The organism is Escherichia sp. XD33 (assembly GCF_019375075.1).
Lineage (GTDB): Bacteria > Pseudomonadota > Gammaproteobacteria > Enterobacterales > Enterobacteriaceae > Enterobacter > Enterobacter flexneri_A.
Genome location: NZ_JAENDM010000008.1, coordinates 56,993 through 114,212, shown reverse-complemented (window position 1 = coordinate 114,212; position 57,220 = coordinate 56,993). Strand labels below are relative to the sequence as shown.

Here is a 57,220-nt window from a genome sequence, read left to right as displayed (position 1 = left end):
ACGACCGGTCAGACCGCTCTGTGCCTGATAAATAAACTGCGGTGAAGTTTCCAACAGCTGGAACGGCTGGGTAGAGTTCAGCTCTTTCGGGTAAGCAGGCAGCAGAGCTTGCTCAACATCACCACCACGGGTGTTGATGGTCAGATCAAGCACGTCGGTCTTAACCGAGATCAGTTTCCCCTGGCCACTGGCCGGTACGCCCTGGTCGGCGGCGCTACCCGCTGCGGTGGTCGTTGTCTGCGTGGTCTGTTGGGCCTGAGGTTGCGGGTTTTTATCCTGCTCCCAGGCTTGCCAGATCATGAAAGACACGAACAGCAAAGCGATGACTAAAAGATTGCGTTGCGAATCCATCGTTAGTGTTCTCTGGTATCAAATGGTCCGGGCGGGACGGGATCGTCACCACCAGGGTGTAAAGGGTGGCATTTTAATACGCGTTTCACCGTCAACCAACTGCCTTTTATCACTCCAAACCTGCGCAATGCCTCAATTCCGTAGCTTGAACAGGTTGGAGTGAAACGACAATGCGGCCCGAGTAGCGGACTAATCAGGCGTTGATAGACCCGAATGAGGGCTATCAGGACCCGCGAGCCAGGCGACAGTGGCGGCGCCATAATTTTTCCAACGCTTCCGAGAGAGCACGGTTATCGAGGTCGGCAACCCCTTTTTTCGCCACCACCACGAAATCCATAGCCGGGAGTTCATGTTGGCGCAGACGGAAGCTTTCACGCGTCAGACGTTTAATCCGATTGCGTTCATGGGCGCGTCGAACGTTTTTCTTGGCGACTGTAAGACCGATACGGGGATGCCCCAGCGAATTCAGGCGGCCGAGAATGGTAATTTGCGGCGTGCCAGCCCGTTGTGGCTGCTGGAAGACGAATGTGAATTGACTGGGAGTTAACAAGCGTAACTCCCTGGGAAATGCGAGCTTAACCACTCAGGGGTTAGCTTTATTACTTAGAAACGGTCAGACGAGCGCGGCCTTTAGCACGACGACGTGCCAGAACCTGACGACCATTTTTAGTAGCCATACGAGCACGGAAGCCGTGAGAACGGTTGCGCTTCAGTACAGACGGTTGAAAAGTGCGTTTCATGGCGATTTCTACCTAAACTTGAATAAATTCAATGGCTTTATTGGATATCCGCCGAAAAATGAAACGATGGACACCGAAGCCATGGGTGATTAAAGAGGCCGGATTGTAATAATTGTACACTCCGGAGTCAATTCTCTTTCCTTATTTACCGCGCTTTTCCGCACCTTTTCGCAGGGAAAATGTACGACCTCACACCAGTGGAAACCAGCATGGCGCGCCGGGTGGAGGATTATACGGGCTGATGGGTAAAGCGCAAGGATCGTCCTGGATCTTTATTAGATCGATTAAGCCAATTTTTGTCTATGGTCATTAAATTTTCCAATATGCGGCGTAAATCGTGCCCGCCTCGCGGCAGGATCGTTTACACTTAGCGAGTTCTGGAAAGTCCTGTGGATAAATCGGGAAAATCTGTGAGAAACAGAAGATCTCTTGCGCAGTTTAGGCTATGATCCGCGGTCCCGATCGTTTTGCAGGATCTTGATCGGGCATATAACCGCAGACAGCGGTTCGTGCGTCACCCTCAAGCAGGGTCTTTTCGACGTACGTCAACAATCATGAATGTTTCAGCCTTAGTCATTATCGACTTTTGTTCGAGTGGAGTCCGCCGTGTCACTTTCGCTTTGGCAGCAGTGTCTTGCCCGATTGCAGGATGAGTTACCAGCCACAGAATTCAGTATGTGGATACGCCCATTGCAGGCGGAACTGAGCGATAACACGCTGGCCCTGTACGCGCCAAACCGTTTTGTCCTCGATTGGGTACGGGACAAGTACCTTAATAATATCAATGGACTGCTAACCAGTTTCTGCGGAGCGGATGCCCCACAGCTGCGTTTTGAAGTCGGCACCAAACCGGTGACGCAAACGCCACAAGCGGCAGTGACGAGCAACGTCGCGGCCCCTGCACAGGTGGCGCAAACGCAGCCGCAACGTGCTGCGCCTTCTACGCGCTCAGGTTGGGATAACGTCCCGGCCCCGGCAGAACCGACCTATCGTTCTAACGTAAACGTCAAACACACGTTTGATAACTTCGTTGAAGGTAAATCTAACCAACTGGCGCGCGCGGCGGCTCGCCAGGTGGCGGATAACCCTGGCGGTGCCTATAACCCGTTGTTCCTTTATGGCGGCACGGGTCTGGGTAAAACTCACCTGCTGCATGCGGTGGGTAACGGCATTATGGCGCGCAAGCCGAATGCCAAAGTGGTTTATATGCACTCCGAGCGCTTTGTTCAGGACATGGTTAAAGCCCTGCAAAACAACGCGATCGAAGAGTTTAAACGCTACTACCGTTCCGTAGATGCACTGCTGATCGACGATATTCAGTTTTTTGCTAATAAAGAACGATCTCAGGAAGAGTTTTTCCACACCTTCAACGCCCTGCTGGAAGGTAATCAACAGATCATTCTCACCTCGGATCGCTATCCGAAAGAGATCAACGGCGTTGAGGATCGTTTGAAATCCCGCTTCGGTTGGGGACTGACTGTGGCGATCGAACCGCCAGAGCTGGAAACCCGTGTGGCGATCCTGATGAAAAAGGCCGACGAAAACGACATTCGTTTGCCGGGCGAAGTGGCGTTCTTTATCGCCAAGCGTCTACGATCTAACGTACGTGAGCTGGAAGGGGCGCTGAACCGCGTCATTGCCAATGCCAACTTTACCGGACGGGCGATCACCATCGACTTCGTGCGTGAGGCGCTGCGCGACTTGCTGGCATTGCAGGAAAAACTGGTCACCATCGACAATATTCAGAAGACGGTGGCGGAGTACTACAAGATCAAAGTCGCGGATCTCCTTTCCAAGCGTCGATCCCGCTCGGTGGCGCGTCCGCGCCAGATGGCGATGGCGCTGGCGAAAGAGCTGACTAACCACAGTCTGCCGGAGATTGGCGATGCGTTTGGTGGCCGTGACCACACGACGGTGCTTCATGCCTGCCGTAAGATCGAGCAGTTGCGTGAAGAGAGCCACGATATCAAAGAAGATTTTTCAAATTTAATCAGAACATTGTCATCGTAAACCTATGAAATTTACCGTAGAACGTGAGCATTTATTAAAACCGCTACAACAGGTGAGCGGTCCGTTAGGTGGTCGTCCTACGCTACCGATTCTCGGTAATCTGCTGTTACAGGTTGCTGACGGTACGTTGTCGCTGACCGGTACTGATCTCGAGATGGAAATGGTGGCACGTGTTGCGCTGGTTCAGCCACACGAGCCAGGAGCGACGACCGTTCCGGCGCGCAAATTCTTTGATATCTGCCGTGGTCTGCCTGAAGGCGCGGAAATTGCCGTGCAGCTGGAAGGTGAACGGATGCTGGTACGCTCCGGGCGTAGCCGTTTTTCGCTGTCTACCCTGCCAGCGGCGGATTTCCCGAACCTCGATGACTGGCAGAGTGAAGTCGAATTTACCCTGCCGCAGGCAACGATGAAGCGTCTGATTGAAGCGACCCAGTTTTCTATGGCGCATCAGGACGTTCGCTATTACTTAAATGGTATGCTGTTTGAAACCGAAGGTGAAGAACTGCGCACCGTGGCAACCGACGGCCACCGTCTGGCGGTCTGTTCAATGCCAATTGGTCAATCTTTGCCAAGCCATTCGGTGATCGTACCGCGTAAAGGCGTGATTGAACTGATGCGTATGCTCGACGGCGGCGACAATCCGCTGCGCGTACAGATTGGCAGCAACAACATTCGCGCCCACGTTGGCGACTTTATCTTCACCTCCAAACTGGTGGATGGTCGCTTCCCGGATTATCGCCGCGTTCTGCCGAAGAACCCGGACAAACATCTGGAAGCTGGCTGCGATCTGCTCAAGCAGGCGTTTGCTCGCGCGGCGATTCTCTCTAACGAGAAATTCCGCGGCGTACGTCTTTATGTCAGCGAAAACCAGCTGAAAATCACCGCCAACAACCCGGAACAGGAAGAAGCGGAAGAGATCCTCGACGTTACCTATAGCGGTGCGGAGATGGAAATCGGCTTCAACGTCAGTTATGTGCTGGATGTTCTGAACGCGCTGAAATGCGAAAACGTCCGCATGATGCTGACCGATTCGGTTTCCAGCGTGCAGATTGAAGATGCGGCCAGCCAGAGCGCGGCTTATGTTGTCATGCCAATGAGACTGTAATGTCCCTCACCCGCTTGTTGATCCGCGATTTCCGCAACATTGAAACCGCGGATCTCGCCTTATCTCCCGGCTTTAACTTTCTGGTAGGTGCCAACGGCAGTGGCAAAACCAGCGTGCTGGAAGCCATCTATACGCTCGGCCATGGTCGGGCGTTTCGCAGTTTGCAGATTGGTCGCGTCATTCGCCATGAGCAGGAGGCGTTTGTTCTCCACGGGCGATTACAGGGCGAAGAGCGCGAGACAGCGATTGGCTTAACCAAAGACAAACAGGGCGACAGCAAAGTCCGCATCGACGGTACAGACGGGCATAAGGTCGCGGAACTGGCGCACCTGATGCCAATGCAGTTGATAACGCCAGAAGGGTTTACTTTACTCAACGGCGGCCCCAAATACAGAAGAGCATTCCTCGACTGGGGATGCTTTCACAACGAACCCGGATTTTTCACCGCCTGGAGCAATCTCAAGCGATTGCTCAAGCAGCGCAATGCGGCGCTGCGCCAGGTGACACGTTACGAACAGCTACGCCCGTGGGATAAAGAGCTGATCCCGCTGGCGGAGCAAATCAGCACCTGGCGCGCGGAGTATAGCGCCGGTATCGCGGCCGATATGGCTGATACCTGTAAGCAATTTCTCCCTGAGTTTTCTCTGACTTTCTCTTTCCAGCGCGGCTGGGAGAAAGAGACAGAATATGCTGAGGTGCTGGAACGTAATTTTGAACGCGATCGCCAGCTAACCTACACCGCGCACGGCCCGCACAAAGCGGACTTACGCATTCGCGCCGACGGTGCGCCGGTGGAAGATACCTTATCGCGTGGGCAGCTTAAGCTGTTGATGTGCGCCTTACGTCTGGCGCAAGGAGAGTTCCTCACCCGTGAAAGCGGGCGGCGGTGTCTCTACCTGATAGATGATTTTGCCTCTGAGCTTGATGATGAGCGTCGCGGGCTGCTTGCCAGCCGCTTAAAAGCGACGCAATCACAGGTCTTTGTCAGCGCGATCAGTGCTGAACACGTTATAGACATGTCGGACGAAAATTCGAAGATGTTTACCGTGGAAAAGGGTAAAATAACGGATTAACCCAAGTATAAATGAGCGAGAAACGTTGATGTCGAATTCTTATGACTCCTCCAGTATCAAAGTCCTGAAAGGGCTGGATGCGGTGCGTAAGCGCCCGGGTATGTATATCGGCGACACGGATGACGGCACCGGTCTGCACCACATGGTATTCGAGGTGGTAGATAACGCTATCGACGAAGCGCTCGCGGGTCACTGTAAAGAAATTATCGTCACCATTCACGCCGATAACTCTGTCTCTGTACAGGATGACGGGCGCGGCATTCCGACCGGTATTCACCCGGAAGAGGGCGTATCGGCGGCGGAAGTGATCATGACCGTTCTGCACGCAGGCGGTAAATTTGACGATAACTCCTATAAAGTGTCCGGCGGTCTGCACGGCGTTGGTGTTTCGGTAGTAAACGCCCTGTCGCAAAAACTGGAGCTGGTTATCCAGCGCGAGGGTAAAATTCACCGTCAGATCTACGAACACGGTGTACCGCAGGCCCCGCTGGCGGTTACCGGCGAGACTGAAAAAACCGGCACCATGGTGCGTTTCTGGCCCAGCCTCGAAACCTTCACCAATGTGACCGAGTTCGAATATGAAATTCTGGCGAAACGTCTGCGTGAGTTGTCGTTCCTCAACTCCGGCGTTTCCATTCGTCTGCGCGACAAGCGCGACGGCAAAGAAGACCACTTCCACTATGAAGGCGGCATCAAGGCGTTCGTTGAATATCTGAACAAGAACAAAACGCCGATCCACCCGAATATCTTCTACTTCTCCACTGAAAAAGACGGTATTGGCGTCGAAGTGGCGTTGCAGTGGAACGATGGCTTCCAGGAAAACATCTACTGCTTTACCAACAACATTCCGCAGCGTGACGGCGGTACTCACCTGGCAGGCTTCCGTGCGGCGATGACCCGTACCCTGAACGCCTACATGGACAAAGAAGGCTACAGCAAAAAAGCCAAAGTCAGCGCCACCGGTGACGATGCGCGTGAAGGCCTGATTGCGGTCGTTTCCGTGAAAGTGCCGGACCCGAAATTCTCCTCCCAGACCAAAGACAAACTGGTTTCTTCTGAGGTGAAATCGGCGGTTGAACAGCAGATGAACGAACTGCTGGCAGAATACCTGCTGGAAAACCCAACCGACGCGAAAATCGTGGTTGGCAAAATTATCGATGCTGCCCGTGCCCGTGAAGCGGCGCGTCGCGCGCGTGAAATGACCCGCCGTAAAGGTGCGCTCGACTTAGCGGGCCTGCCGGGCAAACTGGCAGACTGCCAGGAACGCGATCCGGCGCTTTCCGAACTGTACCTGGTGGAAGGGGACTCCGCGGGCGGCTCTGCGAAGCAGGGGCGTAACCGCAAGAACCAGGCGATTCTGCCGCTGAAGGGTAAAATCCTCAACGTCGAGAAAGCGCGCTTCGATAAGATGCTCTCTTCTCAGGAAGTGGCGACGCTTATCACCGCGCTTGGCTGTGGTATCGGTCGTGACGAGTACAACCCGGACAAACTGCGTTATCACAGCATCATCATCATGACCGATGCGGACGTCGACGGCTCGCACATTCGTACGCTGCTGTTGACCTTCTTCTATCGTCAGATGCCGGAAATCGTTGAACGCGGTCACGTCTACATCGCTCAGCCGCCGCTGTACAAAGTGAAGAAAGGCAAGCAGGAACAGTACATTAAAGACGACGAAGCGATGGATCAGTACCAGATCTCTATCGCGCTGGACGGCGCAACGCTGCACACCAACGCCAGTGCACCGGCATTGGCTGGCGAAGCGTTAGAGAAACTGGTATCTGAGTACAACGCGACGCAGAAAATGATCAATCGTATGGAGCGTCGTTATCCGAAAGCAATGCTGAAAGAGCTTATCTATCAGCCGACGTTGACGGAAGCTGACCTTTCTGATGAGCAGACCGTTACCCGCTGGGTGAACGCGCTGGTCAGCGAACTGAACGACAAAGAACAGCACGGCAGCCAGTGGAAGTTTGATGTTCACACCAATGCTGAGCAAAACCTGTTCGAGCCGATTGTTCGCGTGCGTACCCACGGTGTGGATACTGACTATCCGCTGGATCACGAGTTTATCACCGGTGGCGAATATCGTCGTATCTGCACGCTGGGTGAGAAACTGCGTGGCTTGCTGGAAGAAGATGCGTTTATCGAACGTGGCGAGCGTCGTCAGCCGGTAGCCAGCTTCGAGCAGGCGCTGGACTGGCTGGTGAAAGAGTCCCGTCGCGGCCTCTCCATCCAGCGTTATAAAGGTCTGGGCGAGATGAACCCGGAACAGCTGTGGGAAACCACTATGGACCCGGAAAGTCGTCGTATGCTGCGCGTTACCGTTAAAGATGCGATTGCTGCCGACCAGTTGTTCACCACGCTGATGGGCGACGCCGTTGAACCGCGCCGTGCGTTTATTGAAGAGAACGCCCTGAAAGCGGCGAATATCGATATTTAATGGCGCTAACCATGCGAGCGTGCCTGATGCGCTACGCTTATCAGGCCTACGAAAATCTTGCAATGTATTGAATTTTCATGATTTTGTAGGCCGGATAAGGCGTTCACGCCGCATCCGGCAAGAAGCTATAAGAAAAGGGCGGAGATCATCTCCGCCCTTTTTATTTCTGCAATCCGCAATTATCATCCCGCAAATCTATACTTTTTGGGTCAACACGTAACGCTTTACAGGTGATTATCATGGGGCTTTTTGATGAAGTTGTCGGTGCCTTTCTGAAAGGCGATGCGGGGAAATATCAGGCTATTTTAAGTTGGGTTGAGGAGCAGGGCGGCATTCAGGTGCTGCTGGAAAAACTGCAAAGTGGCGGCTTAGGGGCCATTCTCTCAACCTGGCTGAGTAATCAACAGGGCAATCAATCGGTTAGTGGCGAGCAACTGGAATCGGCGCTCGGCACAAATGCGGTGTCCGATCTCGGGCAAAAACTTGGCGTGGATACCAGTACAGCTTCCAGTTTACTGGCAGAACAATTGCCGAAGATTATTGATGCGCTCTCACCGCAAGGTGAAGTGTCACCACAAGCCAATAACGATCTGCTTTCCGCAGGCATGGAACTGCTGAAAGGGAAACTCTTCCGCTAAGCAAAAAGGGAGCACGCAACGCGCGTTGCATCCCCCTTTTCCCTCGGGTGTTGTACTGATTTTTGAGCGGAATCGCGTTAGCATGGGTCAGGAACCAATCTACCTGGGGAACTCATGGCTATTAAACTCATTGCTATCGATATGGATGGCACCCTTCTGCTGCCCGATCACACCATTTCACCCGCCGTTAAAAATGCGATTGCCGCAGCTCGCGCCCGTGGCGTGAATGTCGTGCTAACGACGGGTCGCCCGTATGCAGGTGTGCACAACTACCTGAAAGAGCTGCATATGGAACAGCCGGGCGACTACTGCATTACTTATAACGGCGCGCTGGTACAGAAGGCCGCTGATGGTAGCACCGTGGCGCAAACTGCTCTCAGCTATGACGACTATCGTTTCCTGGAAAAACTCTCTCGCGAAGTCGGTTCTCATTTCCACGCCCTGGACCGCACCACGCTGTACACCGCCAACCGTGATATCAGCTACTACACGGTGCATGAATCCTTCGTTGCCACCATTCCGCTGGTGTTCTGCGAAGCGGAGAAAATGGACCCCAATACCCAGTTCCTGAAAGTGATGATGATTGATGAACCCGCCATCCTCGACCAGGCTATCGCGCGTATTCCGCAGGAAGTGAAAGAGAAATATACCGTGCTGAAAAGTGCGCCGTACTTCCTCGAAATCCTCGATAAACGCGTTAACAAAGGTACGGGGGTGAAATCACTGGCCGACGTGTTAGGTATTAAACCGGAAGAAATCATGGCGATTGGCGATCAGGAAAACGATATCGCAATGATTGAATATGCAGGCGTCGGTGTGGCGATGGATAACGCTATTCCTTCAGTGAAAGAAGTGGCGAACTTTGTCACCAAATCTAACCTTGAAGATGGCGTGGCGTTTGCTATTGAGAAGTATGTGCTGAATTAATCTGTGGGCGGGCAAACAGCATAAACGCGTTTGCCCGCTTACTGATTATTGGTTTACTGCATATACAACCAGAAATTGCAGCGGTGCAGTAATGATGTCCAGCGTAACAGTCACTGGCAGTAATGCTGCGGAAACACCATCCGGAATGCCTCTGGGTGAATAGTATTCATAAAATCGCACTTTAAATGGATGGTAGAACGCCATCACCTTTGAGTAATCCATGTTTTTATTTTTCTCATGGATTGTGCCTTTTAGGTTTTCCAGTGACCTGGTACAGTGTTGAACACCACAGGCAAAACCATAATGCGTTGCCAGTGCCTTTTCTTCTTCGTTATTCCAGTAGTAGTAAAGCGATATTGTGCCGGTAAATTTCTTTTTCCCCGCATTTAAAACAAATCTTGCGTCATCGGCAACCTGAATATTGTGCCGGTTAAGTGCTGGATCATTGAGCATCTTAACGATGTCATCGGCACCATCAGTGATAAGGTAATCCAGCGATTCCCCTACAAAAACATAGCCTTTTGTTCCATTACTATCTTTTGCCTGCGATAGCCCAGTGATGGTGTCTGACTGCGATTGATACTTTCCTGAACTACCCTTTGCGGTATGGGAAACCAGAGCATACGAGATACAGCCTGAAAGCATCAGCGCCAGTGGGAATAAACCGGCAGCCTTAAAAAATCCCTTAAAATTCAACTTCATGATTAATCCTTTAAACGAGTAGCTAAGCCGTTGAAAGCATACTCTTCTTTCCCTCCTGTTTAGCGCCTGATATCCCTTTTCAGATTTCTGCCCGACGCATGTCATTTTTTTATGCATTGTTCTTTTTGTGATCTAAATTGTAGTACAACAATATAAGTTTGTACTACATTACACGCACAGCAAACGCGAACGTCATCACGCTGGTACTACAAAGTTGCCGCGTTATGCATCGATCGGGGTAAAGTAGAGAAGAACATACAGAGCACAAGGACTCTCCATGACTCTCAATAAAACCGATCGCATTGTCATTACGCTGGGTAAACAGATCGTTCACGGCAAATACGTGCCAGGCTCGCCGCTTCCGGCTGAGGCGGAACTCTGTGAGGAGTTTGCAACCTCGCGCAACATCATCCGTGAGGTGTTCCGTTCGCTGATGGCGAAGCGGCTGATTGAAATGAAACGTTATCGCGGGGCGTTTGTGGCACCGCGTAACCAGTGGAATTACCTCGACACTGACGTACTGCAATGGGTGCTGGAAAATGACTACGACCCACGGCTTATCAGTGCCATGAGCGAAGTGCGAAATCTGGTGGAACCGGCGATTGCCCGTTGGGCAGCAGAGCGCGCGACTTCCAGCGATCTGGCGCAGATTGAATCGGCGCTGAACGAGATGATTGCCAACAATCAGGACCGCGAAGCGTTTAACGAAGCGGATATTCGCTACCACGAGGCGGTGCTGCAGTCGGTGCATAACCCGGTGTTACAGCAACTTAGCATTGCGATCAGTTCGCTGCAGCGGGCGGTTTTTGAACGAACCTGGATGGGCGATGAGGCCAACATGCCGCAAACGCTCCAGGAACATAAGGCGCTGTTCGATGCGATACGGCATCAGGACGGCGATGCGGCAGAGCAGGCGGCGCTTACCATGATCGCCAGCTCGACACGAAGGTTAAAGGAAATCACATGACAGCTCGCTACATCGCAATTGACTGGGGATCGACCAATCTTCGCGCCTGGCTTTATCAGGGCGACCACTGCCTGGAGAGCAGGCAATCAGAAGCAGGCGTCACGCGCCTGAACGGAAAATCTCCGGCTGCGGTGTTAGCAGAAGTCACGACCGACTGGCGTGAAGAGAATACGCCAGTGGTAATGGCAGGAATGGTCGGCAGCAATGTCGGCTGGAAAGTTGCTCCGTATTTATCTGTTCCTGCCCGTTTTTCGTCTATTGGCGAACAATTAACGTCTGTTGGCGACAATATCTGGATTATTCCCGGATTATGCGTCTCTCATGACGATAACCACAATGTGATGCGCGGCGAAGAAACACAATTGATCGGCGCGCGAACTCTGGCTCCTTCCTCTCTTTATGTTATGCCCGGTACGCATTGCAAATGGGTGCAGGCCGATAGCCAGCAAATCAACGATTTTCGCACCGTGATGACCGGTGAATTACATCATTTACTGTTAAATCACTCATTGATTGGCGCAGGTTTGCCGCCGCAGGAAAACTCTGCCGATGCCTTCGCGGCTGGCCTTGAGCGCGGCCTTAATGCGCCCGCCATATTGCCGCAGCTTTTTGAAGTTCGCGCCTCGCATGTGCTGGGAACACTTCCCCGCGAACAGGTCAGCGAATTTCTCTCTGGTTTGTTGATTGGCGCAGAGGTTGCCAGTATGCGCGACTATGTGACCCATCAACACGCCATCACCCTTGTCGCCGGAACATCGCTGACCGCGCGCTACCAGCAAGCCTTTCAGGCGATGGGTTGCGACGTGACGGCGGTGGCGGGCGACACGGCATTTCAGGCTGGTATAAGGAGCATCGCTCATGCAGTGGCAAACTAAACTTCCGCTGATCGCCATTTTGCGCGGCATTAAGCCCGACGAGGCGCTGGCGCATGTTGGCGCGGTGATTGACGCCGGGTTCGACGCGGTTGAAATCCCGCTGAATTCCCCACAATGGGAGCAAAGCATTCCCGCCATCGTTGATGCGTATGGCGACAAGGCGTTGATTGGCGCAGGTACGGTACTGAAACCTGAACAGGTCGATGCGCTCGCCAGGATGGGCTGTCAGCTCATCGTTACGCCCAATATCCATAGTGAAGTGATCCGCCGTGCGGTGGGCTACGGCATGACCGTCTGCCCCGGCTGCGCGACGGCGACCGAAGCCTTTACCGCGCTCGAAGCGGGCGCGCAGGCGCTGAAAATATTTCCGTCATCGGCTTTTGGTCCGCAATACATCAAAGCGTTAAAAGCGGTATTGCCATCGGACATCGCAGTCTTTGCCGTTGGCGGCGTGACGCCAGAAAACCTGGCGCAGTGGATAGACGCAGGTTGTGCTGGGGCGGGCTTAGGCAGCGATCTCTATCGCGCCGGGCAGTCCGTAGAACGCACCGCGCAGCAGGCAGCAGCATTTGTTAAGGCGTATCGAGAGGCAGTGCAATGAAAATCACCAAAATTACCACGTATCGTTTACCTCCCCGCTGGATGTTCCTGAAAATTGAAACCGATGAAGGCGTGGTCGGCTGGGGCGAGCCAGTGATTGAAGGCCGCGCCCGCACGGTGGAAGCGGCAGTTCACGAGCTGAGCGACTATTTGATTGGTCAGGATCCATCGCGCATCAACGACTTATGGCAAGTGATGTATCGCGCCGGATTTTATCGTGGCGGTCCAATCCTGATGAGCGCCATCGCCGGGATCGACCAGGCGTTATGGGATATCAAAGGCAAAGTGCTGAATGCGCCGGTCTGGCAACTGATGGGCGGCCTGGTTCGCGACAAAATTAAAGCCTACAGTTGGGTCGGCGGCGATCGTCCGGCGGATGTTATCGACGGCATTAAAACGCTACGCGAAATCGGCTTCGATACCTTTAAACTGAACGGTTGTGAAGAACTGGGGCTAATTGATAACTCCCGCGCGGTAGATGCGGCAGTCAACACCGTGGCACAAATTCGTGAAGCTTTTGGCAATCAGATTGAGTTTGGTCTTGATTTCCACGGTCGCGTCAGCGCGCCGATGGCGAAAGTGCTGATTAAAGAACTGGAGCCGTATCGCCCACTGTTTATTGAAGAGCCGGTGCTGGCAGAACAAGCCGAATACTACCCGAAACTGGCGGCACAAACGCATATTCCGCTGGCGGCGGGTGAGCGCATGTTCTCACGCTTCGATTTTAAACGCGTGCTGGAGGCGGGCGGTATTTCGATTCTGCAACCGGATCTCTCCCACGCGGGCGGTATTACCGAATGCTACAAAATTGCCGGAATGGCAGAAGCCTATGATGTGACCCTTGCGCCGCACTGTCCGCTCGGACCGATTGCACTGGCGGCTTGTCTGCATATCGACTTTGTTTCCTATAACGCGGTACTTCAGGAACAAAGTATGGGCATTCATTACAACAAAGGCGCGGAGTTACTCGACTTTGTGAAAAACAAAGAAGACTTCAGCATGGTTGGCGGCTTCTTTAAACCGTTAACGAAACCGGGCTTAGGCGTGGAAATCGACGAAGCTAAAGTTATTGAGTTCAGTAAAAATGCCCCGGACTGGCGTAATCCGCTCTGGCGTCATGAAGATAACAGCGTAGCAGAGTGGTAATTCCTGCCACGTAAGCCCCTCATCGGGCACTAAAACAGCAATACAAAAATATAACCCTCTGTAAATTACAGGGCATGGTGAGCGGCTTCGCTATGCCCAAAATCTGGAGAAAGCTCGCTATGGATATTCCCGTTAATGCAGCAAAGCCGGGGCGTCGGCGTTATCTGACGCTGGTGATGATCTTTATTACGGTGGTCATTTGTTATGTTGACCGCGCTAACCTGGCCGTGGCTTCCGCCCATATTCAGGAAGAGTTCGGCATTACGAAAGCGGAAATGGGCTATGTATTTTCGGCCTTCGCCTGGCTTTATACGCTATGCCAGATCCCCGGCGGTTGGTTTTTAGATCGCGTAGGTTCTCGCGTGACTTATTTTATTGCGATATTTGGTTGGTCAGTGGCGACTTTATTCCAGGGCTTTGCCACGGGATTAATGTCATTAATTGGTCTGCGTGCGATAACCGGTATTTTCGAAGCGCCCGCTTTCCCGACCAATAACCGGATGGTGACCAGCTGGTTCCCGGAACATGAACGCGCTTCCGCCGTTGGTTTTTATACGTCTGGTCAGTTTGTCGGTCTGGCGTTTTTGACTCCGCTGCTGATCTGGATTCAGGAGATGTTGAGCTGGCACTGGGTGTTCATTGTCACTGGTGGTATCGGCATTATCTGGTCGCTGATTTGGTTTAAGGTTTATCAGCCGCCGCGCCTGACCAAAGGTATCAGCAAAGCTGAACTGGATTACATTCGTGATGGCGGCGGTCTGGTGGATGGTGATGCGCCGGTGAAAAAAGAGGCACGTCAGCCGTTAACAGCCAAAGACTGGAAGCTGGTGTTCCATCGTAAACTGATCGGCGTTTATCTTGGGCAATTTGCGGTGGCTTCTACACTGTGGTTTTTCTTAACCTGGTTCCCGAACTATTTAACCCAGGAAAAAGGAATCACGGCGCTGAAAGCAGGCTTTATGACCACGGTGCCATTCCTCGCGGCGTTTGTCGGCGTCCTGCTCTCTGGCTGGGTCGCGGATCTGCTGGTACGTAAGGGCTTTTCACTGGGCTTTGCGCGTAAAACGCCGATTATCTGCGGCTTGCTGATCTCCACCTGCATTATGGGCGCTAACTACACTAACGATCCGATGATGATTATGTGCCTGATGGCGCTGGCATTCTTCGGTAACGGTTTTGCTTCGATTACCTGGTCGCTGGTCTCTTCTCTGGCACCGATGCGCCTGATTGGTTTAACCGGCGGCGTGTTTAACTTCGCCGGTGGTCTGGGCGGCATCACCGTTCCGCTGGTGGTGGGGTACCTGGCGCAGGGTTACGGTTTCGCACCTGCACTGGTTTATATCTCCGCCGTCGCGTTGATTGGCGCGCTCTCTTACATCCTGCTGGTGGGCGATGTGAAGCGCGTTGGCTAATCTTTCAACTGTGGAATATGCGCCATACCACTGCGCATAATCCACTTTCTTAAAGCCGGTGCGGTCAGGCATCGGCTTTTTACTATCTTGCCGAAGAGTTTTAAACGCAGTTTGCGGGTGGCGCGCCAGTAAGCGGTATTGAGCTTCTCTGGCTGCTTCAGTAACACCGCACGCAGAATGTCTGCGCTATCCAGCGCATAGCTAATCCCCTCCAGCGAACTGGCGCTGATAAATCCTGCCGCTTCGCCAATCAGAAAGGCGTTGTCCTTACCGCAGACAAAATCCTGCCAGCGTGAGGGAAACAGCACCGTGCATTTTTCGCTTTTCACCGCCTTACCAAACTGGAATTGAAAGGCGCTCATTTTCTCTTTCAGCGTCGTGAAACGCGTCTGACCGTCTTTCATTGGATAAGCACCGCCAAAGATAAAATAACCGTCTTTGCTGATACTCCATGAATAACAGTTAGTTATCGAATTATCAAAGATGCAGGAGTAGAACGGCACCGGATGTTTCTCCGCGAACCACTGCTGGATAGCGACATATTTACGGATTTGATGATCCGGGTAGAGATGTCGCCGCACCATCGAGTTTGCGCCATCGGCACCGACCAGATAGCGGGCGGTAATATGTTGCTCCCAGCCGTCTGCACGAAAAATGACATGCCATTTATCATCCTCACGCCAGATTTTTCGGCACAGGCTATCGTGATAAACCTCAACGCTGGTGGGGATCAGCGATTTCATCCACAAGTCGAAAGCATGGCGATTAATATTGATATAGCTTCGCTGGTAGTTACGCGTGAGCGATGCGGCGACGTCGACAGTTTTGACGCTGAAAATCTGCGGGTTGGCGATCACATCGACAGGAAGCGTCAGTCCATCGCGAATAAAAGATCGCTGCGCGTCCGGTGCCAGCAGACCGCCGCAAGGTTTGCTGAAACCTTCAGTACCACACTGGTGCTTTTTATCCAGCGCGATCACCTGCATTTTGCCTGCTAATTTTCGCGCCAACGCCGATCCTGCCGGGCCGATGCCAATAATCGCCACGTCGAAATGTTCCATCTTTTCACTCACATTCATCACGATGGCAAAAGACTATTGTCTGAAAGTGAAGTCCTTGTGAAGTATGATGGCGGGACCCGTTTTGTATCAGGACCGCGCCATGAAACAGATAACCTTTGCTCCCCGTAATCACCTGCTCACCAATACCAATACCTGGACGCCCGACAGCCAGTGGCTGGTATTTGACGTGCGTCCTTCTGGCGCGTCGTTTACCGGAGAGAGCATTGAGCGTGTGAATATCCATACCGGCGAGGTCGAGGTTATCTATCGCGCGTCACAGGGCGCACACGTCGGCGTGGTGACCGTTCATCCGAAGTCAGAGAAGTATGTCTTCATCCACGGCCCGGAAAATCCTGATGAAACATGGCATTACGACTTCCATCATCGGCGCGGAGTGATTGTTGAAGGCGGCAAGATGAGTAACCTTGATGCGATGGATATTACCGCGCCGTATACGCCTGGAGCGCTGCGCGGCGGCAGCCATGTGCATGTCTTTAGCCCGAACGGTGAAAGGGTGAGCTTTACCTATAACGACCATGTAATGCATCAACTCGATCCGGCGCTGGATTTGCGAAACGTCGGTGTTGCTGCACCGTTTGGCCCGGTCAATGTACAAAAGCAGCATCCGCGTGAGTACAGCGGTAGCCACTGGTGCGTGCTGGTGAGTAAAACCACGCCCACGCCGCAGCCAGGCAGTGATGAAATCAATCGTGCTTATGAAGAAGGATGGGTAGGAAATCACACGCTGGCGTTTATTGGCGACACACTTTCGCCAAAGGGCGAGAAAGTGCCGGAGCTGTTTATCGTTGAGTTACCGCAAGATGAAGCTGGCTGGAAAGCGGCAGGTGATGCGCCGTTAAGTGGAACGGAAACCACCCTGCCCGCGCCACCGCGCGGCGTCGTGCAGCGACGTTTAACCTTTACCCACCATCGGGCTTATCCGGGGTTAGTCAACGTCCCGCGCCACTGGGTGCGCTGTAATCCGCAGGGTACGCAAATCGCGTTTTTAATGCGTGATGATAACGGCATTGTGCAACTATGGCTTATCTCGCCACAGGGCGGCGAGCCGCGCCAGTTAACCCATAACAAAACGGATATTCAGTCTGCATTTAACTGGCATCCATCAGGAGAATGGTTGGGCTTTGTGCTGGATAATCGAATTGCTTGTGCCCATGCGCAAAGCGGCGAGGTTGAGTATTTAACCGAAAACCACGCCAATCCGCCTTCTGCGGATGCCGTGGTCTTCTCACCGGATGGTCAATGGCTGGCGTGGATGGAAGGTGGCCAGCTGTGGATCACCGAAACTGATCGCTAAATCAGTTATCAGGCATTCTGGCCGGTGGAATAACCGCATTGGTGGCTTGCGCGTTGGCTTCGCTTTTTTCAACGCGTGAGCGCACCGAGCTGTCTTTGCGGAACACATCCCACGGCAGTAAAAGCGTGTCCATCACAGCGGTAAACGGCATATCGAGAATCGCCAGCGACTTAGTGCCCCAGTTGGTTTCATCGTCGCCAATCATGGTGGCGCTGGCGCGGGTGCCGGGATACGTTCCTTCTTTCCCCCCGGTATGGGACATCACGCTGGAGCATCCTCCGAGTAATGTCATTCCGCTGCATATCATGAACGCTAACAACACATTTCTTATCATAATAAATTCATCTGTTGATCGTGGGTGTTGGCCTGATGAGTTATAGCGATCCCTTGCTGAAAATAACATCATCATTACGTCGCTCTGTGGCGGCAATCGCACTTTAACGTTTCGTGCTGCCCCCTCAGTCTATGCAATAGACCATAAACTGCAAAAAAAAGTCCGCTGATAAGGCTTGAAAAGTTCATTTCCAGACCCATTTTTACATCGTAGCCGATGAGGACGCGCCTGATGGGTGTTCTGGCTACCTGACCTGTCCATTGTGGAAGGTCTTACATTCTCGCTGATTTCAGGAGCTATTGATTATGCGTAACTTTGATTTATCCCCGCTTTACCGTTCTGCTATTGGATTTGACCGTTTGTTTAACCACTTAGAAAACAACCAGAGCCAGAGTAATGGCGGCTACCCTCCGTATAACGTTGAACTGGTAGACGAAAACCATTACCGCATTGCTATCGCTGTGGCTGGTTTTGCTGAGAGCGAACTGGAAATTACCGCCCAGGATAATCTGCTGGTGGTGAAAGGTGCTCACGCCGACGAACAAAAAGAGCGCACCTATCTGTACCAGGGCATCGCTGAACGCAACTTTGAACGCAAATTCCAGTTAGCTGAGAACATTCATGTTCGTGGGGCTAACCTGGTAAATGGTTTGCTGTATATCGATCTCGAACGCGTGATTCCGGAAGCGAAAAAACCGCGCCGTATCGAAATCAACTAATTCCCTAAGGCCGCCTGGCGCGGCCTGACATCTCCATGCTCGCCGTCAGGGAGCATATGCGAATCTTCGGATTTGCAGGTACTTACTCGCTTCTTAGAAGGAGAAATGACTATGCGTAACTTCGATTTATCCCCACTGATGCGTCAATGGATCGGTTTTGACAAACTGGCCAACGCACTGCAAAACGCCGGTGAAAGCCAGAGCTTCCCGCCGTACAACATTGAGAAAAGCGACGATAACCACTACCGCATTACCCTTGCGCTGGCAGGTTTCCGTCAGGAAGATTTAGAGATTCAACTGGAAGGTACGCGCCTGAGCGTAAAAGGCACGCCGGAGCAGCCAAAAGAAGAGAAAAAATGGCTGCATCAAGGGCTTATGAATCAGCCATTTAGCCTGAGCTTTACGCTGGCTGAAAATATGGAAGTCTCTGGCGCAACCTTCGTAAACGGTTTACTGCATATTGATTTAATTCGTAATGAGCCTGAACCCATCGCAGCGCAGCGTATCGCTATCAGCGAACGTCCCGCGTTAAATAGCTAACTAGCTATTCTCTTTGCCCCGCCATTCTGGTGGGGCTTTTTTTGTCTTACTTACTCAACAATGCGTTAAATTTCGACTGTTTAAGATATTTCGGCACGTTCTTTCCCGTGATAATGTGCGCTATAAGGCAAATCTGCTTCACCGATTCAGCCATAATCCGTAGCAATTAAAATGTTATCTCAAGAGAAATGGACGATGAGTGATATAGCATTAACGGTCAGTATTCTGGCTTTGGTGGCAGTCGTCGGTTTGTTTATCGGCAACGTCAAATTTCGCGGCATAGGATTAGGTATTGGCGGCGTGCTGTTTGGTGGGATCATCGTCGGCCATTTTGTTTCTCAGGCGGGGATGACATTAAGTAGCGATATGCTGCATGTTATTCAGGAATTTGGCCTGATCCTGTTCGTTTATACCATCGGGATTCAGGTAGGGCCGGGCTTCTTTGCCTCATTGCGCGTCTCCGGATTACGCCTCAACCTGTTTGCTGTTCTGATCGTCATCATCGGTGGTCTGGTTACCGCCATCCTGCATAAACTGTTTGATATTCCACTGCCGGTAGTGCTGGGGATTTTCTCCGGTGCGGTTACCAATACGCCAGCGCTGGGGGCAGGGCAGCAGATTTTGCGCGACCTGGGTACACCAATGGAAATGGTCGATCAGATGGGGATGAGTTACGCGATGGCGTATCCATTCGGCATTTGCGGGATTTTGTTCACCATGTGGATGTTGCGGGTTATTTTCCGCGTCAATGTCGAGACAGAAGCTCAGCAGCACGAGTCTTCACGCACCAATGGCGGCGCGCTGATCAAGACTATCAATATTCGCGTTGAGAACCCTAACCTGCATGATTTAGCCATTAAAGATGTACCGATTCTCAACGGCGACAAAATTATCTGCTCGCGTCTGAAACGCGAAGAAACCCTAAAAGTTCCTTCGCCAGATACCATTATCCAACTGGGCGATTTGCTGCATCTGGTGGGTCAGCCAGCGGATTTACATAATGCGCAACTGGTGATTGGTCAGGAGGTCGATACCTCGCTGTCTACGAAAGGCACTGATTTGCGCGTCGAGCGTGTGGTGGTCACCAATGAAAACGTGCTCGGAAAACGTATTCGCGACCTGCACTTTAAAGAACGCTATGACGTTGTTATCTCGCGCCTGAACCGTGCCGGGGTCGAACTGGTCGCCAGTGGCGATATCAGCCTGCAGTTCGGCGATATCCTCAATCTGGTGGGGCGTCCGTCCGCAATTGATGCCGTTGCCAATGTGCTGGGGAATGCGCAGCAAAAACTGCAACAGGTTCAGATGCTGCCAGTGTTTATTGGCATCGGGCTTGGCGTATTGTTAGGTTCTATTCCCGTCTTTGTGCCTGGGTTCCCGGCCGCGTTGAAACTGGGGCTGGCGGGCGGTCCGCTGATTATGGCGTTGATCCTCGGGCGTATCGGCAGTATCGGCAAGCTGTACTGGTTTATGCCGCCAAGCGCCAACCTCGCGCTGCGGGAGCTGGGGATCGTGCTGTTCCTCTCGGTCGTTGGTCTGAAATCTGGTGGGGATTTTGTGAATACCCTGGTCAATGGCGAAGGGCTAAGCTGGATTGGTTATGGTGCCCTGATCACCGCCGTTCCGCTGATTACTGTTGGCATTCTGGCGCGGATGTTAGCCAAAATGAATTACCTGACCATGTGCGGGATGCTGGCAGGTTCCATGACCGATCCTCCGGCGCTGGCGTTTGCTAATAATCTTCATCCAACCAGTGGTGCGGCGGCGCTCTCTTACGCCACTGTCTATCCGTTAGTGATGTTTCTGCGAATTATCACCCCCCAATTACTGGCGGTGCTCTTCTGGAGTATCGGTTAACTCTTTTCCGGGTGGAGTCGCCGTAAATGGTACTCCACCTGGTATTCGCTGGCATTTCTGAACATCACTGAATAATTCAAAAACTCCCCGCTCTCGCTATATGACAACGAGGTGATCCGCAGCAGTGGCGTGTGTTCCGCTACCTTCATTTGCCGCGCCAGCAGTCTATCGGCGAGCACTGGCGTCAGGCTTTCATAATTACCGCCAATCAAAATCCCGCACTCTTGTTCAATATATTCAAACTTCGACCCTTCCAGATGTTGCAGCGAAAGATTACGGAACAGTTTTACCGGCATATAGCTGTCTTCCAGCATCAGCGGTTTCCCTTCCACAAAACGAACGCGACGGGAGAAGTAGATCTGCTCGTTGATTTGAATCCGTAACTGGCTGGCAATGGCCGGAGGCGCAGGCATGATTTCAAAAATCAGCACCTGGCTGGTGACCGTTTTTCCCTGCCGTTTTAACACCTCCACCAGTCCGGTCAGGCTGGCGGTTTGATGCAGCACATCTTTGCGCACCAGGTAAGTGCCGCTGCCGTGGCGGCGGACCACCAGCCCCCACGCTACCAGCAGGTCAATCGCTTTACGGATGGTCATCCGGGATACTGCAAATTCTTCCGCCAACTTTTTTTCACCGGGAAGAAGGCTGTTTAGCGTGAAATCTGCGGAATTAAGTCGAATTCTTAACCGCTCCGCAATGCTTTTGTAGATCATCTCTAGATCTCTTTTTTGCCTGCAAGCCCGGGTAATGCGCCCACAAGTTCTGCTTAATCGATTGAAAAAACATCTTTTTTTTAAAGATGTGTTCGATGCTGTGTACCAGTGCTCACAGATGTCTACTTTTTCGCGAAAACGTAGATCTCTACCGCCCAACGAAAAGCATGAAAGCGATCACGAATCCCATTGGGTCGTCATGTTCTGTCGATCGCATCTTCCTATCCTCGCTCCAGGCCTGCCGCATAACCAATCAGGCTTCCTACTTACAGAATTGAGAAAAGAGGATGTGGAAATGCTCAGTCAAATTCAACGCTTTGGCGGCGCGATGTTCACGCCAGTGCTGCTGTTTCCCTTCGCCGGGATTGTGGTGGGTCTTGCCATCTTGCTGCAAAACCCGATGTTTGTCGGGGAATCACTGACCGATCCGAACAGTTTATTCGCGCAAATCGTACACATTATTGAAGAGGGCGGTTGGACGGTATTCCGTAATATGCCGCTGATTTTTGCTGTCGGTTTACCCATTGGCCTTGCTAAGCAAGCGCAAGGGCGTGCTTGTCTGGCGGTGATGGTGAGTTTCCTGACCTGGAACTATTTCATCAACGCGATGGGAATGACCTGGGGAAGCTACTTCGGCGTCGATTTCACTCAGGACGCGGTGGCAGGTAGCGGTCTGACAATGATGGCGGGGATTAAAACCCTCGATACCAGCATTATCGGCGCAATTATCATTTCCGGCATCGTGACGGCGCTGCATAACCGTCTGTTCGATAAAAAACTGCCGGTGTTTCTCGGCATTTTCCAGGGGACGTCTTATGTGGTGATTATCGCCTTCCTGGTGATGATCCCCTGTGCCTGGCTGACATTGCTCGGCTGGCCAAAAGTACAAACGGGGATTGAATCTCTGCAAGCGTTCCTGCGTTCGGCGGGTGCGCTTGGGGTGTGGGTTTACACCTTCCTCGAACGTATTCTGATCCCAACCGGTTTACACCACTTCATCTACGGACCGTTTATCTTTGGTCCGGCAGCTGTTGAAGGCGGCATTCAGATGTACTGGGCGCAGCATCTGCAAGAGTTCAGTTTGAGCGCCGAGCCGCTGAAATCGTTGTTCCCGGAAGGCGGTTTTGCCCTGCACGGTAACTCAAAAATCTTTGGTGCCGTGGGCATTTCTTTAGCGATGTACTTCACTGCCGCACCGGAAAATCGGGTAAAAGTGGCGGGCTTGCTGATTCCCGCAACCTTAACCGCCATGCTGGTGGGAATTACCGAACCGCTGGAATTTACCTTCCTGTTCATTTCACCGTTGCTGTTTGCGGTACACGCCGTGCTGGCGGCCTCAATGTCGACCGTGATGTATCTCTTTGGTGTGGTGGGCAACATGGGCGGAGGTCTGATTGACCAGGTTTTACCGCAAAACTGGATCCCGATGTTCAGCAACCACGCGGATATGATGCTGACCCAAATCGCCATTGGGTTGTGCTTTACCCTGCTGTACTTCGTGGTTTTCCGCACCCTGATTCTGCAATTCAACATGTGCACGCCGGGACGTGAAGATGCGGAAGTGAAACTCTACTCAAAAGCCGAATACAAAGCCTCGCGAGGCCAAACCACCGCTGCAGAGCCAAAAAAAGAGCTGGATCAGGCTGCCGGTATCCTGCAAGCCCTGGGCGGGGTCGGCAATATCTCCAGCATTAACAATTGCGCGACGCGTCTACGCATTGCACTGCATGACATGTCACAAACGCTGGATGACGAAGTCTTTAAAAAGCTGGGAGCGCACGGCGTCTTCCGTAGTGGCGATGCCATTCAGGTGATCATTGGTCTGCATGTATCCCAATTGCGTGAACAGCTCGATAGCTTAATTAATTCTCATCAATCAGCAGAAAATGTTGCCATTACGGAGGCAGTATAATGACCAAATTCTCAGTGGTTGTCGCAGGCGGTGGAAGCACCTTTACGCCAGGCATCGTGTTGATGCTCCTGGCGAATCAGGACCGTTTCCCGCTTCGTGCACTGAAATTTTATGATAACGATGGTGCGCGGCAGGAAGTGATTGCCGAAGCCTGTAAAGTCATCCTTAAAGAGAAAGCGCCGGACATTGAGTTTAGTTACACCACCGATCCTGAAGTGGCATTCAGCGACGTTGATTTTGTCATGGCGCACATCCGCGTCGGCAAGTACCCGATGCGCGAACTGGATGAAAAAATCCCACTGCGCCACGGTGTTGTTGGTCAGGAAACTTGCGGACCCGGCGGAATAGCGTACGGCATGCGTTCCATTGGCGGCGTCCTGGAACTGGTGGATTATATGGAAAAATATTCACCAAACGCCTGGATGCTCAACTACTCCAACCCGGCAGCAATTGTCGCAGAAGCCACGCGTCGTCTGCGCCCGAATGCGAAAATCCTCAACATCTGTGACATGCCAATCGGTATTGAAAGCCGGATGGCGCAAATTGTTGGGCTGCAAGATCGCAAACAGATGCGCGTGCGCTACTACGGCCTGAACCACTGGTGGTCGGCGATATCCCGCAGTTTCAGAAAGGGTTAATGAGTCAGCAAGTGGCGGTGGAAAAACTGGTCGTGGACGCCTGGGAACAGCGTTCATATCAGCACCTGTGGCAGGCGATTACGTTGTCGAAAACGGTACCGAGCGCCTCGGTCGCCAAAGCTATTCTGGATGAGTTGCTGGAGGCCAACAAAGCGTACTGGCCAGAGTTACGTTAATTGTGTGGACTGGCATCCGTTGGGTGCTGGTCCGTATTCTTTAGCACGGCTGACGGCGCATAACCAAATTTATGTTTAAAGGCTTTGCTGAAATGAAAGGAGTCGAAGAAGTTGAGCGTATCAGCGACTTCGCCAACCGAGTTTCCTTGTTGCTTTAATAGCGATAGCGCCAGATCCAGACGCGCATCGAGGTAATATTCTTTCGGCGTCTTGCCGGTATAGCGTAAAAACAGACGACGCAACCAGGCTTCGCTACAGGGGATCGTGGCAGCCATATCAGCTACGCTCCAGCGTTGTTGCAGACTGGCATGTAAAGTGGCAATTAATTTTTCAATTTGCCGCCGTTGTGGATCTTTTTTACCATCTGCGTACATAAGACAAATCCACTGATAAATAATTTTCGTCAGAAAAGCGACTGCCAGATTATTTTTTATTGCTTCTGGTGAAGTTATTAACTCAGCAACTTCGGTGAGTTCCTGATTATAAATTTCGCCATTATAAATAACGCTTTGCTGACCAACGGGAATATCCATCATACTGGTGGGGGTAAATTCCATCCAGTACTGTTCCCAGACTAAACCTTCACAGTGATAAGAGTGAATATCCATTGGCTTTAAGAATATAATACAGTTGCCATGCAGTGTTATTTGTTCGCCATTCTTTAAAAGAATTTTCCCACATCCTTGTACGGTATACACCGCAACCCATGAGTTGGCGATAAGCGGTTTCTTCTTGTCCCGCGGCCAGATCACCCGGTAATGCTCGTCGGCGTAGGTATGCCAGAGCGAGATCAGAGAAATTCCGCTGGAGATCACATTTTCGTTAATCAATAAGGGAATATTGTACGGAGTTTCGTTTTTTACATCTGAACTTTGCAATTTTCCATTCATTTTAATATCCCTCCGGCGAATTATGCTCACAACCTGAACTTAACAGAAAACAATCCGTTCAGGGATACGACGTTTGTATTTTAAGAATCTGACTGCCTGACCCGACGCATTTTACCTCTCCCTATATTCATGCGTCCGGGACATAAACATAAATAAGGGCTATGAGATGAATTCGTTACAAATCTTGAGTTTTGTCGGTTTTACGCTGCTGGTGGCGGTGATCACCTGGTGGAAGGTCCGCAAAACAGATACCGGATCGCAACAAGGCTATTTTCTTGCCGGACGTTCACTAAAAGCGCCGGTTATTGCCGCTTCGTTAATGCTAACCAACCTTTCCACGGAACAACTGGTCGGCCTTTCCGGGCAGGCCTACAAAAGCGGCATGTCGGTGATGGGCTGGGAAGTGACTTCAGCGGTGACGCTGATCTTCCTCGCGCTAATCTTTTTACCGCGCTATCTGAAGCGCGGCATTGCCACCATCCCCGATTTTCTGGAGGAACGTTATGATAAAACGACGCGTATTATCATCGACTTCTGCTTCCTAATTGCCACCGGCGTCTGCTTTCTGCCGATTGTTCTCTACTCCGGCGCGTTGGCGCTCAACAGCCTGTTTCACGTCGGGGAATCGCTACAGATTTCTCACGGTGCGGCTATCTGGCTACTGGTAATTTTGCTTGGTCTGGCGGGAATTTTGTATGCGGTGATCGGCGGACTGCGCGCAATGGCAGTGGCGGACTCCATCAACGGTATTGGGCTGGTTATCGGCGGGTTGATGGTGCCGGTATTTGGCCTGATCGCGATGGGCAAGGGCAGCTTTATGCAGGGCATTGAGCAACTCACCACCGTTCACGCCGAGAAATTAAACTCAATCGGTGGCCCGACCGATCCCTTGCCGATTGGCGCGGCATTTACCGGTTTGATTCTGGTGAACACCTTTTACTGGTGTACAAATCAGGGCATCGTGCAACGCACGCTGGCGTCAAAAAGCCTGGCGGAAGGGCAAAAGGGGGCGCTGTTAACGGCGGTGCTGAAAATGCTCGACCCGCTGGTACTGGTGCTGCCAGGGTTGATTGCGTTTCATCTGTATCAGGATTTACCGAAAGCCGACATGGCCTACCCGACGCTGGTCAATAACGTTCTGCCAGTGCCAATGGTGGGTTTCTTCGGCGCGGTGTTATTTGGTGCGGTGATCAGTACCTTCAACGGCTTTCTGAATAGCGCCAGTACGTTATTCAGTATGGGTATTTACCGTCGCATCATTAACCAGAATGCCGAGCCGCAGCAGCTGGTCACCGTCGGGCGCAAATTTGGTTTCTTTATCGCTATCGTTTCGGTGCTGGTCGCGCCGTGGATCGCCAACGCGCCGCAGGGGCTGTATAGCTGGATGAAACAGCTCAACGGCATTTACAACGTGCCGCTGGTTACCATCATCATTATGGGCTTTTTCTTCCCGCGCATCCCGGCGCTGGCGGCAAAAGTAGCGATGGGGATTGGCATAATCAGCTACATCACCATCAACTATCTGGTGAAGTTCGACTTCCATTTCCTCTATGTGCTGGCCTGTACGTTCTGCATCAACGTGGTCGTGATGCTGGTGATCGGTTTTATCAAACCGCGCGCCACGCCGTTCACCTTCAAAGATGCGTTTGCGGTGGACATGAAACCGTGGAAAAACGTCAAGATCGCGTCAATTGGCATCCTGTTCGCGATGATTGGCGTCTATGCCGGGCTGGCTGAATTCGGCGGCTACGGTACGCGCTGGTTAGCGATGATCAGTTATTTCATTGCCGCCGTAGTGATTGTCTACCTGATTTTTGACAGCTGGCGGCATCGTCACGACCCAGCCGTAACCTTTACTCCCGACGGGAAGGATAGCCTATGAAACGCCCCAATTTTCTGTTCGTCATGACCGATACCCAGGCCACCAATATGGTCGGTTGCTATAGCGGTAAACCGCTGAATACGCAAAATATTGATAGTCTGGCGGCGGAAGGTATTCGCTTTAATTCCGCCTACACCTGTTCACCGGTTTGTACGCCTGCACGGGCCGGACTATTTACCGGTATCTACGCTAACCAGTCCGGCCCGTGGACCAACAACGTCGCGCCAGGCAAAAACATCTCCACTATGGGGCGCTACTTTAAGGATGCCGGCTATCACACCTGTTACATCGGCAAATGGCATCTCGACGGTCATGACTATTTCGGCACTGGCGAGTGTCCGCCGGAGTGGGACGCTGATTACTGGTTCGATGGGGCGAACTATCTTAGCGAACTGACGGAAAAAGAGATTAGCCTGTGGCGCAATGGCCTAAACAGCGTCGAAGATTTACAGGCGAACCATATCGACGAAACCTTCACCTGGGCGCATCGTATCAGCAATCGGGCGGTGGATTTTCTGCAACAGCCTGCGCGCGCAGACGAGCCTTTCCTGATGGTGGTTTCGTATGATGAGCCGCATCACCCGTTCACCTGTCCGGTGGAGTATTTAGAGAAATACGCTGATTTTTACTACGAGCTGGGCGAGAAAGCACAGGATGACCTGGCTAACAAACCGGAACATCACCGCTTATGGGCGCAGGCGATGCCATCGCCAGTCGGTGATGACGGGCTTTATCACCATCCGCTCTATTTTGCCTGTAATGACTTTGTTGATGACCAAATCGGACGGGTCATCAATGCCTTAACGCCAGAGCAACGTGAAAATACGTGGGTTATTTATACCTCCGATCACGGCGAAATGATGGGCGCACATAAGCTGATCAGTAAAGGGGCGGCGATGTATGACGACATCACCCGCATTCCGCTGATCATCCGTTCGCCGCAAGGGGAGCGGCGACAGGTCGATACGCCAGTCAGTCATATCGATTTACTGCCGACAATGATGGCGCTGGCAGATATTGAAAAACCAGAGATTCTGCCGGGGGAAAATATCCTTGCCGTGAAAGAGCCACGCGGCGTGATGGTGGAATTTAACCGCTACGAGATTGAGCATGACAGCTTTGGCGGTTTTATTCCGGTGCGTTGCTGGGTGACGGATGACTTTAAACTGGTACTCAACCTCTTCACCAGTGATGAACTTTACGATCGCCGTAATGACCCAAATGAAATGCATAACCTGATCGATGATATCCGTTTTGCAGACGTTCGCAGCAAAATGCATGACGCCTTATTGGATTACATGGACAAAATTCGCGATCCGTTCCGCAGTTACCAATGGAGTCTGCGTCCGTGGCGTAAAGATGCACGGCCGCGCTGGATGGGGGCGTTTCGTCCACGTCCACAAGATGGCTATTCGCCAGTTGTACGCGACTATGACACCGGCCTACCGACACAAGGGGTGAAGGTGGAGGAGAAAAAACAGAAGTTCTGACGATAATGCCCGCTGATGATCACCCGGCGGGCATTATTCAGGCTGCTTAAACCAGTGAACCGCCGGTCAGGAAGGAAAAGATAAGGAATATCAGCAAAATGCTGCACACGATGCCGATACCAAAAAGCAAGGTATGGAAAGCCAGCGTCCCGCCGCCAAAAACCAGCGCGCCGCGAATGCCCCAGCGATTTTCCTTACGCATACCGCCAATAAATGCGCAAAGTAGCGCAGCAATGGCCAGTGCGATACCGCTTTGATTGAGGATTTTATCGACATCTACGTCCTCTTTTTTCTCCACGGTGGTAATTTTTTCGCCTTTTATTCCGGCGAGAAGACCTCTTTTAATTTCAGCCGTTTTGTCCGCCACGATGCTTTCAAACGTTGGCGGTGGTGCGGAGAAAGGGCCGAATGAAAAGTGGATAATCCCCATCATTAAAGCGATGGCACCGAACAGCATGCCCAATGAACTGATTTTATTTTGAGCTATGATACCCATCTGACCTCCTTGTAGCGGATGGCAAAAGCATATCAGGAAACGGGCGGACGAAATTCTTAAAAAAACCGCTAAAGGTAGAGCGTTAGTGAAATTGCAAAGGAGCAACAATGAAAATTTCCCGCCTCGGAGAAGCGCCTGATTACCGCTTCTCGCTGGCTAATGAGCGTACTTTTCTGGCGTGGATCCGTACTGCACTAGGATTTCTGGCGGCGGGGGTTGGGCTTGATCAACTTGCGCCAGATTTCGCTACGCCCTTCATTCGCGAACTGCTGGCGTTGTTGTTGTGTCTGTTTTCCGGCGGGTTAGCGATGTATGGCTACTTGCGCTGGTTACGCAATGAAAAAGCGATGCGTCTGAAAGAGGACCTGCCCTACACCAACAGCTTATTAATCATTAGCTTAATATTGATGGTCGTGGCGGTGATCGTTATGGGACTGGTGTTGTATGCCGGATAGCCGCAAAGCCAGACGCATTGCCGACCCAGGACTGCAGCCGGAGCGCACATCACTGGCGTGGTTTCGTACCATGCTGGGCTACGGCGCGTTGATGGCGTTGGCTATCAAACACAACTGGCACCAGGCGGGCATGTTATTCTGGATTTCGATTGGCATTCTCGCCATCGTGGCGCTGATCCTCTGGCACTACACCCGTAATCGCAATTTAATGGATGTCACGAATAGCGATTTTTCCCAATTTCACGTAGTCCGTGACAAATTTTTGATCTCCCTCGCGGTGTTATCTCTCGCAATACTGTTTGCTGTAACGCATATACATCAACTTATCGTATTTATTGAGAGAGTCGCATGACAGGAAGTCAGGTCATTGATGCTGAAGAGGACAGGCATAAACTGGTTGTAGAGTACAAGGATGCTCTGCAACCTGCCGATTTTTATCACAATTTCAAACAGCGGGGCATCCGCTCCGTACAGCTCATTCCCTATCTTGAATTTGATGACCGGGGCGATCTGACGGCCGCTTCGGTGACAGCAGAGCTGTGGGGGAAATTTTTAATTGCCCTGTTCGAGTGTTGGGTGCGGGCAGATATCAGTCGTATCTCGATTGAGCTTTTTGACGCCACCTTACAAAAATGGTGTGGCAGCGAAAACCCGCAACCGCGCTGTGACTGCCAGGCGTGCGACTGGCATCGCCTGTGCCCGCACGCTCGGCAGGAGACGCCAGACAGCGTGCTTTGTGCGGGCTATCAGGCGTTTTATTCTTACTCCGCACCGCATATGCGGGTGATGCGTGATCTGATAAAGCAGCATCGTTCTCCCATGGAGCTGATGACGATGCTGCGGTGACGTGCGCTTAAACGGGCTGCCCCTGATGCGACATCCGCGTCGCCAGCGGCAGCCAGCACAGCACGATCAACAATCCCATTAAGGTCATCAACAACCCCAGGCTGCCCTGACCGGTTTGCGGCAACATCGCAGAGAGCGACGCCAGCACGCCGGAACCAATGTTTTGCAGACCGCCGACCAGCGCGCCAGCCGTGCCCGCCAGGAAGGGGAACGGCTCCATCGCGCCGCTGGTCGCCAGCGGAAACAGCATCCCGGCACCGAAAAAGAACAGCGCGGCGGGAACGAGCAGCGTCCAGACATTCATCACGCCAAACCAGTCGGGGATCCACATCAGCAAGCCAGCCAGCAGGCAGCAGATAACCGACTGCCACATTAACGTGGAGAAGCGTTTATTGGGACGTCCGGCAAACCATGCGCCAAAAAACGCTGCCGGAATCGGCAGAATAAACAAAATACTGACCGTCATACTGCTCAGCCCTAACACCGCGCCCATCAGCACGCCGGAGCAGGCTTCAAAGGCGGCAATCCCGGCCAGACCGCCAATCAGCATCAGCAAATAACAGTTAAAACCGCTGTTACCGAAAAGCGTTTTATAACTGGTAAGCAGGCGCGTGCGCGGTGCATCGACCGGACGCGTTTCCGGCATCCAGCGGGCCATACTGAAGGTCACACCAGCACAAAGAACCAACAAAAAGAGATAACAGGCGCGCCAGTTCCACATCGTATCCAGCAGACCGCCGATTAGCGGTGCGAGCAACGGACTGACGAGAATCCCCATGTTTAACAGGCTGTTAGCATGGCGCAACTGTGTCCGTTCATATAAATCTCGCGGTAAAGTACGCGCCATTACGCCGCCAACGCCGGTGCCCATCCCCTGCATCGCGCTGGCGGCAATCAACACCGTCAAACTGGAGGTCGTGACCGCGACCAGCGTTGCCAGCATAAAAATGGACATTCCGACGAGGATCACCGGTCGGCGGCCCACGCGGTCGGAAATCGGGCCATAAAACAGCTGTGAGACACCGTAAGTCAGCAGATAAGCGCCCATTACGCTCTGCACCGCCCCTTCACGGACGTTGAGATCGCGCGCCATATCGGCAATAGCTGGAATATAAATGGTTTGCGCCATCTGACCGACGGCCACGAGTAATACCAACATCAATAACAAATTGACGTTTCTTTGCCTTTTCATTATCACGGATGCTTTTATAAAAATAATTAGAATAAGTCACTACGCATTCCCATAAATGCGGGAGAGGAATCTATCACATTGATGAATGTTAGCCAGATATACGCCAGGAATGGGGAATTGTTTAGCGGCAGAATATGTAAACAAAAGCGGCAATAAATGTTGCCGGGAGAGATGGTAGGGCGGATAAGATGCGTCAGCATCGCATCCGACACCAACCCGCACGCTAAATATAAAAGGGGAGCGGTTTCCCGCTCCCCTTTGGTGCGACTTGAATCTGAATTACTTCAGGTATTTCAGAACAGCATCAAGCAGTTGCAGTGCTGCAACAATGAGTTTGAGGATAAGAATGGCGATATCCACCAGGCTCATACGCGTCTCCTGTGGTTCAGGAGCACTGCCAGCTGACGTACCTTTCCGCTGCCTGTTGCCAGCTGTTGTGCACGCGGTATCTCAAGGAGAAACGTTGTGCTTGTTGACATAACACAGTGTGCTCACGCGGGGTTAAGGCGCTGACGGCACCACCCGTTTCAGCCAGGACTTAGTGCGCCGGGTAACGATGCGGCCCCCGCATAACACATTGCGTACAGTGATATTATAGAAGTTTACTGTATAAATAAACAGTAATGTTTGGACAAAACGCAAACTGTGATCGATACTCAACTATGCACTAAATACGTCAAAATTCGTGCCGAAATTGCGCGTTCTGCGCGGAACACGTATACTTTCAGTGTTGACATAATACAGTGTGCTTTGCGGTTACCAGCCGCAGGCGACTGACGAAACCTCGCTCCGGCGGGGTTTTTTGTTATCTGCAATTCAGTACAAAACGTGATCAACCCCTCAATTTTCCCTTGCTGAAAAATTTTCCATTGTCTCCCCTGTAAAGCTGTGCTTGTATAAATATTGTTAAACACAAAACCAACAAGGTCCCCAATGACTACTTCCATGTTCAACGCAAAACTACTACCAACTGCGCCATCCGCCGCAGTGGTCGTCGTGCGTGTGGTGGTGGTCGTCGGCAATGCGCCGTAGGGACTGGAACAACACACGATTCCAAAACCCCGCCGGCGCAAACCGGGCGGGGTTTTTCGTTTAAGCACCTCCCGGAAAGTCGGCCCAGAAGAAAAGGACTGGAGCATGGCAAGTTCGGGCACAACATCGACGCGTAAGCGCTTTACCGGCGCAGAATTTATCGTTCATTTCCTGGAACAGCAGGGCATTAAGATTGTGACGGGCATTCCGGGCGGTTCTATCCTGCCTGTTTACGATGCCTTAAGCCAAAGTACGCAAATCCGCCATATTCTGGCTCGCCATGAACAGGGCGCGGGATTTATCGCTCAGGGAATGGCGCGCACCGACGGTAAACCGGCGGTCTGTATGGCCTGTAGCGGACCGGGTGCGACTAACCTGGTGACCGCCATTGCCGATGCGCGGCTGGACTCCATCCCGCTGATTTGCATCACTGGTCAGGTTCCCGCCTCGATGATCGGCACCGACGCCTTCCAGGAAGTCGACACCTACGGCATCTCTATCCCCATCACCAAACACAACTATCTGGTCAGACATATCGAAGAACTCCCGCAGGTCATGAGCGATGCCTTCCGCATTGCGCAATCAGGCCGCCCAGGCCCGGTGTGGATAGACATTCCTAAGGATGTGCAAACGGCGGTTTTTGAGATTGAAGCTCAGCCCGCGGTGGCAGAAAAAGCCGCTGCACCCGCCTTTAGCGAAGAAAGCATTCGTGACGCAGCTACAATGATTAACGCTGCCAAACGCCCGGTGCTTTATCTGGGTGGTGGTGTGATCAATGCGCCTGCGCGGGTGCGTGAACTGGCGGAGAAAGCGCAACTGCCTACCACCATGACTTTAATGGCGCTGGGCATGCTGCCAAAAGCGCATCCGTTGTCGCTGGGTATGCTGGGGATGCACGGCGTGCGCAGCACTAACTATATCTTGCAGGAGGCGGATTTACTGATTGTGCTCGGTGCGCGTTTTGATGACCGGGCGATTGGCAAAACCGAGCAGTTCTGTCCGAATGCCAAAATCATTCATGTCGATATCGACCGTGCAGAGCTGGGTAAAATCAAGCAGCCGCATGTGGCGATTCAGGCGGATGTTGATGACGTGCTGGCGCAGTTGATCCCGCTGGTGGAAGCGCAACCGCGTGCAGAGTGGCACCAGTTGGTAGCGGATTTGCAGCGTGAGTTTCCGTGTCCAATCCCGAAAGCGTGCGATCCGTTAAGCCATTACGGCCTGATCAACGCCGTTGCCGCCTGTGTCGATGACAATGCAATTATCACCACCGACGTTGGTCAGCATCAGATGTGGACCGCGCAAGCTTATCCGCTCAATCGCCCACGCCAGTGGCTGACCTCCGGTGGGCTGGGCACGATGGGTTTTGGCCTGCCTGCGGCGATTGGCGCTGCGCTGGCGAACCCGGATCGCAAAGTGTTGTGTTTCTCCGGCGACGGCAGCCTGATGATGAATATTCAGGAGATGGCGACCGCCAGTGAAAATCAGCTGGATGTCAAAATCATTCTGATGAACAACGAAGCGCTGGGGCTGGTGCATCAGCAACAGAGTCTGTTCTACGAGCAAGGCGTTTTTGCCGCCACCTATCCGGGCAAAATCAACTTTATGCAGATTGCCGCCGGATTCGGCCTCGAAACCTGTGATTTGAATAACGAAGCCGATCCGCAGGCTTCATTGCAGGAAATCATCAATCGCCCTGGCCCGGCGCTGATCCATGTGCGCATTGATGCCGAAGAAAAAGTTTACCCGATGGTGCCGCCAGGTGCGGCGAATACTGAAATGGTGGGGGAATAAGCCATGCAAAACACAACTCATGACAACGTAATTCTGGAGCTCACCGTTCGCAACCATCCGGGCGTAATGACCCACGTTTGTGGCCTTTTTGCCCGCCGCGCTTTTAACGTTGAAGGCATTCTTTGTCTGCCGATTCAGGACAGCGACAAAAGCCATATCTGGCTACTGGTCAATGACGACCAGCGTCTGGAGCAGATGATAAGCCAAATCGATAAGCTGGAAGATGTCGTGAAAGTGCAGCGTAATCAGTCCGATCCGACGATGTTTAACAAGATCGCGGTGTTTTTTCAGTAACCGCTCAAGGCTTGAACAACATCGCGCTTATCGTTAAGGTAAGCGCGTTTTTTTTACCCGCCAGGACAAGACCATGATCACCGTTGCCCTTATAGACGATCACCTCATCGTCCGCTCCGGCTTTGCGCAGCTGCTGGGGCTGGAACCTGATTTGCAGGTAGTTGCCGAGTTTGGTTCGGGGCGCGAGGCGCTGGCGGGGCTGCCGGGGCGCGGTGTGCAGGTGTGTATTTGCGATATCTCCATGCCCGATATCTCCGGTCTGGAGCTGCTAAGCCAGCTGCCGAAAGGTATGGCGACGATTATGCTCTCCGTTCACGACAGTCCTGCGCTGGTTGAGCAGGCGCTTAACGCGGGGGCACGCGGCTTTCTTTCCAAACGCTGTAGCCCGGATGAACTCATTGCTGCGGTGCATACGGTTGCCACGGGCGGCTGTTATCTGACGCCGGATATTGCCATTAAACTGGCATCCGGTCGTCAGGACCCGCTAACCAAACGTGAACGCCAGGTGGCGGAAAAACTGGCGCAAGGAATGGCGGTGAAAGAGATTGCCGCCGAACTGGGCTTGTCACCGAAAACGGTACACGTCCATCGCGCCAATCTGATGGAAAAACTGGGCGTCAGTAACGACGTAGAGCTGGCGCGCCGCATGTTTGATGGCTGGTGATGAAGACGTTGTTCTCCCGCTTAATTACCGTTATTGCCTGCTTTTTTATCTTCTCTGCCGCATGGTTTTGCCTGTGGAGTATCAGCCTGCATCTGGTTGAGCGCCCTGATATGGCGGTGCTGTTATTTCCGTTTGGTCTGCGTCTGGGGCTAATGCTGCAATGCCCGCGCGGATACTGGCCGGTGCTGCTGGGCGCGGAGTGGCTGCTGATTTACTGGCTAACGCAGGCGGTCGGTTTAACCCATTTTCCGTTATTGATGATCGGTAGTTTACTGACGTTACTGCCCGTAGCGCTGATCTCGCGCTATCGCCATCAGCGTGACTGGCGCACCTTGCTGTTACAGGGGGCGGCGTTAACGGCGGCGGCGTTGTTGCAGTCGCTGCCCTGGCTTTGGCACGGCAAAGAGTCGTGGAATGCGCTGTTGCTGACTTTAACTGGCGGCCTGACGCTGGCCCCGATATGTCTGGTGTTCTGGCACTATCTCGCCAATAACACCTGGCTGCCGCTCGGCCCGTCACTGGTTTCTCAGCCAATCAACTGGCGCGGGCGACATCTGGTCTGGTACTTGCTGCTGTTTGTTATCAGTCTCTGGCTCCAGTTGGGATTGCCGGACGAACTGTCGCGCTTTACGCCATTCTGTCTGGCGCTGCCGATTATCGCGCTGGCCTGGCACTATGGTTGGCAAGGGGCGCTGATTGCGACGTTGATGAACGCCATCGCGCTGATCGCCAGTCAAACCTGGCGCGATCATCCGGTGGATTTATTGCTCTCGCTGCTGGTGCAAAGTCTGACAGGGTTGTTGCTTGGCGCTGGCATCCAGCGGTTGCGTGAACTTAACCAGTCGCTGCAAAAGGAACTGGCGCGCAATCAGCATCTGGCTGAACGGTTGCTGGAAACCGAAGAGAGCGTGCGCCGTGATGTGGCGCGTGAGCTGCATGATGATATCGGTCAGACCATCACTGCTATTCGTACTCAGGCGGGCATTGTTCAGCGGCTGGCGGCAGATAACGCCAGCGTGAAGCAGAGCGGGCAGCTCATCGAACAACTATCGCTGGGCGTTTACGACGCGGTGCGCCGTTTGTTGGGTCGGTTACGTCCGCGCCAGTTGGATGATCTCACCCTGGAGCAGGCCATCCGCTCACTGATGCGGGAAATGGAGCTGGAAGGGCGCGGTATTGTCAGCCATCTCGAATGGCGAATCGATGAATCAGCGTTAAGCGAAAACCAGCGCGTGACGCTGTTTCGTGTCTGCCAGGAAGGGCTGAACAACATTGTGAAACATGCTGATGCCAGCGCGGTCACCCTGCAAGGCTGGCAGCAGGATGAACGGTTGATGCTGGTTATTGAAGACGATGGCAGCGGTTTGCCGCCGGGTTCCGGGCAACAAGGTTTTGGCCTCACCGGAATGCGCGAGCGCGTAACGGCGCTGGGTGGCACATTACACATTTCCTGTCTGCACGGCACGCGTGTCAGCGTTTCTCTACCTCAACGCTATGTCTAAGGTTTGATGATGTTGCCGTTTCTGAAAGCGCCTGCCGATGCGCCATTAATGACTGATAAATATGAAATTGATGCCCGCTATCGCTACTGGCGTCGGCATATTCTGCTGACCATCTGGCTGGGTTACGCGCTGTTTTACTTCACGCGGAAAAGTTTTAACGCCGCCGTACCAGAAATCCTTGCTAACGGCGTGCTCAGCCGTAGCGATATCGGCCTGTTAGCGACCCTGTTTTACATTACCTATGGCGTGTCGAAGTTTGTCTCCGGCATTGTCAGCGATCGCTCAAATGCCCGTTATTTTATGGGGATAGGGCTTATCGCCACGGGCATTATCAACATTCTGTTTGGCTTCTCGACGTCGCTATGGGCGTTTGCCGTACTCTGGGTGCTGAACGCCTTTTTCCAGGGCTGGGGTTCACCGGTGTGTGCGCGTCTGTTAACCGCCTGGTATTCTCGTACCGAGCGCGGCGGTTGGTGGGCATTATGGAACACGGCGCATAACGTCGGCGGCGCACTCATTCCCATTGTGATGGCAGCGGCTGCACTACATTACGGCTGGCGTGCCGGGATGATGATTGCTGGTTGTATGGCGATCGTCGTGGGAATTTTTCTCTGCTGGCGGCTGCGCGATCGCCCGCAGGCGTTAGGTTTACCGGCGGTCGGTGAATGGCGACACGACGCGCTGGAGATAGCTCAACAACAAGAAGGGGCAGGGCTGACGCGTAAAGAGATCCTCACCAAATATGTGTTGCTGAATCCGTATATCTGGCTGCTTTCGTTTTGCTATGTGCTGGTCTATGTGGTCCGGGCGGCGATCAACGACTGGGGCAATTTGTATATGTCCGAGACGCTGGGCGTCGATCTGGTCACGGCGAATACGGCAGTGACGATGTTTGAACTGGGTGGATTTATCGGTGCGCTGGTAGCGGGTTGGGGCTCGGACAAATTGTTTAACGGCAACCGAGGGCCGATGAATTTGATTTTCGCCGCCGGAATTTTGCTTTCAGTCGGCTCCCTGTGGCTGATGCCATTTGCCAGCTACGTGATGCAGGCAACCTGCTTCTTCACCATTGGTTTTTTTGTCTTTGGCCCACAGATGTTAATCGGTATGGCGGCGGCAGAGTGTTCCCACAAAGAGGCGGCAGGGGCGGCGACGGGGTTTGTCGGCTTGTTTGCTTATCTGGGGGCGTCGCTTGCTGGTTGGCCGCTGGCGAAAGTACTCGATACCTGGCACTGGAGCGGATTTTTTGTGGTTATCTCTATCGCCGCCGGGATTTCCGCACTGCTGTTACTGCCCTTTTTGAACGCCCAGACACCGCGCGAAGCGTGATGCATCTCACCTTTTCACTTCATATCCGGCAAAACTAAGAAATTTTCCAGGTTTTGCCTGGACGCTATCTCAGGCCTGATTTGCTGCTGATTTTTACAATGCATGCCTCACGCAGGTATTCATTTCAGGAGTAACCCATGCTGGCTTTCTTAAACCAGGTTCGCAAGCCGACCCTGGACCTTCCGCTCGAAGTGCGGCGCAAAATGTGGTTCAAACCGTTCATGCAATCCTACCTGGTGGTCTTTATCGGCTACCTGACGATGTACCTGATTCGCAAGAACTTTAACATCGCGCAGAACGATATGATTTCGACCTACGGGTTGAGCATGACGCAGCTGGGGATGATCGGCCTGGGTTTCTCCATCACTTATGGCGTGGGTAAAACGCTGGTTTCCTACTACGCCGACGGCAAAAACACCAAACAATTCCTGCCGTTCATGCTGATCCTCTCTGCTATTTGTATGCTGGGCTTCAGTGCCAGTATGGGCAGCGGCTCGGTTAGCCTGTTCCTGATGATTGCCTTCTACGCCTTAAGCGGCTTTTTCCAGAGTACCGGCGGTTCGTGCAGTTACTCCACCATCACCAAATGGACGCCGCGTCGTAAACGCGGGACATTCCTCGGTTTCTGGAATATTTCTCACAACCTTGGCGGTGCAGGCGCAGCAGGTGTGGCGCTGTTCGGGGCAAATTACCTGTTCGATGGCCATGTCATCGGCATGTTTATCTTCCCGTCGATTATCGCGCTGATTGTCGGTTTTATCGGCCTGCGTTACGGCAGCGACTCCCCGGAATCTTATGGCCTCGGCAAAGCTGAAGAACTGTTCGGCGAGGAGATCAGCGAAGAGGACAAAGAGACAGAATCTACCGATATGACCAAGTGGCAGATCTTTGTTGAGTATGTGCTGAAAAACAAAGTGATCTGGCTGCTGTGCTTCGCCAACATTTTCCTCTATGTGGTACGTATTGGTATCGACCAGTGGTCAACCGTATACGCGTTCCAGGAACTGAAACTCTCTAAAGCGGTGGCGATTCAGGGCTTTACGCTGTTTGAAGCTGGTGCGCTGGCCGGTACGCTGCTGTGGGGCTGGCTCTCTGACCTGGCGAACGGTCGCCGTGGCCTGGTGGCCTGCATCGCGCTGGCGCTGATTATCGCCACGCTCGGTGTGTATCAACATGCCAGTAACGAATATATCTATCTGGCTTCTCTCTTTGCGTTGGGTTTCCTGGTCTTTGGCCCGCAATTGTTGATTGGTGTGGCTGCTGTTGGCTTTGTACCTAAAAAAGCGATTGGCGCTGCCGATGGTATTAAAGGCACCTTTGCTTACCTGATTGGTGACAGCTTTGCCAAGTTAGGTCTGGGAATGATTGCCGATGGGACGCCGGTATTCGGCCTTACCGGCTGGGCAGGCACCTTCGCCGCGCTGGATATCGCCGCGATTGGTTGTATCTGCCTGATGGCGATAGTGGCGGTAATGGAAGAACGCAAAATCCGCCGCGAGAAAAAAATTCAGCAGTTGACAGTGGCATAAACGTAACTGGTGACTTTTGCCCGGCATGACGCCGGGCTTTTTTTATTATTCCGTGACTTCCAGCGTAGTGAAGGCAAACTTCTCGCCATCAAATAGCCCCTGACTGGTTAGTTTTAGCGCGGGGATCACTGGCAGAGAAAGAAACGCCATCTGAATAAACGGCTCATCGGGTAACGGACCGCATTCACGGGCGGCGGCTTTCAAGGCGTCAATTTGTTCCGCCAGCGACTGCGCCGTGTCGGTGCTCATCAGCCCGGCAATGGGTAACGGCAGATGACTTTGTACCTGGCCGTTACGTACCACGCACAGCCCGCCGCCATCCTGAATCACCTGATTGACCGCCAGCGCCATCTCTTCGGCACTGCGACCGATCACCACAATATTATGGCTGTCATGGCTGACTGTCGCAGCCAGCGCGCCTTCATTCAGGCCAAAGCCGCCGAGCAAACCACAAGCCGGAGCCAGCCGTTGCCCGTAACGCTCAAGTACGGCAATAAAGCTCACATCATCGCGATCAAAACCATTTTCGCTGTAGACGCTGGAGTGGGAGTGCGTAATCAATTCGTTATGGATGACGTCAATGACCCGATAGCGTTTTCCGGGCGTAAATTGCAGGGCAAAGTCGCTGGCGGAAACTGGCTGGCGGGCAATGGTGTTGCCATATGGCGGAGCGGATTGTGCCAGTCTCGCCGACTCTTCCGCCTGTAAGGTTTGCGCATCAATCGGCTCGCCTTTCACCAGTACCTGCTGCACCGTGACCTTACGCGCATCGCTCAACAGGACGATATCGGCCTGCTTGCCGGGTGCCAGTAAGCCGAGGTGATTCAGACCAAAGTGGCGCGCCGTCGACCAGCTGGCGACGCGATATGCCACATGCAGCGGCACATTGTGTTGTTCGATCAGGCGGCGAATTAAGGCATCGATGTGTCCTTCATGGGCGATCTCCCACGGGTTACGGTCATCGGTACAGAGCATGCATTGCGGGCTGTTAAATTCGTTGATCAACGGTGCCAGCGCGTTGAGATTGCGGGCAGCGGACCCTTCGCGGATCATCAACGACATGCCGAGTTGTAATTTCCGGCGTCCTTCTTCCAGCTGATAACTTTCGTGGCAGTTTTCAATACCCGCAGTAATATAGGCGTTAAGTTCTTTACCACCCAAACCTGGGCAGTGACCGTCCAGCGTCAGGTGGCGAAATGCATCCAGTTTATCGAGCAGCGCATTCTGCCCGCTAATTACGCCAGGGTAGTCCATCATTTCTGCAAGGCCGGTAACCTGCGGATGGTCCCGCCAGGCGAGCATCTGTTCAAGGGTAAAACTGGCACCGTTAACATCGCAGCCTTCCAGGGCGGGTACGCAAGAGCTGACCTGTAAGTACTGGTTTTGCCTTGCCTGTTCGGCACAGCGGGCAAACCAGGCGAATCCGGCTTCTCCCATCACGTTGACGATTTCATGAGGGTCGCAAATAACGGTCGTCAGGCCGCGCGGCAGGGTAGCGGTTTCAAAAGTGACCGGCGTCATCATGCTGGATTCAATATGCAGGTGAGCATCAATAAACCCTGGCACCGCCGTTGCGCCGCGAGCATCAATCCGCTGCAAAGCCGGAGCATCAGCGTATTCTGCGCCAACACCGGCAATGTAACGTCCTTTAATCACAATTGGGCCGGAAATTTCTCCGCCATTGATCAGGTCGAGAATAGAGACATTATCAATAATATAATCGGCAACAGCGTCGCCACGGGAAACGGCTAACAATTCCTGGTATTCAGCCCGGCTAATGTGATGAAATTTATGGTTAATAGAATTATTCATATTTTTCTCATTTTGATTTTATCAATTTGATTATTATTTATCATAAAGAAACGTCGCGAGATTATTAAAGAATATCCATTAATGTGCAATTGAAATGTGATAATTATCACTGAACCGTTGTTGTCATTTGTTTTACAAAAGCAAGGGATTAAATCTCCTCCAATGGACAAAAAAATGAATAATGACAATACCGATTACGTGAGTAATGAATCAGGGACGCTTTCGCGATTATTTAAACTACCTCAGCATGGGACCACCGTCCGCACAGAATTGATTGCGGGGATGACCACTTTTTTAACCATGGTGTACATCGTTTTTGTGAACCCGCAAATCCTCGGCGCGGCACAAATGGACCCGAAAGTGGTGTTTGTTACCACCTGTTTGATTGCCGGTATCGGCAGTATTGCGATGGGGATATTTGCTAACTTACCCGTGGCGCTGGCTCCGGCAATGGGGCTGAACGCCTTCTTTGCCTTCGTGGTCGTGGGGGCGATGGGCATCTCCTGGCAGACCGGGATGGGCGCAATATTCTGGGGCGCAGTTGGACTATTTTTGCTCACGCTGTTTCGTATCCGGTACTGGATGATCTCCAACATTCCCTTAAGTTTACGTATTGGTATCACCAGCGGAATTGGATTATTTATCGCCTTAATGGGATTAAAAAATACTGGCGTTATTGTCGCCAATAAAGACACGCTGGTGATGATTGGCGATTTAAGTTCTCACGGCGTGTTGTTAGGTATTTTAGGGTTTTTTATTATAACCGTGTTGTCATCACGTCATTTTCATGCCGCGGTGCTGGTTTCTATTGTGGTGACGTCTTGCTGTGGATTATTTTTCGGTGATGTTCATTTTAGCGGCGTCTATTCCATTCCGCCTGATATTAGCGGCGTCATTGGTGAAGTAGATTTGAGCGGCGCGTTAACACTTGAACTCGCCGGTATCATTTTCTCCTTTATGCTGATCAACCTATTTGATTCATCAGGAACATTAATTGGTGTAACTGATAAAGCGGGCTTAATAGATGGTAACGGTAAATTCCCCAATATGAATAAGGCGCTGTATGTTGATAGCGTCAGTTCGGTGGCGGGTGCGTTTATCGGCACCTCGTCTGTTACTGCCTATATTGAAAGTACTTCTGGTGTGGCAGTCGGTGGCCGCACGGGGCTGACTGCGGTTGTGGTTGGCGTTATGTTCCTGTTGGTTATGTTCTTCTCACCGCTGGTGGCGATAGTTCCTCCTTACGCAACCGCCGGAGCGTTAATCTTTGTTGGCGTGCTGATGACTTCGAGCCTGGCGCGCGTTAACTGGGATGATTTTACCGAATCGGTGCCTGCGTTTATTACCACGGTGATGATGCCCTTTACTTTCTCGATCACCGAAGGGATTGCACTCGGCTTTATGTCGTACTGCATCATGAAAGTATGCACCGGGCGCTGGCGCGATCTGAACCTGTGTGTGGTGGTGGTCGCAGCTCTGTTTGCACTGAAGATTATTCTGGTGGATTAGTAACTGGCGAGGGTTTCCAGATATCATGAGTTCTGATTACGCAGGAGAACTCATGATCTGGATAATGCTCGCCACGCTGGCGGTAGTGTTTGTGGTTGGTTTTCGGGTGCTGACATCCGGGGCCAGAAAAGCGATTCGCCGTCTCAGCGATCGGCTGAACATCGATGTCGTACCCGTGGAGTCGATGGTCGATCAAATGGGAAAGTCAGCTGGTGACGAATTTTTACGTTATTTGCATCGTCCGGATGAGTCGCACCTGCAAAACGCCGCGCAGGTGTTGCTCATCTGGCAAATTGTCATTGTCGATGGTAGCGAACAGAACCTGCTGCAATGGCATCGGATTTTACAAAAAGCTCGCCTCGCCGCGCCGATTACCGACGCTCAGGTCAGGCTGGCGCTAGGTTTTCTGCGCGAAACCGAACCTGAAATGCAGGATATTAATGCTTTTCAGATGCGCTATAACGCGTTCTTTCAGCCTGCCGAGGGCGTTCACTGGTTGCATTGAAACCGTTTCGTCTTATCAGCCTACAGACCGCGCCTGACCTGTCGGGTGGATAAGACGTTCACGCCGCATCCGGTAATCTTTGCCCTGTTCCGTTTCGATCTTAACTCCAGCTCAAGCAACACCGTAAAAGTTGCAAAAACGTTAAATGCGTCACACATTTCAATGTTAAAGTGGTCGGCTTTTCCCCTGAAACATGCCACGGGTAACACCATGAGTGAATTTATTGCCGAAAACCGCGGCGCGGATGCCATCACCCGACCGAACTGGTCAGCCGTTTTCTCGGTGGCGTTTTGTGTCGCCTGTCTGATTATCGTTGAGTTTTTGCCCGTCAGTTTGTTGACGCCAATGGCCCAGGATTTAGGCATTTCGGAAGGGGTTGCCGGGCAATCGGTGACCGTGACCGCCTTTGTGGCAATGTTTGCCAGTTTGTTTATTACCCAGACAATTCAGGCTACTGACCGCCGCTACGTTGTTATTTTGTTTGCCGTTTTGCTGACGCTCTCCTGCTTGCTGGTTTCCTTTGCTAACTCATTCAGTTTGCTTTTAATCGGTCGTGCCTGTCTGGGGCTGGCGCTGGGCGGGTTCTGGGCGATGTCGGCGTCGCTGACCATGCGTCTGGTGCCGCCGCGTACGGTGCCGAAGGCGCTGTCGGTGATCTTCGGCGCGGTTTCTATTGCGCTGGTGATTGCCGCGCCGTTGGGCAGTTTTTTAGGCGAGCTTATCGGTTGGGCAATGTCTTTAATGCGGCGGCGGTGATGGGCGTGCTGTGTATTTTCTGGATTATCAAATCATTGCCTTCACTGCCAGGCGAACCCTCGCATCAGAAACAAAATACTTTCCGCTTATTACAACGTCCGGGTGTGATGGCAGGGATGATCGCCATCTTCATGTCTTTCGCCGGGCAGTTTGCTTTCTTCACGTATATTCGCCCGGTGTATATGAACCTGGCGGGATTCGGCGTGGATGGCTTAACGCTGGTGCTGTTGAGTTTTGGTATCGCCAGCTTTATTGGTACGTCGCTTTCGTCGTTCATTCTTAAACGTTCGGTAAAACTGGCCTTAGCAGGCGCGCCGTTAATACTGGCTGTGAGTGCGTTGGTACTGACGTTGTGGGGAAGCGATAAAATCGTTGCTACCGGCGTGGCGATTATCTGGGGGCTAACTTTTGCATTGGTTCCCGTCGGCTGGTCAACGTGGATCACCCGCTCGCTGGCCGATCAGGCAGAAAAAGCCGGGTCTATTCAGGTGGCGGTTATTCAGCTTGCTAATACCTGTGGCGCGGCAATCGGCGGTTATGCGCTGGATAATATTGGTCTGACTTCGCCGTTGATGTTGTCCGGCACATTGATGTTGCTGACTGCATTGTTGGTTACTGCAAAGGTGAAAATGAAGAAATCCTGATATCAGGTAAAGAAGCGTTGGTCAGTAGTTGTTGCTGTTCTTACATATCCGGGCATTCTACCTTACCCAACGCTTCCCAATAATTGCTCTGATTATTACGTTCCATCGCCACGATGGCCTCGCGTATATGTTGTTTATTGTTTTCATCTGACAACATTAACTTTTCCCACGCTTCATCTGATAATGACGCCTGTGGCGTGCAAATTTTACGTAAATCTTGTAATACCGTGGTTTTCTCTTTTGCGGACTGCAGTGAGCTAAAAGGCGACTCGGCGTATACGATGCCTGGCATAGCGAAAAAAGTGAAAATAAGCAGTAGTGTCGTTGGTTTCATGGATTCAACCTTTTACAAATGTGTATCGAATGAAGCATAAGTGTAGTTTGCTTTCATCGCTCTCATCATGCTGTACGAAACGCGCTTGCGTGGTCAGTAAGAAGTGCCAGACTTTATATTCCACTTTTATTCCTTTTTATTCTTATCGATAGCGTTTCGTTTTTTAAACCGCAGCGACCTTACCGCTATAGTCAGGTAATCATTAATAAAAGGATAAAAAAATGAAACTGACAACACATCATCTACGGACAGGGGCCGCATTATTGCTGGCCGGAATTCTGCTGGCAGGTTGCGACCAGAGTAGCAGCGATGCAAAACACATTAAAGTTGGCGTTATAAATGGCGCAGAACAAGATGTCGCGGAAGTCGCTAAAAAGGTGGCAAAAGAGAAATATGGCCTCGATGTTGAACTGGTAGGATTTAGCGGTTCGTTGCTACCGAACGATGCGACAAATCATGGCGAACTTGATGCGAATGTCTTCCAGCATCGACCCTTTCTTGAACAAGATAATCAGGCGCATGGTTATAAACTGGTAGCGGTGGGAAATACGTTTGTCTTCCCTATGGCGGGTTATTCCAAAAAAATCAAAACCGTGGCGCAAATAAAAGAAGGCGCGACAGTGGCGATCCCCAACGACCCGACCAACCTTGGTCGCGCACTTTTACTGTTGCAAAAAGAGAAGCTAATTACTCTGAAAGAGGGAAAAGGGTTATTACCTATCGCGCTGGATATAACCGATAATCCTCGTCATTTGCAGATTATGGAACTCGAGGGGGCGCAGCTCCCGCGCGTACTGGATGATCCCAAAGTTGATGTGGCGATTATCAGCACCACTTACATTCAGCAGACCGGGCTTTCTCCGGTGCACGACAGCGTATTTATTGAAGATAAAAATTCGCCGTATGTGAATATTTTGGTGGCACGGGAAGATAATAAGAATGCAGAAAACGTGAAGGAATTTCTGCAATCTTATCAATCATCCGAAGTCGCTAAAGCGGCAGAAACCATCTTTAACGGTGGCGCGGTGCCTGGCTGGTAATTCTCACTCATCCCGCGCCGGACGATTTATTTTTCTGGCGCGGCGACGGGAATCCATTGAAATCAAAATTACCGATGACAGAATCAGCAGCGTTCCCAGCCAGTCCGGTAATGTGAACGTGATCCCCAGCAACAGCAAAGAGAGTAGCGCGCTACTTAATGGTTCTGCACAGCTCAAAATGCTGGCTTTTGGACCGCCAATTAATTGTGCTCCTTTCAGGTACAGACTAAATGTCAGGGACGTACCAATGACGATCAAATAAAAAAACGCCAAAATCAAACTGCCGTTAACGACAAAGTTTGTCCCTTGTCTGGCATAAAAAGGCAACAGAATCAGACCGCCGATCAGCATACTCCAGCCGACGACAGACAACGTGCCATAGCGGGCAATTAGCGTTGAGGGATAGGTGGTATAGAATGCAGCAGCAAATGCCGAGGCAATGCCCCAGAACAACGCGGCAGGAGAGATCGATAATGACGTCGGATTACCGTGTGTCACCAATAAAAAAGTCCCGACCAGCGATGTCAAAATAGCGCAGAAAACCAGAATGCCCGGGCGCGATTTACGCACCAGTGAGAACCAGGCGACGATAATCGTCGGTGAGAGGAATTGCAGCACCGTTGCCGTGGCTGCGTTCGATTTTTCGATGGTTAGCAAAAAAGTGAGCTGTACAGTTAGCGCGCCAACCACGGAAAAAATCAGCAGGCTAATGGCATCTTTATGATTGTTAATAATAGAAAAGATTTTATCGCCATGAACAAATGACAGCGTCAGTAGAATCAAACCGGCGAATATCAAACGCGTCATAGTCAAAAACTGCGACGACATCTGGCTTTGCTCCATGATGTATTGCGCGCAGACCCCTGAACTTCCCCACAACACGGCGGCAATCAGAACGTTCAGCATCCCCTTTCTGGTGGAACCCATTTTTCCCTCTGCATACTGTTTTGTCGTTTATGTATGCAGGCATGATAGCAAAAATGGCGAGGATGGCTCTGTTTGCGCCACGCCGATTTTTCTTAGCCCAGACTGGTGAGCTAAATATCTTTAATAAACAGCAGGCAAATCATCGCAATACCCAACATCCCTATCGCCAGCCAGAACAACGCATGGTAGCTCCAGATTTCAACCATAATTCCGTCAACAGAGCCGGCGATAATCCAGCCGACGCGTGAAGTATTTGCATATAACGTTGTCGCAGAGCCTATTTTTTCAGGCATCAGGTCCTGAAAATAAAGCATGCCGATACCACAGAGAATACCAAGGAAGATGGCATTAAGAATTTGCAATTCCAGCTCAACCGCCGGAGTCGTCGCCATGAGTACGCTGGCGTAAAAACACATTCCACTCACGATAGCAATGAGCATTAATAGTCGCTTGCCAATACGTTTCATGTAATAGCCTGTGATTAACATCATCGGAATTTCCAGACCGGCAGCGATACCAATCATTTCCCCAGCCAGTTTATCGGTTAGATGCAGTTCATCAATAATAAATAGCGGCATATTTATCATGTAGAGATTATTCGCCGCCCACATCATTGAACAGACCACAAAAAGTAGCCGCGTATCCCGCTTCCTGTGGGTGGAGGGTAAAATTTCTACGGGTTGGGTAACGACAGGAATATTTCTTTGTATTGATGGCAAAAACAACCAGACTATCAGTCCGCAAACAACAAATGCGATGGCAGCGGTGAGATACATCACTTTAAAACTAAATCCCATTGCCAGTTCATAAGCGAGCGGTGGCCCGATAACCCAGGCAAGCGAGATCTGAGCACGTAAAAATGTACTGAACATGACCGTCTCACGGCCTGTTCTGTCGGCGTGTTCACGGGCGAGGGCGAACATTTGCGGGTTTGCGGTGGAAGCAAAACTACTCAGAAGTACGCCCGTTGAGAGGAGAATGAAGTAGTTGCGATTCCACGCAAAAAGCGTGCAGGCCAGCACTCCAAATAAGCAACATAGCAGAATCAGTAATTTACGGTCGCCTTGTTTATCGGAGTGCCTTGCCAGAAATTGACTGACCAGAATTCCCATAATAGCGCTACCGGTGAAGAAAAAACCTACCATTATAGGACGGGCTTTCAGTTCATCTGCGAGGAATATACTTAGGGTAGGAGTCTGAAGAGCGCCCGCAATACCCGTCAGAAAGGCGACAAGTAAAAATGCCGCGGCAGTGAGATCAAGTATTTTTGATGGAGTGGTAGCCGTTTTTTGCATTCTTCTGAATCACCGGGCGAAAAAATATAACTGAGTTACAAATAAGTACCAGTCGAATGAGTATTGTATTAAGAATTTTTGAGTATCGCTGAGACAACCAGAAAGCAATGCTAGCGCAATATTATAGGGCCAGCAATTGAGATTATTAGTAAAAGCATGTTAAGAATTAATTACCGAATTTATATATTAATTATAGTAAGGCAATGAGCTATTTTTGATAGTAAAAATAAAACAAGTTGATTTGATATATTAAATGAACAAATTAATCTTGATGGCAGTCTGATTATTGGTGAAGTTTATAGTCAGTTTTTTTCGCCAGCGGTTAAAGAAATAGAATAGTCGTATAAAAAAGGGTGTTCTGGGGCGAGTAAAACAACATCTTCACCTTAATGGCGATACAGTTGGCTGAGAGTCAGCAGGGGGGCAAATCACCTGCAAATAAACACGGCGCATACTGGCGTGAATATCGCGGATGCGTTCGAGGACAGAAGAACCGACAGGCGGATTCTTCAGCCGCTCATCGTCCATCACAAAACCTTAGACCAGGTATTCCTGAAGCCGATTGAATATTGAGCAGTAGAAAATATCTGGATTGACAGTATTACAAGGGGTTGGAGAACGTCAGGAGAGGCATTTTGGCGGAAGATCACAGGAGTCGAACCTGCCCGGGACCGCTGGCGGCCCCAACTGGATTTGAAGTCCAGCCGCCTCACCGGAGACGACGATCTTCCGCGCCTCGATTGCTACATGGAGGCGGGGCGCATTATAGCTACTTCCTTGAGTTTCTACATCCCCCAGATCAGTTTTTTCCGCCTAATACACGCAGCGTATTATCACGAAAGCATTATAGTTCATATAAAACCCATATTTTACAATGATATATGAGCGGAATTAACGCTACCACGATCACATAAAACAAGAATCATAAATTAATAACCAGATATCGGAATATTCGCTCTCACAGGGATGGTTTACAAAATGCGTTATCGGTCTCAGCACCCCTATAGCATCGAGGAAAAGCAGATGAAGAGTGAAGTGTTGTCCGTTAAAGAGAAAATTGGTTATGGCATGGGAGACGCCGCCAGCCACATTATTTTCGATAACGTAATGTTATATATGATGTTCTTTTATACCGATATTTTTGGCATTCCTGCCGGTTTTGTCGGAACCATGTTTTTGGTCGCTCGTGCACTGGATGCGATTTCCGATCCTTGCATGGGGTTGTTGGCCGATCGAACGCGCTCTCGCTGGGGTAAATTTCGTCCGTGGGTACTGTTTGGCGCACTGCCATTCGGGATCGTCTGTGTACTGGCCTATAGCACGCCAGATCTCAGTATGAACGGCAAAATGATCTATGCAGCAATTACTTACACCCTACTTACCTTACTTTATACCGTCGTCAATATCCCTTACTGCGCATTGGGTGGTGTAATCACCAATGACCCGACTCAGCGTATCTCGCTGCAATCCTGGCGTTTTGTGCTGGCGACCGCGGGAGGCATGCTTTCTACTGTTCTGATGATGCCACTGGTTAATTTAATTGGCGGTGATAATAAACCACTCGGTTTCCAGGGCGGTATCGCGGTCCTTTCCGTGGTGGCATTCATGATGCTGGCATTTTGTTTCTTCACCACTAAAGAACGCGTTGAAGCACCACCTACAACAACGTCTATGCGGGAAGATTTACGTGATATCTGGCAAAACGACCAGTGGCGGATTGTCGGTTTACTAACCATTTTCAATATCCTGGCGGTGTGCGTACGCGGTGGGGCGATGATGTATTACGTCACATGGATTTTGGGCACGCCGGAAGTGTTTGTCGCTTTTCTCACCACTTATTGCGTGGGTAACCTGATTGGTTCCGCACTGGCAAAACCTCTGACCGACTGGAAATGTAAAGTCACTATCTTCTGGTGGACGAACGCCCTGCTGGCAGTGATTAGCCTCGCGATGTTCTTTGTTCCCATGCAGGCCAGCATCACTATGTTTGTCTTCATCTTCGTGATTGGTGTGTTGCATCAACTGGTGACACCTATCCAGTGGGTAATGATGTCCGATACCGTCGACTACGGCGAGTGGTGCAATGGTAAACGCCTGACCGGGATCAGTTTTGCTGGCACACTGTTTGTGCTCAAACTGGGGTTGGCCTTCGGCGGCGCTCTTATCGGCTGGATGCTGGCTTATGGCGGATATGATGCGGCAGAAAAAGCGCAGAACAGCGCCACGATTAGCATCATTATTGCGCTATTCACGATTGTTCCGGCGATCTGTTATTTGCTGAGCGCGATTATCGCTAAACGCTACTACTCACTCACGACGCACAATCTGAAAACCGTTATGGAACAGCTGGCTCAGGGTAAACGCCGTTGCCAGCAACAATTCACCTCTCAAGAAGTGCAGAACTAAGGAACGGCAATGAAAATTAGCGATGGAAACTGGTTGATTCAACCTGGCCTCAATTTGATTCACCCGCTTCAGGTGTTCGAGGTTGAACAGCAGGATAATGAAATGGTGGTCTATGCTGCCCCCCGTGATGTACGTGAACGTACCTGGCAGCTTGACACGCCTTTATTTACGCTGCGCTTTTTCTCCCCACAGGAAGGTATTGTCGGTGTGCGGATTGAGCATTTTCAGGGGGCGCTGAATAACGGTCCTCATTACCCGCTCAATATTTTGCAGGACGTGAAGGTCACAATCGAAAACACAGAACGTTATGCTGAGTTTAAAAGTGGCAACTTAAGCGCGCGTGTCAGCAAAGGTGAGTTCTGGTCACTGGATTTTCTGCGCAACGGCGAACGTATTACCGGTAGTCAGGTGAAAAATAATGGCTACGTGCAGGACACGAATAATCAACGCAATTATATGTTTGAGCGGCTTGATCTTGGCGTTGGCGAAACAGTTTACGGTCTGGGAGAGCGCTTTACTGCCCTGGTGCGCAATGGCCAGACGGTAGAGACCTGGAACCGGGACGGCGGCACAAGTACTGAACAGGCGTATAAAAATATCCCGTTCTACATGACTAACCGTGGTTATGGGGTACTGGTCAATCATCCCCAGTGTGTCTCTTTTGAAGTGGGATCGGAGAAAGTCTCCAAAGTGCAGTTCAGCGTTGAGAGTGAATATCTCGAATACTTTGTTATCGACGGCCCGACGCCGAAAGCGGTACTTGATCGTTATACCCGCTTTACTGGTCGTCCGGCGCTGCCGCCCGCGTGGTCCTTCGGCCTGTGGCTAACCACTTCATTTACCACCAACTACGACGAAGCGACGGTAAACAGCTTTATCGATGGTATGGCGGAACGCAATCTGCCGCTGCATGTTTTCCACTTTGACTGTTTCTGGATGAAAGCCTTCCAGTGGTGCGATTTTGAGTGGGACCCGCTGACTTTCCCTGACCCGGAAGGGATGATCCGCCGCCTGAAAGCGAAAGGGCTGAAAATCTGCGTCTGGATTAACCCCTATATCGGTCAAAAATCCCCCGTCTTTAAAGAGTTACAAGAGAAAGGCTATTTACTCAAACGCCCGGACGGTTCGCTATGGCAGTGGGATAAATGGCAGCCAGGTCTGGCGATTTATGACTTTACCAATCCGGATGCCTGCAAATGGTACGCCGACAAACTGAAAGGTCTGGTCGCGATGGGCGTTGATTGCTTTAAGACCGACTTTGGCGAACGTATCCCAACTGATGTTCAGTGGTTTGACGGTTCCGATCCGCAGAAAATGCATAACCATTATGCGTACATCTACAACGAACTGGTGTGGAACGTGCTCAAGGACACCGTTGGTGAGGAAGAAGCTGTCTTGTTTGCCCGCTCGGCCTCCGTCGGTGCGCAGAAATTCCCGGTACACTGGGGTGGCGATTGTTACGCTAACTACGAATCAATGGCGGAAAGCCTGCGCGGTGGTTTGTCTATTGGCCTTTCAGGTTTTGGCTTCTGGAGCCACGATATCGGCGGCTTTGAAAATACCGCTCCGGCGCACGTTTACAAACGCTGGTGCGCGTTTGGTTTGCTCTCCAGCCATAGCCGTTTGCACGGTAGCAAATCTTATCGTGTGCCGTGGGCCTACGATGATGAGTCCTGTGATGTGGTGCGCTTCTTCACGCAACTGAAATGCCGCATGATGCCGTATCTGTATCGTGAAGCTGCGCGTGCGAACGCGCGGGGTACGCCGATGATGCGGGCCATGATGATGGAGTTCCCGGACGATCCGGCTTGTGATTACCTTGACCGTCAATACATGTTAGGCGACAACGTGATGGTTGCGCCGGTGTTCACTGAAGCGGGCGATGTGCAGTTCTACCTGCCGGAAGGTCGCTGGACACACCTGTGGCACAACGATGAACTCGACGGTAGTCGCTGGCATAAACAGCAGCACGGCTTCCTGAGTCTGCCCGTTTATGTGCGTGATAACACTCTACTGGCGCTGGGCAACAACGATCAACGTCCCGATTACGTGTGGCACGAAGGCACGGCATTCCACCTCTTTAATCTGCAAGACGGGCATGAAGCCGTCTGTGAAGTGCCCGCTGCTGACGGATCGGTGATCTTTACTTTAAAAGCAGCACGTACTGGCAACACGATTACTGTGACTGGTGCGGGCGAGGCGAAGAACTGGACACTGTGCCTGCGCAATGTTGTGAAAGTAAATGGTCTGCAAGACGGTTCGCAGGCTGAAAGTGAGCAGGGGCTGGTGGTGAAGCCTCAAGGGAATGCGCTGACAATTACGTTGTAATCTATTGATGGAATGCCGGGTACGTCTGAGTCGTACCCGGCGAGATTGATGTTTACCGCACCGGCTCCGTCGATGTAACTTCACCGCTGGAAACGATGCCAGCATTCATGGTTTGAGTCACTTGCTGCTTTGCGGCGTTCACGGCATGCAATTGCCCGCTAACCGTAGGTTTCAACGGGACATTGGCCTGAATATCGCCACTGGCGGTAAGCTGAATATTGCCGTCGCCAGTCAACGGTAATTTAGGCCATCCCCACTGTTGCAAAATATTCACCGGCACACCGCGTCCATTCAGGCTGATATGTGTCTGACGTTGTGGCGTTTGTGAAACACTGGCGGTGGCTTCCAGAATGCCTTTTTCAGTAAATGCACTCAGTTCGCTGATATTCACCGTGCTGCTGTTGGCGATCAGCGCCAGCGACGGGCGACGAACATCAACACGATTGAATGTCGCGGCGGCGGCATTCAGATTCGCCGAGCCACTCCAGACGCCCCATTTATGATCGGTAACCAGCGTCAGGTTGGCACCGTAACCATCGAGCGCGGTGAGCTGCCACGGGAAGTCAGGGTCGATATCAATGATCAGATTGCGGCTGGCGCTAAATCTCTTCAGTTGCAGGCTGTTTAACCAACCGGGTGTCGTTTCCATCCACAACTGTTGCCAGTTTTTCGGCAAGGTATATTCCAGCCCGGCAATTGCCGCATCATCAAGGATCAACGTTTTCCCGTCACGCAGCCAGTTCCCTGACGTTCTGACCATACCCCCTTCCCAGCGGCTGGTGAACTGGCGCAGCGCTACGCCCTGCGGGGAAAATTCCGTGTTTATAATCGGGTCAAATAAATGCAGCGAACCATAAATGAACTCGCTAGCGTTCATCGACAGTTTGCCTTCCTGTGTCTGCCAGTCATCTTTACTGAAGGTCATGTTGCGCAAGCTGAGATCGAGGTCGGTCACCGCCCAGTCCGGACCTTGCAAACGAGCATCGATCACTTCCAGGCGACCAATCTGCAACGACGGGACAGAGCGTAATGGCGCAAAGAAGTCGGTTAGCGATTTTTCGCTTTGTAGACGTATATCCGCCATGCGCAGGTTTTCCACTTGCCAGCTGCCGTCGGCGTTACGCTGCGCGTTTCCGGTTAATGTCCCGCGGGCGATGTCGGCACCCAGGTTAGTCAGCGTAACGCGATCGTTATCAATACTGCCTTCAATCAGTACATTGGTGGCAGGAACATCATTGAGCGAAAGCGATCCGGCACTAAACTGAATCTGCGCCTTCGTACCCAGCACTTTACCGGCTTTTGGTGACCACGGAACTACGCCGCCATTTACCCGCTGCGCGCTCAGTTTCCATTCGCTATTCGGGCTATTAAACGCCATATCACGCAGTTGCAGACGATCGGCTTTGAACGGTAGCGGCGCGGTCTGGTCGGTGAGATTCAGCGTCCCGTTTTCCAGCAGGATGGTATCGACATGGCGTGGTTCGGTCAGTTGCCGACTGCTTAGCGCAATGTCGACACTTTTGGCCACCAGGGTCGCGGGCTGGCCATCACGACCAAACGTGACGTTCTCCAGCACGATATGAGATGGCGCGGAAAAACGGTGATCCATCGCCCCGAAGGCCAGATGATAGTCGCTATTCTCGGAAACCCATGCGCTGATATGTTCTGCTCCCCAGCGGGTTTGCAGAAGAAAATAGAGGCCAGCGATCGCCACTAACAGAGCGATGAGAATGTAGAGAAGCAGCTTCCCAATAAATTTCATGGTCTTCCATCCCGTGAAATGCACATAAGGGAGTTATGCACGATTTACGCGCAATCCTCAAGGCGGGAATGGTTAAAGAGGTGAGACTGCGGCGGTAATTATCTTACCGCCGCCAGTGAATTACTGTTTTTCTGGTGGGAAAATCAGATTCAGCACGATGGCAGTAATACCGCCCGCGGCGATCCCGGAGGAGAGCAGGTTTTTCAGCCATTCAGGGGCAAACTGCAAAATCAGCGGCTGCTGAGACACGCCCAGACCAACCGCCAGCGACAGCGCGATAATCAGAATCGCCCGACGGTTCAGCGGCTCACGAGAAACGATACGCACACCGGAGGCGGCGATGGTGCCAAACATTACAAGCGTTGCGCCGCCCAGAACCGGTTCTGGAATGTGTTGTACAAAACCGCTCACTGCCGGGAACAGACCCAGCACGATCAACATCAGCGCGACGACAAAACCGACATAGCGGCTGGCAACACCAGTCAACTGGATCACTCCGTTGTTTTGCCCGAAGCAGGAGTTCGGGAAGGTGTTAAACACCGCCGAAACAAACGAGTTCAGGCCGTTTGCCAGCACGCCGCCTTTCAGGCGTTTCATGTACAGCGGACCGGACACTGGCTGTTCGGAAACGTCAGAGGTCGCCGTGATATCGCCAATGGTTTCCAGCGAAGTGATCATAAAGACCAGCATCAGCGGCAGCAGCAGACTCCATTCAATGCCAAGACCGTAATAGAGCGGCGTTGGCACCATAATCAGTTCTTGCGTCATCGGTTCGTTGCTTTCTGGCAACATGCCCATAAACCACGCCAGCGCATATCCGGCCGCCATCGCAATTACCAGTGAGGCCACGCGTAAGTAAGGGTTACGTTGACGGTTAAGCAGGATAATTAAGGCTAAAACCACGCCTGCCAGCAGCAGATTTTTCGGTGCGCCGAAGGTGTTATCGCTCATGGCTGCGTAACCGCCGCCAATGGAGGTCAGCCCCACCTGAATTAGCGACAGGCCGATAATCATCACCACAACGCCAGAAACCAGCGGCGTAATAATGCGGCGCGCCAGATGCAGAACGCGGGAGATCACCATCTCGGTGCAACTTGCCAGCATCAACGTGCCGAACAAAGCCGCCATCATGGTAGGAACATCAGCACCACCGGTTTTCAGCGCGGTACCGCCCATAATCAGCGGGGCAACAAAGTTGAAGCTGGTGCCCTGAATAGACAACAGCCCGGAGCCAACCGGACCCCAGGCCTTAATTTGAATAATCGATGCCACACCGGAGGCAAACAGCGACATACTAATAATGTGTTGCGTGTCTTGTGCCGGTAAACCCAGCGCCTGGCAGATTAATAGCGCTGGCGTGATCACCGCAACGAACATCGCCAGCAGATGCTGACAGGCGGCAAACAGGGTTTGAGGAAGCGGCGGACGATCTTCAAGACGGTAAATCAGTTCGCTGTTTTGAGTCTGCGCAACCGGTTGCGCATTTTCTGACTCGAGGGTGGAAACAGACATCGAAAACAATCCCGTGGTAGCAAAGCGGGCATTTTAGCTGACCGAAAGAGAAAAGCAAACGTTTGCCACATCCTCATCTAAATATTTAAATGAGATAAATGCACTTTTTTATATAACTTTTGGTATTTTTCTGCTTAAAATCCATGCCATTTGTTCATTAACAGCTGAGAATTTGACCCAGGAAAGCATAACTCGATACCCGTCATAGTTCATGAGGTTGCCACTGCGCGATGAAGTATGACGAGTATGAAAGAGTGATGCGGATACAAAGGAGTAACTATGTTTCATCTCGATACTTTAGCAACGCTTGTTGCCGCAACGCTGACGTTGCTGCTCGGGCGTAAGTTGGTCCATTCCGTCTCCTTTTTGAAGAAATACACCATACCGGAACCTGTTGCGGGTGGTTTGTTGGTGGCGCTAGCGCTACTGGTACTGAAAAAAAGCATGGGCTGGGAAGTCAACTTTGATATGTCCCTGCGCGATCCGTTAATGCTGGCTTTCTTCGCCACCATTGGCCTGAACGCCAACATTGCCAGTTTGCGTGCCGGTGGGCGTGTGGTTGGCATCTTCTTGATTGTGGTTGTTGGTCTGTTGGTGATGCAAAATGCCATTGGCATTGGTATGGCTAGCCTGTTAGGGCTTGATCCGCTGATGGGGCTGTTGGCCGGTTCTATTACGCTTTCCGGCGGTCACGGTACGGGCGCTGCGTGGAGTAAATTGTTCATTGAACGTTATGGCTTC

General features: G+C 51.9%; 54 protein-coding genes, 1 tRNA gene, 4 pseudogenes and 1 other annotated feature (2 of these 60 cut by a window edge). Of the genes and pseudogenes, 37 read left to right on the top strand and 22 right to left on the bottom strand.

Annotated elements, in window-relative coordinates; all coding sequences use genetic code 11:
* From yidC to K0778_RS07500, 5 genes are all read right to left on the bottom strand, one after another.
* Positions 1–351, bottom strand: partial view of a membrane protein insertase YidC gene (gene yidC, locus K0778_RS07520; RefSeq protein ID WP_000378250.1) — the 5' portion only. It extends 1,296 nt beyond the left edge of the window; 351 of the gene's 1,647 nt are visible here — the first part of the coding sequence; it begins with the start codon at positions 349–351; its stop codon lies beyond the left edge, outside the window.
* Between the two features lie 2 nt (positions 352–353).
* Positions 354–611, bottom strand: a complete 258-nt coding sequence (yidD, locus tag K0778_RS07515) for a membrane protein insertion efficiency factor YidD (RefSeq protein WP_001307474.1) — start codon at positions 609–611, stop codon at positions 354–356.
* Positions 575–934 (bottom strand): ribonuclease P protein component, encoded by a 360-nt coding sequence (gene rnpA, locus K0778_RS07510; protein ID WP_000239730.1) that lies wholly within the window; start codon positions 932–934, stop codon positions 575–577. Before rnpA ends, yidD begins: the two co-directional genes overlap by 37 nt.
* 16 nt (positions 935–950) lie before the next feature.
* Positions 951–1,091, bottom strand: a complete 141-nt coding sequence (gene rpmH / locus K0778_RS07505) for a 50S ribosomal protein L34 (protein ID WP_000831330.1) — start codon at positions 1,089–1,091, stop codon at positions 951–953.
* A 229-nt stretch (positions 1,092–1,320) separates the two neighbouring features.
* Positions 1,321–1,401, bottom strand: a complete 81-nt coding sequence (locus tag K0778_RS07500) for a protein YsdD (protein WP_120795392.1) — start codon at positions 1,399–1,401, stop codon at positions 1,321–1,323.
* 296 nt (positions 1,402–1,697) lie between these two features.
* Between K0778_RS07500 and dnaA the strand changes: the two genes are divergently transcribed.
* From dnaA to gyrB, 4 genes are read left to right on the top strand one after another with little or no spacing between them, the layout of a single operon-like run.
* Positions 1,698–3,101, top strand: a complete 1,404-nt coding sequence (gene dnaA / locus K0778_RS07495; protein ID WP_000059111.1) for a chromosomal replication initiator protein DnaA — start codon at positions 1,698–1,700, stop codon at positions 3,099–3,101.
* 4 nt (positions 3,102–3,105) lie between these two features.
* Positions 3,106–4,206: a DNA polymerase III subunit beta gene (gene dnaN / locus K0778_RS07490; RefSeq protein ID WP_000673464.1), complete on the top strand. Its 1,101-nt coding sequence runs from the start codon at positions 3,106–3,108 to the stop codon at positions 4,204–4,206.
* Positions 4,206–5,279 (top strand): DNA replication/repair protein RecF, encoded by a 1,074-nt coding sequence (gene recF, locus K0778_RS07485; RefSeq protein ID WP_000060112.1) that lies wholly within the window; start codon positions 4,206–4,208, stop codon positions 5,277–5,279. Before dnaN ends, recF begins: the two co-directional genes overlap by 1 nt.
* A gap of 28 nt (positions 5,280–5,307) precedes the next feature.
* Entirely contained in the window at positions 5,308–7,722 is a 2,415-nt protein-coding gene (gene gyrB / locus K0778_RS07480; protein WP_000072067.1) for a DNA topoisomerase (ATP-hydrolyzing) subunit B, read from the top strand.
* A gap of 20 nt (positions 7,723–7,742) precedes the next feature.
* Here the strand turns inward: gyrB and K0778_RS28570 are convergent.
* A pseudogene (locus K0778_RS28570) lies at positions 7,743–7,841 on the bottom strand (hypothetical protein); the annotation flags it as partial.
* A 120-nt stretch (positions 7,842–7,961) separates the two neighbouring features.
* Between K0778_RS28570 and K0778_RS07475 the strand changes: the two are divergent.
* Complete coding sequence (locus K0778_RS07475; RefSeq protein ID WP_000522208.1) at positions 7,962–8,360, top strand: YidB family protein; 399 nt, start codon at positions 7,962–7,964, stop codon at positions 8,358–8,360.
* A gap of 114 nt (positions 8,361–8,474) precedes the next feature.
* Positions 8,475–9,287, top strand: a complete 813-nt coding sequence (gene yidA / locus K0778_RS07470) for a sugar-phosphatase (protein ID WP_000985549.1) — start codon at positions 8,475–8,477, stop codon at positions 9,285–9,287.
* Positions 9,288–9,332: 45 nt separating this feature from the next.
* Here the strand turns inward: yidA and yidX are convergent, their stop codons facing one another.
* Positions 9,333–9,989: a protein YidX gene (gene yidX, locus K0778_RS07465; protein ID WP_000772934.1), complete on the bottom strand. Its 657-nt coding sequence runs from the start codon at positions 9,987–9,989 to the stop codon at positions 9,333–9,335.
* Positions 9,990–10,266: 277 nt separating this feature from the next.
* Between yidX and dgoR the strand changes: the two genes are divergently transcribed.
* From dgoR to K0778_RS07440, 5 genes are all read left to right on the top strand, one after another.
* Positions 10,267–10,956 carry a D-galactonate utilization transcriptional regulator DgoR gene (gene dgoR / locus K0778_RS07460; RefSeq protein WP_000174305.1) on the top strand — a complete coding sequence of 230 codons (690 nt, stop codon included), beginning with the start codon at positions 10,267–10,269 and terminating at the stop codon, positions 10,954–10,956.
* The gene (dgoK, locus tag K0778_RS07455; RefSeq protein WP_000127112.1) at positions 10,953–11,831 is read left to right on the top strand and encodes a 2-dehydro-3-deoxygalactonokinase; all 879 of its coding nucleotides are present in this window, start codon (positions 10,953–10,955) and stop codon (positions 11,829–11,831) included. The genes dgoR and dgoK overlap by 4 nt, the downstream gene beginning before the upstream one ends.
* Positions 11,815–12,432 carry a 2-dehydro-3-deoxy-6-phosphogalactonate aldolase gene (gene dgoA / locus K0778_RS07450; protein ID WP_001198699.1) on the top strand — a complete coding sequence of 206 codons (618 nt, stop codon included), beginning with the start codon at positions 11,815–11,817 and terminating at the stop codon, positions 12,430–12,432. Before dgoK ends, dgoA begins: the two co-directional genes overlap by 17 nt.
* On the top strand, positions 12,429–13,577 hold the full coding sequence (gene dgoD, locus K0778_RS07445) for a galactonate dehydratase (RefSeq protein WP_000705012.1): 1,149 nt from the start codon (positions 12,429–12,431) through the stop codon (positions 13,575–13,577). Before dgoA ends, dgoD begins: the two co-directional genes overlap by 4 nt.
* Before the next feature lie 74 nt (positions 13,578–13,651).
* Positions 13,652–14,989, top strand: coding sequence for an MFS transporter (locus tag K0778_RS07440; RefSeq protein ID WP_000253455.1), 1,338 nt, complete (start codon positions 13,652–13,654; stop codon positions 14,987–14,989).
* Here the strand turns inward: K0778_RS07440 and cbrA are convergent.
* Positions 14,986–16,050, bottom strand: a complete 1,065-nt coding sequence (gene cbrA / locus K0778_RS07435; RefSeq protein WP_001460147.1) for a colicin M resistance lipid reductase CbrA — start codon at positions 16,048–16,050, stop codon at positions 14,986–14,988. The two genes, K0778_RS07440 and cbrA, sit on opposite strands and share 4 nt — an antisense overlap.
* Positions 16,051–16,150: 100 nt before the next feature.
* On the opposite strand from cbrA, the gene K0778_RS07430 reads away from it, so the two are divergent.
* Positions 16,151–17,365: a DUF3748 domain-containing protein gene (locus K0778_RS07430; RefSeq protein WP_001460146.1), complete on the top strand. Its 1,215-nt coding sequence runs from the start codon at positions 16,151–16,153 to the stop codon at positions 17,363–17,365.
* 1 nt (position 17,366) lies between these two features.
* Here the strand turns inward: K0778_RS07430 and K0778_RS07425 are convergent, their stop codons facing one another.
* The gene (locus K0778_RS07425; RefSeq protein WP_000620888.1) at positions 17,367–17,699 is read right to left on the bottom strand and encodes a YceK/YidQ family lipoprotein; all 333 of its coding nucleotides are present in this window, start codon (positions 17,697–17,699) and stop codon (positions 17,367–17,369) included.
* 239 nt (positions 17,700–17,938) lie between these two features.
* Positions 17,939–18,011: a sequence feature (ROSE (Repression Of Heat Shock gene Expression) occurs in the 5'-region of heat shock genes and acts as an RNA thermometer to modulate expression.), on the top strand.
* Between K0778_RS07425 and ibpA the strand changes: the two genes are divergently transcribed.
* The 3 genes from ibpA to K0778_RS07410 all read left to right on the top strand — a co-directional run bounded on the left by ibpA (position 18,005) and on the right by K0778_RS07410 (position 20,815).
* Positions 18,005–18,418: a small heat shock chaperone IbpA gene (gene ibpA / locus K0778_RS07420; protein WP_001243437.1), complete on the top strand. Its 414-nt coding sequence runs from the start codon at positions 18,005–18,007 to the stop codon at positions 18,416–18,418. It overlaps the preceding feature by 7 nt.
* A gap of 111 nt (positions 18,419–18,529) precedes the next feature.
* Positions 18,530–18,958, top strand: coding sequence for a small heat shock chaperone IbpB (gene ibpB / locus K0778_RS07415; protein WP_001243431.1), 429 nt, complete (start codon positions 18,530–18,532; stop codon positions 18,956–18,958).
* Between the two features lie 195 nt (positions 18,959–19,153).
* The gene (locus tag K0778_RS07410; RefSeq protein WP_001279752.1) at positions 19,154–20,815 is read left to right on the top strand and encodes a putative transporter; all 1,662 of its coding nucleotides are present in this window, start codon (positions 19,154–19,156) and stop codon (positions 20,813–20,815) included.
* Here the strand turns inward: K0778_RS07410 and K0778_RS07405 are convergent.
* Positions 20,812–21,528: a GntR family transcriptional regulator gene (locus K0778_RS07405; RefSeq protein ID WP_001300779.1), complete on the bottom strand. Its 717-nt coding sequence runs from the start codon at positions 21,526–21,528 to the stop codon at positions 20,812–20,814. The two genes, K0778_RS07410 and K0778_RS07405, sit on opposite strands and share 4 nt — an antisense overlap.
* Before the next feature lie 295 nt (positions 21,529–21,823).
* Between K0778_RS07405 and K0778_RS07400 the strand changes: the two genes are divergently transcribed.
* Together K0778_RS07400 and K0778_RS07395 are read left to right on the top strand one after the other, a co-directional pair.
* Positions 21,824–23,440 carry a PTS sugar transporter subunit IIB gene (locus K0778_RS07400; protein WP_001460145.1) on the top strand — a complete coding sequence of 539 codons (1,617 nt, stop codon included), beginning with the start codon at positions 21,824–21,826 and terminating at the stop codon, positions 23,438–23,440.
* Positions 23,440–24,254: pseudogene (locus K0778_RS07395) on the top strand (hypothetical protein). Before K0778_RS07400 ends, K0778_RS07395 begins: the two are co-directional and overlap by 1 nt.
* Here the strand turns inward: K0778_RS07395 and K0778_RS07390 are convergent.
* Positions 24,251–25,144 carry an AraC family transcriptional regulator gene (locus tag K0778_RS07390; RefSeq protein WP_001013540.1) on the bottom strand — a complete coding sequence of 298 codons (894 nt, stop codon included), beginning with the start codon at positions 25,142–25,144 and terminating at the stop codon, positions 24,251–24,253. The pseudogene K0778_RS07395 and the gene K0778_RS07390 overlap by 4 nt on opposite strands.
* Positions 25,145–25,310: 166 nt before the next feature.
* On the opposite strand from K0778_RS07390, the gene K0778_RS07385 reads away from it, so the two are divergent.
* Positions 25,311–27,026: a solute:sodium symporter family transporter gene (locus K0778_RS07385; protein ID WP_001087145.1), complete on the top strand. Its 1,716-nt coding sequence runs from the start codon at positions 25,311–25,313 to the stop codon at positions 27,024–27,026.
* On the top strand, positions 27,023–28,516 hold the full coding sequence (locus tag K0778_RS07380) for a sulfatase-like hydrolase/transferase (RefSeq protein WP_000828527.1): 1,494 nt from the start codon (positions 27,023–27,025) through the stop codon (positions 28,514–28,516). Before K0778_RS07385 ends, K0778_RS07380 begins: the two co-directional genes overlap by 4 nt.
* A 46-nt stretch (positions 28,517–28,562) precedes the next feature.
* On the opposite strand, the gene yidI is transcribed toward K0778_RS07380, so the two are convergent.
* Positions 28,563–29,012: a protein YidI gene (yidI, locus tag K0778_RS07375; RefSeq protein ID WP_000511289.1), complete on the bottom strand. Its 450-nt coding sequence runs from the start codon at positions 29,010–29,012 to the stop codon at positions 28,563–28,565.
* 107 nt (positions 29,013–29,119) lie between these two features.
* Here yidI and K0778_RS07370 point away from each other — a divergent pair, with 107 nt between their 5' ends.
* From K0778_RS07370 to K0778_RS07360, 3 genes are read left to right on the top strand one after another with little or no spacing between them, the layout of a single operon-like run.
* A complete protein-coding gene (locus tag K0778_RS07370) occupies positions 29,120–29,467 on the top strand; it encodes a YidH family protein (RefSeq protein WP_063084833.1) in 348 nt (115 codons plus the stop codon).
* Positions 29,457–29,819, top strand: a complete 363-nt coding sequence (locus K0778_RS07365) for a DUF202 domain-containing protein (protein ID WP_001113432.1) — start codon at positions 29,457–29,459, stop codon at positions 29,817–29,819. The genes K0778_RS07370 and K0778_RS07365 overlap by 11 nt, the downstream gene beginning before the upstream one ends.
* Positions 29,816–30,313, top strand: a complete 498-nt coding sequence (locus K0778_RS07360; protein WP_000148061.1) for a radical SAM protein — start codon at positions 29,816–29,818, stop codon at positions 30,311–30,313. Before K0778_RS07365 ends, K0778_RS07360 begins: the two co-directional genes overlap by 4 nt.
* 7 nt (positions 30,314–30,320) lie before the next feature.
* Here K0778_RS07360 and emrD read toward each other — a convergent pair whose 3' ends face one another.
* Entirely contained in the window at positions 30,321–31,505 is a 1,185-nt protein-coding gene (gene emrD, locus K0778_RS07355; RefSeq protein WP_000828746.1) for a multidrug efflux MFS transporter EmrD, read from the bottom strand.
* An 81-nt stretch (positions 31,506–31,586) separates the two neighbouring features.
* Between emrD and ysdE the strand changes: the two genes are divergently transcribed.
* On the top strand, positions 31,587–31,661 hold the full coding sequence (ysdE, locus tag K0778_RS07350) for a protein YsdE (RefSeq protein WP_211180519.1): 75 nt from the start codon (positions 31,587–31,589) through the stop codon (positions 31,659–31,661).
* A 123-nt stretch (positions 31,662–31,784) separates the two neighbouring features.
* Here ysdE and tisB read toward each other — a convergent pair whose 3' ends face one another.
* Positions 31,785–31,874 carry a type I toxin-antitoxin system toxin TisB gene (gene tisB / locus K0778_RS07345; RefSeq protein WP_000060506.1) on the bottom strand — a complete coding sequence of 30 codons (90 nt, stop codon included), beginning with the start codon at positions 31,872–31,874 and terminating at the stop codon, positions 31,785–31,787.
* Positions 31,875–32,438: 564 nt separating this feature from the next.
* On the opposite strand from tisB, the gene ivbL reads away from it, so the two are divergent.
* The 7 genes from ivbL (at position 32,439) to uhpT (ending at position 39,649) form a co-directional block, all read left to right on the top strand.
* Positions 32,439–32,537 (top strand): ilvB operon leader peptide IvbL, encoded by a 99-nt coding sequence (ivbL, locus tag K0778_RS07340; RefSeq protein WP_001312198.1) that lies wholly within the window; start codon positions 32,439–32,441, stop codon positions 32,535–32,537.
* 105 nt (positions 32,538–32,642) lie between these two features.
* Entirely contained in the window at positions 32,643–34,331 is a 1,689-nt protein-coding gene (gene ilvB, locus K0778_RS07335) for an acetolactate synthase large subunit (RefSeq protein WP_061348785.1), read from the top strand.
* Positions 34,332–34,334: 3 nt separating this feature from the next.
* The gene (ilvN, locus tag K0778_RS07330; RefSeq protein WP_001181706.1) at positions 34,335–34,625 is read left to right on the top strand and encodes an acetolactate synthase small subunit; all 291 of its coding nucleotides are present in this window, start codon (positions 34,335–34,337) and stop codon (positions 34,623–34,625) included.
* A gap of 73 nt (positions 34,626–34,698) precedes the next feature.
* On the top strand, positions 34,699–35,289 hold the full coding sequence (uhpA, locus tag K0778_RS07325) for a transcriptional regulator UhpA (RefSeq protein ID WP_000633668.1): 591 nt from the start codon (positions 34,699–34,701) through the stop codon (positions 35,287–35,289).
* Positions 35,289–36,791 (top strand): signal transduction histidine-protein kinase/phosphatase UhpB, encoded by a 1,503-nt coding sequence (gene uhpB, locus K0778_RS07320; RefSeq protein WP_001295243.1) that lies wholly within the window; start codon positions 35,289–35,291, stop codon positions 36,789–36,791. The genes uhpA and uhpB overlap by 1 nt, the downstream gene beginning before the upstream one ends.
* 9 nt (positions 36,792–36,800) lie before the next feature.
* Positions 36,801–38,120 (top strand): MFS transporter family glucose-6-phosphate receptor UhpC, encoded by a 1,320-nt coding sequence (uhpC, locus tag K0778_RS07315; protein WP_000936566.1) that lies wholly within the window; start codon positions 36,801–36,803, stop codon positions 38,118–38,120.
* A gap of 137 nt (positions 38,121–38,257) precedes the next feature.
* Positions 38,258–39,649, top strand: a complete 1,392-nt coding sequence (gene uhpT, locus K0778_RS07310) for a hexose-6-phosphate:phosphate antiporter (protein ID WP_063084832.1) — start codon at positions 38,258–38,260, stop codon at positions 39,647–39,649.
* Positions 39,650–39,694: 45 nt separating this feature from the next.
* Here the strand turns inward: uhpT and adeD are convergent, their stop codons facing one another.
* Positions 39,695–41,461: an adenine deaminase gene (adeD, locus tag K0778_RS07305; RefSeq protein WP_001065695.1), complete on the bottom strand. Its 1,767-nt coding sequence runs from the start codon at positions 41,459–41,461 to the stop codon at positions 39,695–39,697.
* 174 nt (positions 41,462–41,635) lie between these two features.
* Between adeD and adeQ the strand changes: the two genes are divergently transcribed.
* The 3 genes and pseudogenes from adeQ to nepI all read left to right on the top strand — a co-directional run bounded on the left by adeQ (position 41,636) and on the right by nepI (position 44,875).
* Positions 41,636–42,970: an adenine permease AdeQ gene (gene adeQ, locus K0778_RS07300; protein ID WP_001403836.1), complete on the top strand. Its 1,335-nt coding sequence runs from the start codon at positions 41,636–41,638 to the stop codon at positions 42,968–42,970.
* 52 nt (positions 42,971–43,022) lie between these two features.
* Complete coding sequence (locus K0778_RS07295; protein ID WP_001295241.1) at positions 43,023–43,475, top strand: DUF1198 domain-containing protein; 453 nt, start codon at positions 43,023–43,025, stop codon at positions 43,473–43,475.
* A gap of 210 nt (positions 43,476–43,685) precedes the next feature.
* Positions 43,686–44,875: pseudogene (gene nepI / locus K0778_RS07290) on the top strand (purine ribonucleoside efflux pump NepI).
* Positions 44,876–44,915: 40 nt separating this feature from the next.
* On the opposite strand, the gene yicS reads toward nepI, so the two are convergent.
* A complete protein-coding gene (yicS, locus tag K0778_RS07285; protein ID WP_000805509.1) occupies positions 44,916–45,209 on the bottom strand; it encodes a protein YicS in 294 nt (97 codons plus the stop codon).
* A 221-nt stretch (positions 45,210–45,430) separates the two neighbouring features.
* Here yicS and nlpA point away from each other — a divergent pair, with 221 nt between their 5' ends.
* Positions 45,431–46,249 carry a lipoprotein NlpA gene (gene nlpA, locus K0778_RS07280; protein WP_001618963.1) on the top strand — a complete coding sequence of 273 codons (819 nt, stop codon included), beginning with the start codon at positions 45,431–45,433 and terminating at the stop codon, positions 46,247–46,249.
* A gap of 3 nt (positions 46,250–46,252) precedes the next feature.
* Here nlpA and K0778_RS07275 read toward each other — a convergent pair whose 3' ends face one another.
* The 4 genes and pseudogenes from K0778_RS07275 to K0778_RS07265 form a co-directional block, all read right to left on the bottom strand.
* The gene (locus K0778_RS07275; protein WP_000535963.1) at positions 46,253–47,176 is read right to left on the bottom strand and encodes a carboxylate/amino acid/amine transporter; all 924 of its coding nucleotides are present in this window, start codon (positions 47,174–47,176) and stop codon (positions 46,253–46,255) included.
* A 110-nt stretch (positions 47,177–47,286) separates the two neighbouring features.
* Positions 47,287–48,471: a sugar efflux transporter gene (locus K0778_RS07270; protein ID WP_063084831.1), complete on the bottom strand. Its 1,185-nt coding sequence runs from the start codon at positions 48,469–48,471 to the stop codon at positions 47,287–47,289.
* A 396-nt stretch (positions 48,472–48,867) separates the two neighbouring features.
* Positions 48,868–49,029, bottom strand: a pseudogene (gene rhuM, locus K0778_RS27650) (RhuM family protein); the annotation flags it as partial.
* A gap of 78 nt (positions 49,030–49,107) precedes the next feature.
* A tRNA-Sec gene (locus K0778_RS07265) sits at positions 49,108–49,202 on the bottom strand.
* A 292-nt stretch (positions 49,203–49,494) separates the two neighbouring features.
* Here K0778_RS07265 and K0778_RS07260 point away from each other — a divergent pair.
* Both K0778_RS07260 and yicI read left to right on the top strand, forming a co-directional pair.
* On the top strand, positions 49,495–50,877 hold the full coding sequence (locus K0778_RS07260) for a glycoside-pentoside-hexuronide family transporter (RefSeq protein ID WP_000834439.1): 1,383 nt from the start codon (positions 49,495–49,497) through the stop codon (positions 50,875–50,877).
* 9 nt (positions 50,878–50,886) lie between these two features.
* Positions 50,887–53,205: an alpha-xylosidase gene (gene yicI / locus K0778_RS07255; protein ID WP_000702898.1), complete on the top strand. Its 2,319-nt coding sequence runs from the start codon at positions 50,887–50,889 to the stop codon at positions 53,203–53,205.
* Between the two features lie 52 nt (positions 53,206–53,257).
* Here yicI and K0778_RS07250 read toward each other — a convergent pair whose 3' ends face one another.
* Both K0778_RS07250 and xanP read right to left on the bottom strand, forming a co-directional pair.
* Complete coding sequence (locus tag K0778_RS07250; protein ID WP_063084830.1) at positions 53,258–54,967, bottom strand: AsmA family protein; 1,710 nt, start codon at positions 54,965–54,967, stop codon at positions 53,258–53,260.
* A gap of 120 nt (positions 54,968–55,087) precedes the next feature.
* Positions 55,088–56,479: a xanthine/proton symporter XanP gene (gene xanP / locus K0778_RS07245; RefSeq protein WP_001295238.1), complete on the bottom strand. Its 1,392-nt coding sequence runs from the start codon at positions 56,477–56,479 to the stop codon at positions 55,088–55,090.
* A gap of 279 nt (positions 56,480–56,758) precedes the next feature.
* Here xanP and gltS point away from each other — a divergent pair, with 279 nt between their 5' ends.
* A protein-coding gene (gltS, locus tag K0778_RS07240; RefSeq protein WP_000468836.1) for a sodium/glutamate symporter crosses the window boundary here: on the top strand, positions 56,759–57,220 show its beginning. It continues 744 nt past the right edge of the window; the window shows 462 of its 1,206 coding nt (coding positions 1–462); the start codon lies at positions 56,759–56,761; its stop codon lies beyond the right edge, outside the window.

Coding starts and splice junctions, on each gene's coding strand:
- yidD (WP_001307474.1), bottom strand. CDS start 611: ATGGCGCCGCCACTGTCGCCTGGCTCGCGGGTCCTGATAGCCCTCATT.
- rpmH (WP_000831330.1), bottom strand. CDS start 1,091: ATGAAACGCACTTTTCAACCGTCTGTACTGAAGCGCAACCGTTCTCAC.
- K0778_RS07500 (WP_120795392.1), bottom strand. CDS start 1,401: ATGACCATAGACAAAAATTGGCTTAATCGATCTAATAAAGATCCAGGA.
- dnaN (WP_000673464.1), top strand. CDS start 3,106: ATGAAATTTACCGTAGAACGTGAGCATTTATTAAAACCGCTACAACAG.
- recF (WP_000060112.1), top strand. CDS start 4,206: ATGTCCCTCACCCGCTTGTTGATCCGCGATTTCCGCAACATTGAAACC.
- gyrB (WP_000072067.1), top strand. CDS start 5,308: ATGTCGAATTCTTATGACTCCTCCAGTATCAAAGTCCTGAAAGGGCTG.
- K0778_RS07475 (WP_000522208.1), top strand. CDS start 7,962: ATGGGGCTTTTTGATGAAGTTGTCGGTGCCTTTCTGAAAGGCGATGCG.
- yidA (WP_000985549.1), top strand. CDS start 8,475: ATGGCTATTAAACTCATTGCTATCGATATGGATGGCACCCTTCTGCTG.
- yidX (WP_000772934.1), bottom strand. CDS start 9,989: ATGAAGTTGAATTTTAAGGGATTTTTTAAGGCTGCCGGTTTATTCCCA.
- dgoR (WP_000174305.1), top strand. CDS start 10,267: ATGACTCTCAATAAAACCGATCGCATTGTCATTACGCTGGGTAAACAG.
- dgoK (WP_000127112.1), top strand. CDS start 10,953: ATGACAGCTCGCTACATCGCAATTGACTGGGGATCGACCAATCTTCGC.
- dgoA (WP_001198699.1), top strand. CDS start 11,815: ATGCAGTGGCAAACTAAACTTCCGCTGATCGCCATTTTGCGCGGCATT.
- dgoD (WP_000705012.1), top strand. CDS start 12,429: ATGAAAATCACCAAAATTACCACGTATCGTTTACCTCCCCGCTGGATG.
- K0778_RS07440 (WP_000253455.1), top strand. CDS start 13,652: ATGGTGAGCGGCTTCGCTATGCCCAAAATCTGGAGAAAGCTCGCTATG.
- cbrA (WP_001460147.1), bottom strand. CDS start 16,050: ATGGAACATTTCGACGTGGCGATTATTGGCATCGGCCCGGCAGGATCG.
- K0778_RS07430 (WP_001460146.1), top strand. CDS start 16,151: ATGAAACAGATAACCTTTGCTCCCCGTAATCACCTGCTCACCAATACC.
- K0778_RS07425 (WP_000620888.1), bottom strand. CDS start 17,699: ATGATAAGAAATGTGTTGTTAGCGTTCATGATATGCAGCGGAATGACA.
- ibpA (WP_001243437.1), top strand. CDS start 18,005: ATGCGTAACTTTGATTTATCCCCGCTTTACCGTTCTGCTATTGGATTT.
- ibpB (WP_001243431.1), top strand. CDS start 18,530: ATGCGTAACTTCGATTTATCCCCACTGATGCGTCAATGGATCGGTTTT.
- K0778_RS07410 (WP_001279752.1), top strand. CDS start 19,154: ATGAGTGATATAGCATTAACGGTCAGTATTCTGGCTTTGGTGGCAGTC.
- K0778_RS07405 (WP_001300779.1), bottom strand. CDS start 21,528: ATGATCTACAAAAGCATTGCGGAGCGGTTAAGAATTCGACTTAATTCC.
- K0778_RS07400 (WP_001460145.1), top strand. CDS start 21,824: ATGCTCAGTCAAATTCAACGCTTTGGCGGCGCGATGTTCACGCCAGTG.
- K0778_RS07390 (WP_001013540.1), bottom strand. CDS start 25,144: ATGAATGGAAAATTGCAAAGTTCAGATGTAAAAAACGAAACTCCGTAC.
- K0778_RS07385 (WP_001087145.1), top strand. CDS start 25,311: ATGAATTCGTTACAAATCTTGAGTTTTGTCGGTTTTACGCTGCTGGTG.
- K0778_RS07380 (WP_000828527.1), top strand. CDS start 27,023: ATGAAACGCCCCAATTTTCTGTTCGTCATGACCGATACCCAGGCCACC.
- yidI (WP_000511289.1), bottom strand. CDS start 29,012: ATGGGTATCATAGCTCAAAATAAAATCAGTTCATTGGGCATGCTGTTC.
- K0778_RS07370 (WP_063084833.1), top strand. CDS start 29,120: ATGAAAATTTCCCGCCTCGGAGAAGCGCCTGATTACCGCTTCTCGCTG.
- K0778_RS07365 (WP_001113432.1), top strand. CDS start 29,457: ATGCCGGATAGCCGCAAAGCCAGACGCATTGCCGACCCAGGACTGCAG.
- K0778_RS07360 (WP_000148061.1), top strand. CDS start 29,816: ATGACAGGAAGTCAGGTCATTGATGCTGAAGAGGACAGGCATAAACTG.
- emrD (WP_000828746.1), bottom strand. CDS start 31,505: ATGAAAAGGCAAAGAAACGTCAATTTGTTATTGATGTTGGTATTACTC.
- tisB (WP_000060506.1), bottom strand. CDS start 31,874: ATGAGCCTGGTGGATATCGCCATTCTTATCCTCAAACTCATTGTTGCA.
- ivbL (WP_001312198.1), top strand. CDS start 32,439: ATGACTACTTCCATGTTCAACGCAAAACTACTACCAACTGCGCCATCC.
- ilvB (WP_061348785.1), top strand. CDS start 32,643: ATGGCAAGTTCGGGCACAACATCGACGCGTAAGCGCTTTACCGGCGCA.
- ilvN (WP_001181706.1), top strand. CDS start 34,335: ATGCAAAACACAACTCATGACAACGTAATTCTGGAGCTCACCGTTCGC.
- uhpA (WP_000633668.1), top strand. CDS start 34,699: ATGATCACCGTTGCCCTTATAGACGATCACCTCATCGTCCGCTCCGGC.
- uhpB (WP_001295243.1), top strand. CDS start 35,289: ATGAAGACGTTGTTCTCCCGCTTAATTACCGTTATTGCCTGCTTTTTT.
- uhpC (WP_000936566.1), top strand. CDS start 36,801: ATGTTGCCGTTTCTGAAAGCGCCTGCCGATGCGCCATTAATGACTGAT.
- uhpT (WP_063084832.1), top strand. CDS start 38,258: ATGCTGGCTTTCTTAAACCAGGTTCGCAAGCCGACCCTGGACCTTCCG.
- adeD (WP_001065695.1), bottom strand. CDS start 41,461: ATGAATAATTCTATTAACCATAAATTTCATCACATTAGCCGGGCTGAA.
- adeQ (WP_001403836.1), top strand. CDS start 41,636: ATGAATAATGACAATACCGATTACGTGAGTAATGAATCAGGGACGCTT.
- K0778_RS07295 (WP_001295241.1), top strand. CDS start 43,023: ATGATCTGGATAATGCTCGCCACGCTGGCGGTAGTGTTTGTGGTTGGT.
- yicS (WP_000805509.1), bottom strand. CDS start 45,209: ATGAAACCAACGACACTACTGCTTATTTTCACTTTTTTCGCTATGCCA.
- nlpA (WP_001618963.1), top strand. CDS start 45,431: ATGAAACTGACAACACATCATCTACGGACAGGGGCCGCATTATTGCTG.
- K0778_RS07275 (WP_000535963.1), bottom strand. CDS start 47,176: ATGGGTTCCACCAGAAAGGGGATGCTGAACGTTCTGATTGCCGCCGTG.
- K0778_RS07270 (WP_063084831.1), bottom strand. CDS start 48,471: ATGCAAAAAACGGCTACCACTCCATCAAAAATACTTGATCTCACTGCC.
- K0778_RS07260 (WP_000834439.1), top strand. CDS start 49,495: ATGAAGAGTGAAGTGTTGTCCGTTAAAGAGAAAATTGGTTATGGCATG.
- yicI (WP_000702898.1), top strand. CDS start 50,887: ATGAAAATTAGCGATGGAAACTGGTTGATTCAACCTGGCCTCAATTTG.
- K0778_RS07250 (WP_063084830.1), bottom strand. CDS start 54,967: ATGAAATTTATTGGGAAGCTGCTTCTCTACATTCTCATCGCTCTGTTA.
- xanP (WP_001295238.1), bottom strand. CDS start 56,479: ATGTCTGTTTCCACCCTCGAGTCAGAAAATGCGCAACCGGTTGCGCAG.